Below are 57,671 nucleotides of genomic sequence, written 5' to 3'. Positions count from 1 at the left end.
GCCCGCGCCGATCGCTTTCTGCAATCCGACGCTCGTGCTTTCGTGGCACATGTTCGAACTGTCCGGCAAGTTGTTGGTGCCGTACATACGCGCAAAAAGCTGGAACATATACGACGTTTCCAGCGACGCGCGCCCGGACGCGTAGAACACGACGCTGTTCGGATCGAACCTACCGAGTTCGCGCCCGATATCTTCGAACGCTTCTTCCCAACTTACTTCGATATACTTATCAGTTGAGGCGTCGTAGCGCATCGGCGCGGTGAGGCGGCCGGCTTCTTCGAGATCGTGGTCGTGCCACTCGCAAAGCTCCGACACCGTATGCGTCGAAAAGAACTCGGGACTCACGCGCTTGCTGGTCGTGTCCCATGCGGTCGCTTTCGCGCCGTTTTCGCAGAACTCGAACTTATGCGGATGCGCCGGTTTCGCCCACGAGCAGCTCACGCACGCAAAGCCATCCGGCTTGTTTTGATGCAGCAAAATCGCCGCGCCCTTTAAAGGCACTTTCTCACGCGTGAGAATTTCAGCGACGGCTTTGACCGAGCCCCATCCGCCCGAAGCGTAGGGATATTCGTGCGCGTCGTCAGCGTCTGAGTTGGCCATCGCAAGCTCCGCTGGATTAAAGGTCGATGCGCTCGTGCGGTTCGTGCATCGGGCAACCGTTCCGCTCGCCGCGAAACCCGGCCGACATTTCGTACGATGCCCGTCGCGCCCGCATCACGCCGCCCAGTGGCCGATGCGCCGCAATGCCATGCCACGGACTGAACGCCATGCCATCGTCGATACCTCGCTCGCGTTCAGGACTCCACGATGTCTGCGGCAGCACGCGAATCCGCGCCACCGTAACGTACGGGCTTTCGTCCTCCGGCCATTGCACGGACGCATCTTCAATCGGCATCGTGTCGATATCGGTCGCAAGCTGAACGCGCACTTCCCACTCCGCCCCATGCGATGCGAAGAACTCGCTTACCGATTCACGCAGGCCATCGGGACGGTCTTCGAGATCGACTTTCGCATCGGTCAGCGCCGTCAATTCCGGCGATACCGGCGCGATGCTGAACTTGCCAAAGTACGCGCCATAAAGAAGCGGCACCGCCGTATAAAACGTCTCGCCCAGAATATGCGTTTCCGGATGTCCGCCCATACTGATCAGCGTCGGACTCTCGCCGCCGAGCTTTTCGATCAGCGCTTCCGTGCCGCGCAGTACCGCCGACAGCGCCTTTTTCGCGCCGGGCGCTTTGTCCGTCGTCTTGGCCAACAGCTTTAGATTGGACAAAAACTTTTTCGGCGTCGCGGCGGTAAAGGCCGGCGCGTTGATCATCACGAAATCCTGCGTGGTATCGCCTTCGCTGCCAGGCAGACGGTCGCCTGTTACGCCGATTACCTTGATCGCCAGACCACGCGGCGTCGAGACTTTGTCGTCGAGCACGTCGCCGGGATTGGTGGAGAGTCGCATGACCACTTGCATCGTTCCGGCGCGCGCGAAGAGGCCTTGCGCGAGTTCCGGCGGAAGATCGGGCGCCACTTCGAATTCACCGATCAGCAACCCGTGACTCTTCGCGTGCACGCTGCGGATCGCGTGGCCTGAATCGGCGTACGTTTTCTCGGTGATGCTGCGCATGGTTTCCGCGACTTCCCGCGTGGTGTCAGCCTCGTCGTCGGGGATTTGTTCGAAAGAGGGATCGAAGGGAAGCGCCGCCGTCATGATGGTGACTCCGGGAGATATTTGGGGATAGCCACCACAGCGCAACCTCCGTTCCACGATGCAACTCATCGCAGCGCGCGCGAACCGGCCCTGCGCGACCGGGACATCTTCTGTCCCAATCGTCCCTATAATCAATTCGACTTTCCTACTCTTCCTGCTCGCCATGACCTCCAGCCTCGACGAAGCGATCCTGCGCGTGCTGCCCACCGAACGCGATGCCGTCGCGTGGCTTCCCACGCCCGAAATCCGACGGCGTTTGGAGGAGCGCGGGCATCGCGTGGGCTATACGAAGAAGGTGCAGCGCCACCTCACGGCGCTCGAAGCCGACTCGCGCGTGGTCTCGATGATCAACGGCCGCGAGTTGCTGTGGCAGCGCAAGCCGTGGCTGCATGGATCGCAGGAAGGCGTGGGCTTGATGAGCGCGTCGGAGGCGGTGGCGTTTCATATCCTTCAGCGCTTCGCGGGCAACAAGCTGCCGAACGCCGTCACGCGCGATATCGATCCGCTGTTTCAGGCCGCAGAAGCGCGCCTCTCGCAAGAGAAAGCGGACAGCCGCATTTATCGCGCGTGGGCCGACAAAATCGATTCCGTCGATGGTTCGTTCACGCTGATCCGCCCGAAGCTGCGCCCGGAAATTTTCCAGACCGTCGCGACCGCGACGTTCTTCGAGCGCGAATTGCTGGTGCAGTACCGCGCCGCATATAAAGGCGAACAAGGCGACGCCCCCAAAACCCGCAAGCTCTGGCCGCTCGCGCTGGTCGAATCGGCGGGCGTGATGTACATGGTCGCGCAGGACCCGAGCCGCGCGCCGCGCCCCGAGAAAGGCGAGACCGAATGGATGCGAACGCTGTATCGGCTGGACCGGATTCGTTCGGTGTCCGAGTCGGGCGAGAGCTTTACGTATCCCGACGACTTCAAGCTGCGCAAGTACATTGAAACGCAGCAAGTGTTCGACTTTCTGCCCGAGCCGCCCGTGCGTCTGGAACTCGCGTTCGAAGGCAACGCGGGCAATCAGTTGCGCGAATCGCCTATGTCGAAAGATCAGGTGATCGATACCTTGCCCGATGGCCGCACCAAGATTTCCGGCACGGTGACGCCGAGTCTCAAGCTGCGCTGGTGGCTGCGCGCGCTCGGCGCGGGCGTCGAAATTCTTGCGCCGAAAACATTACGCGATGAATTCGCGCAGGACTATCTAAAGCTCGCCGAGCGTTACGGACACACCGCCGGAGAACCGGCATGAGCGACGCGGCCGAGATCAAACAAGCGGCCGAATGGATCGCCAAAGCGGACGGCATGTTGATTACCGCAGGCGCGGGCATGGGCGTCGATTCCGGTCTGCCCGATTTTCGCGGACCCGAAGGTTTCTGGCGCGCGTATCCGGCTCTGCGGCATCACGGCTATTCGTTCGAGGCGATGGCCAATCCCGAAGGCTTCGTGCGACATCCGCGGCTGGCGTGGGGCTTTTATGGGCATCGGCTGGCGCTGTATCGCGCGACGCAGCCGCACGACGGTTTCCGCCTGCTTTTGCAGTGGTCATCGCGCATGAAGCACGGCGCGTTCGTCTTCACGAGCAATGTCGATGGCCAGTTTCAGCGCGCGGGTTTCTCGCACGAGCGCATCGTCGAATGCCACGGCGCGATCGACTTCATGCAATGCGTCGACGCCTGCACGAGCGATATCTGGCCCGCATCCGGCTTCGTACCCATCGTCGATGCAAACCGCTGCGAACTGATCAACGCGATGCCGCTTTGTCCGCATTGCGGCCGCCTTGCGCGTCCCAACATCCTCATGTTCGGCGACTGGAACTGGATCGACGCGCAAACCGAGCGGCAAGAACGAAGGCTTGCAAACTGGCTGCCGAAAGTGGAACGACTCGTCGTGGTCGAACTCGGCGCGGGGCGCGCGCTGCCTACCGTGCGGCGCTTCAGCGAACGCCACGGGCCGCGCGTGGTGCGTATCAATCCGCGTGAGCATGGCATTGCGCCGAACGTCGGCGTGGGGATTGCGGGCGGCGCGGTGGCGTCGCTGACGCGCATTCACGAAATGCTGCATCGCTAGGACACGGAATGTCCCTCCTCGCTCGCAAAATCGATTGCTCGACAACCTGCGACCGAGGCACGAATGAACGCAAGCGTAAGCCCCTATTCCACCTATAACGTCGATGCCGCCATCGTGCATCTGGAGCGCGTGTTGTCGGCGGAAGTCGCGAACTCGCTGTTCGGACAGACTTATTGGCGCAGACGCGTGCAGCAGATCAGCGCGACGCATGGGTTGCATCGCGAGCAGCGCATGCGGCTGGATCGGCTCATGAAACTGCTTGCGGATAACGAGCTCATTGAAAACGCTTATGCTCGTTCGACAGCCTGCGCGAGTGCCACAAACTCGGCCACCGGCACTTCTTCGGCGCGGCGCGTGAGATCGAATCCGAGCGCGTCGAAATCGATCTTGTCGCGGTAAGCGGAGAGATTGTTGCGCAGCACTTTGCGACGCTGCGCGAACGCGGCCTTCACGACATCGCTCAGAATGGCATCGTTCACGGCCGGCAATTCGTGCGGCGCGTACGGAATCATGCGCACGATCGCCGAATTCACCTTGGGCGGCGGATTGAACGATTCGGGCGGCACGTCGATAAGCTTGTCCATCGAATAGCGGTATTGCAGCATCACGGACAAGCGCCCGTAATCCTTGCTCGCCGGTTCCGCGATCATGCGTTCGACCACTTCGTCCTGAAGCATGAAATGCTGATCGACGACTTTCGGCGCGAACGTCGTCAGATGAAACAGCAGCGGACTCGAAATGTTGTACGGCAAATTCCCGACGATACGCAGCGAAGGTTTATCGCCTTCCAGCGCGAGCGTGCCGAAGTCGAAATCGAGCGCATCGGCGGAATGCACGACGAGCTTGTCGCCGAAGCGCTTTTCCAGACGGCCGATCAGATCGCGATCCAGCTCGACTGCGTGAAGCGGCGATTCGGGTGTCGCGAGTCGTTCGAGCAAAGGCGCAGTAAGCGCCGCCAGACCCGGCCCGATTTCGACCATGCGCTCGCCCTGCTTCGGCGCGATGGTATCGACGATCGAATCGATAATGCCTTGATCGACGAGAAAGTTTTGCCCAAAGCGCTTGCGCGCAAAATGGCCTTGATGTTTGGTCGCCATACTTCTTTTTAAACTGGTTCAGAGGCCGCGCTTGTGCCACGCTTGTGACGCGCCATGGTCACGGCGGCGTCGATGGCGGCGATCATGCTGCCTGCGTCCGCGCGGCCCGTGCCGGCGAGATCGAGCGCCGTACCGTGATCCACCGACGTGCGAATGATCGGCAAACCCAGCGTCACGTTGATGCCTTCGCCAAAAGTCGCGTACTTCAGCACCGGCAAACCCTGATCGTGGAACATGGCCAGCACGCAATCGGCGTCTTTCAGATAGCGCGGCTGGAACAGCGTGTCGGCGGGATACGGACCGGGCGCATCGATGCCGAGCGCGCGGGCGCGTTCCAGCGCGGGCGTGATGACGTCGATTTCCTCGCGGCCCAGATAGCCATTTTCGCCCGCGTGCGGATTCAGCCCGGTCACGAGAATGCGCGGTTTGGCGAGGCCGAAATGCGCGCGCAAATCGTGATCAATGATGCTGAGCGTCTCGACCAATCCGTCGATACTCAGCGCCGCCGACACATCCTTCAGCGGCAGATGCGTGGTCGCGAGCGCCACGCGCAGCGGCTTCTCACCGGAACCGGCGAGCATCATCACGACGCGTGCCGTGTCCGTGCGTTCGGCGAGATATTCGGTGTGGCCGGTGAAGGGAACGCCGGCATCGTTGATGGTGCTCTTTTGCAGCGGCGCGGTGACGATGGCATCGAACCGGCCAAGCTTTGCGCCGTCAATGGCGGCATCGAGCAGATCGAGCACGTAGCGGCCGTTCGCGGCGTTCAGCTTGCCCGCTTCGACCGGCACCGCGAGCGGAACGTGCCCGATGTCGATTCCATCATCCGGTGAAAGACCGCGCTGAATCATCAAATCGCGGTCGCCGAGCACAGTGAACCGCGCCGATGGCCAGCGAGTACGCGCCTCTTTCAGCGCGACTGCCGTCAATTCCGGCCCGACGCCCGCCGGCTCGCCCGTGGTGATCGCGATCGAGATGGCGGCGTCGGTGTTCATGCGGGTTATTGCTGCGCCTGCTGCGCAGCGATGCCCTTGTACTGCACATACGCGGTGTCGCGCAGTTCGCGCAGCCAGTCGGAATACGCCTGCTCCGCCTTGCGTTGACCGATCGCCTGACGCGCGATATCGAGTTGCTGCGTGGCCGAACCTTCCGCCTCGCGACGGCCGAGCACCTGAATCAGGTGATAGCCGTACTCGCTTCGCACCGGATCGCTGACAGCGCCATCGGCGAGATTGTTCATTGCGCGCTCGAATTCCGGCACGGTTTCGCCTGGGCTAATCCAGCCGAGATCGCCGCCCTGCGACGCCGAACCGTCCTGCGAATACGTGCGCGCGAAGTTAGCGAAGTCGCCGCCGTTCGCCACTTGCTGCTTGATATCGAGCAGACGCTGACGCGCGGCCTGCTCCGACATGCCATCCGATACGCGCAGCAGAATGTGGCGCACATGCGTTTGCACGAGCTTCGGCGCATCCGCCGCGGTGCCCTGGCTTGCACGGCGATCCACCAGCTTGACGATTTCGAAGCCGCCATCGGTACGCAGAAGCTGCGGCGCGACCTGGCCCGGACGCAGCGTCGATACCGCCGTCACGATGCCCGCCGGCAGCGTGCCCGGCGCGCGGTAACCGAGGTCGCCGCCTTTGTTCGCGTCCGTATCCTGCGAGTTGTTCTTGGCGAGCTTTTCGAAGTCATCGCCCGATTGCGCCTGTTTCAGCACGGCGTCGGCCTTGGCCTGAACCTGCTGAACCTGATCTTGCGGCGCGTCGGACGGCAGTTTGAACATGATGTGTTGCAGACGCAGATCGCTGGTATTGCGTGCGCCCGGACCGCGCTGGCTGGCGATGTAGTTCGCCACTTCGCCGTCCGACACCGTGATCTTGCTGTCCACTTCCTTCTCGCGCAGCTTGGAAAGCGTCAGTTCCGTGCGCGCATCACGCATAAAGACGGCCCAGGGCACGCCCTGAGCCTCGATGCGCGAGCGGTACACATCCAGCGTCATCTGGTTTTGCTGCGCCAGACGCGTCAGCGTGCGGTTGACGGTGGCATCGTCGATATTGATGCCGTCTTCCTTCGCGCGCTGAAGCTGAATGCGCTCCAGCACCATCTGGTCGAGCACCTGCTGGCGCATCTGGTCCGCCGGGGGCACCGGCGCGTTCTGCTGTTGCAGACGCTGCGCGACGAGGCGCGTGCGCTCGTCGAGTTCCCGCTGCGTGATGACGCCATCGTTCACGACGGCGACGACCGAATCAGCGACCTGCGCTTTGCCGTTCGACAACGCCTGCGCACCGGCAGGCGTACTCAGGATCAGCGTCGCAGCAACGATGCTCGCTGCGATAACCGTCGATCGAAACATATTCACGTTTGCCACAGATACTCCATCAAATCCAGTCTTGAACCGTTCGTATGCTGCTGTGCGCCGCATGACCGGCGCGCTGCCTGACTTCTGTAAGCGTGTTGCTTTCGGACGCCTGGTAACGACGTCACTCGTAGTTGCTGAAGCGCGCGAGCGGCGGTTCCGGCGCCGGCGGCGGCTGGTAGCCCTGAACGCTGGCGCGGAATGCGCTGACAAGGCCGTTATCGACGTTCGACAAGCCCTTGAACGTCAACTGTGCAAGCACGCGCGTGCCCGAAGACGGCTGACCGCTGGTGTTCACGCCGTTCGCGTAACGCTGCGCGCCGAAGCCGAGCGCCCAGCAATCGGCATCGTACTGGAAGCCGACCAGACCATCGACGAGCCGATGGCTCGCGAGATCATAATTGACGCGGGCGACGGCGTAGAGACGGTTCGTGAGCGGCCATTCACCCGAAACGAGGATCTGATTGATCGGTTCGTTGACCAGCGTGGTCTGGTTCGAACGGGTGTAGCGGTAGCCGACGTTGATCACCTTGCGGTCGGCCGGACTGAATGCGAAGCCGACGCTCGAACGCACGAGCTGGTTGTTATCGACATTATATTGGAACGCGGTTTCCGAAGCGAAACCAGCGCCCAGCTTGATCGACGCCCCCGCGATCAGGTCCGAGTGCTTGGCCTGCTCGGGCAGCGTGCCCGGCGTGATCGTGACGCGCTGGCTCTGGAAATAATACTGCTGAGCGATAACGAAACGCGCACGTTCATCGCCCGTTGCCGGGTTGATGAAGCGCGTGGTCAGGCCGGCCGTGACGCGGTTCGCATCCGCGATCCGGTCGTTGCCGACGAACGTGTTCGGCGTGTAGATCTCCGCCAGACCGAAATCGGACTCGGCGGTATCGAAAATAGGCGCGAAGTCCTGATTGCGATACGGCGTGTAGACGTAGTACAGGCGCGGTTCGAGCGTCTGGATATAGTCCTGCCCGAACAGCCGCACCGAACGGTCGAACACGAGTCCCGAATCGAAACTGAGGGTCGGAATGGACTCGGTGAAGTTCTTCGGCTGGCCGGTCACGGGCGGCGAGGAACCCGCCACCTGCGACGTCGCAATGTGACTCAGGTCATACGACGCGAAGTGCCATTGCACCTTCGGCGTGACGAAATAGCCCGGCGCATTGATTCCGTAACTGAGATACGGATTGAAGTACGCGCGATTACCGTCCGTCGCGCCTTCTGTTGTGATCGTGAAGCGGGTGAAATCCGCTTCCATGCCGTAATCGAAACCGCCGACGTTGTACTTGTTGTACTGCACGTTCAACTGCGGTTCGCGCGCGTATGGCGGCGTGGACGGCGTCAACGTCTGCCAGCGCTGCTCACGGCCCAGTACGGACCACGGGCCGTTGGTGTACGTCAGCCCGGCTTCCTGCTGATACAGCAGTTGCGTGCCGTTGAGGAACTGGCTCGACGCGTTGCCGAGGTCTTCCGGATACTGCGAGTCCGAGACCTTGTTGTAATTGACGTAGCCCGCGAATCCGCCGCCGAAATTCTGCTGATGCTGCCAGAAGATCGCGTACCGATTCGTATGCGTCTGCATGTCGTTCGGCAGATAGTCGCCGGTAAACGACCCCGAATAAGTCGGCGACAAATAGCGATACGTCGCCTCGCCCAGCACGCCACGGCGCGTCATGATGCGCGGCGTGACCGTCAAATCGCGATTCGGCGCGATATTGAAATAGTACGGAATCGTGGCTTCGAAACCGGTCGTCGAGCTGAGCGAGAACGTGGGCGGCAGCAAGCCGCTGCGCCGGTCGCCCGTGAGCGGAAACGACAGCCACGGGCTCGCCATGATCGGCACGCCCTGGAAGAACACCACGCCGTTATGCGCGATGCCTTCGTTCGAGCCGGTATCGAAATCGAACGATGTGCCCTTGATGTACCACGCCGGATCGGTCTCGCACTGGCACGCCGTGTACGTGCCGTGATCCAAGCGCGCGCGCTCGTTGTCGATCAGATCGATACGTTCCGCGCTGCCCGAACCGCCCGTCATATTGAAGTGGTACTTCGGGTTCGTCATGAACCCTTCGTTCGCTTCCACCTTCAGATGCGCTTCCGGACCGACAAACGACACGCCGTTGTTGATCAGCCTGACATTGCCGAAAGCATCGGCCATGTCGGTGTCCTGGTCGTAATGCAGCGCGTCGCCCTTGATGACCGTGACCGTGCGGCGGATTTCCGCCGAACCTTTCGCCGCCATGTCTTCGTCGGACGTGCCGGTGGCTTTGTCGCCGAGCAGAAATGTGGTGGGCTGCTGACCGCTTTTCAGCGGCCGTTCTTCGAGCTGCGGCGCAAGACGCAGGCTGCCAGGACCGTCGAGCGGCTGCGGATAAGACGCGTCACCGCCGAGTTGGGCGTGCGCGAGTGCGGGCATCAGCCCCGGAACGGATAGGAGCGCGGCGACGAGCCGCCGCCGGCGTGGCCTGTCGTCGCCTTTAATCTTCGATGCTGGAAACTGTCGTGGCGGCATGTATGGGCGGTGGTTCGTTCCGTTCGCGTCCCACGCTTTTCACCGGCTGGAAAGCGGCTGGGCGGCGGGCGGCCACACTCTTTCCGCGGTCGTACTTGACGGTCCGTTGCTTCGCAGCGACGACACTCGATCGGACGATAACGCGGAAAGTCGTCGGGCCTGGCGCCAGGCTTCAAACGGATCGCTTGAAAAAGTCGTGGGGTATTATATGGCAAGATGTTTTGCCTCTCGAATTTATGACGCACATTGCTGACGACGCCCGCCTCGAACAACTCCGCTCGTGGCTACAGACTTTCGCGGACCGCTACCGTCTGAACCTCGCGAGCCTCGCGCCCGCTTCCGCCGACGCCAGCTTTCGCCGCTACTTCCGCCTTGACGCGGATTCCGAGCACGGCAAAACGCTGATCGCAGTCGACGCTCCGCCGCCCGAAAAATGCCGCGAATTTGTGCAGGTTGCGGGCTTGCTGGACGCGGCAAACGTGCATGTGCCGAAAGTATTGGAAACGGATTTCGACGCCGGTTTCATGCTCGTCACCGATCTCGGCACGACCACGTACATCTCCGTACTCGACGAGAAGAACGCGCGGCCTTTGATGCGCGCGGCCATCGACACGTTGATTCGTTTTCAGCAGACCGCGCGCGAAGGCGTGTTGCCCGCATTCGACGAAGCGTTTCTGCGCCGCGAAATGGAGCTGATGCCGGAGTGGTTCATCGGCCGACATCTCGGGCGCGAAGTCACCGCAGAAGAACGCAAGACACTCGACGATACCTTCGCGCTGCTCGTGCAAAGCGCGCTGAATCAGCCGCAGACGTTCATGCTGCGCGATTACATGCCGCGCAATCTGATGATCTGCGAGCCGAATCCCGGCGTGCTGGATTTTCAGGACGCGGTCTACGGACCGATCACGTACGACATCGCTTCGCTGTTGCGCGACGCCTTCATCAGCTGGGACGAAGAGTTTCAGCTCGATTGCTTCGCGTACTACTGGGAGCGCGCGCGCAAAGCCGGCTTGCCCGTCGATGCCGATTTCGGCGAGTTCTATCGTCAGATCGAGTGGATGGGCTTGCAGCGCCATATCAAGGTGCTCGGCCTGTTCGCGCGCATTCACTATCGCGATGGCAAGCCGCGTTATCTGTCGGATCTGCCGCGTTTTATCGGCTATGCGCGCAAGGTCGCGGAGCGTTACGCGCCGCTGTGGCCGTTCGCGCGCCTGCTCGATACGCTCGAAGGCCGCGCGATCGAAGTCGGCTATACCTTCTGAATCTCTTCATGACCCACGCACTCGATACGGCGATGATCTTCGCCGCCGGACGCGGCGAACGCATGCGCCCGCTCACCGATTCCTGTCCGAAGCCGCTGCTGCCGGTCGGCGGCAAACCGCTGATCTTGTGGCAGATCGAACGGCTCGCGGGGGCGGGTGTGCGTGTGGTCGTGATCAATCACGCGTGGTTGGGTGAGCAGATCGAAGCCACGCTCGGTAATGGCTCGCGTTGGGGCGTCGAACTGCGCTTCTCGCCTGAGACCGATGCGCTGGAGACGGCGGGCGGTATCGCGCAGGCGCGGCACTTGATTGGCGATGGCGTGTTTATCGCGGTCAGTGGCGACGTATTCTGCGACTTCGATTACGTGACGCTCCGCGATCGTGCGGCTGCGTTGTCGCAGCGCGACGAACCCGGCATGCATCTCGTGATGGTGCCGAATCCGCCCTTCCATCTCAAAGGCGACTTCGCGCTGAACGGCGACACGCTCGCGCTCGACGGCAAATCGCGCTTGACGTTCGGCAATATCGGTCTATACGACACGCGCATGTTCCGCGATCTCGCGCCCGGCACGCGCCGCGCGCTGACGCCGTACTATCGCGAGACCATCGCTTCGGGACGCGCGACCGGCGAGCTTTACGAAGGCCGCTGGGAAAACGTCGGCACGCCCGCGCAACTCCACGCGCTCGACGAAGCGCTGCGCACGCGCTGAGCGGCCGAGTTTGGGACGCATCCGATGGTAAAATGCGCGGTTCTTCCGTCATTTCCTTCGCGCCGTCCGCAACCATGTCCGATACCCGTCCCGATACCCTCTTTGCGCTCACCGCGCTCTCGCCGCTCGACGGCCGCTACGCCGCCAAGACCGAAGCTCTGCGTGAGTGGCTCTCCGAAGCCGCGTTCATGCGCCATCGCGTGACGGTTGAGATTCACTGGCTGATCGCGTTGTCGCGCGCCGGGCTCAAAGAAGTGCCGCGTTTCTCCGACGCCTCCGAGCAATTCCTGCTGAGTCTCGCCGAACGCTTCACCGCGCACGATGCCGCGCGCATCAAGGATATCGAGCGCGTCACGAATCATGATGTGAAGGCGGTCGAATACTGGCTGAAGGAATCGGTGAAGGGTCAGCCGGAACTGGAGCGCGCGAGCGAGTTCATCCACTTCGCGTGCACGTCGGAAGATATCAACAACACGTCGCATGGTCTGATGCTCGCCGGCGCACGCGAGCATGTGATTCTGCCCGCGCTGCGTTCGGTGCATGAGCGTTTGGTCAAGCTCGCGCACGCACAAGCCGAACAGCCGATGCTCTCGCGCACGCACGGCCAGCCCGCCAGCCCGACGACGCTCGGCAAGGAAATCGCCAACGTGGCGGCGCGTCTGTCGCGCGCGATCGAGCGGATCGCGCAGGTTACGTTGCTCGGCAAGATGAACGGCGCGGTCGGCAATTACAACGCGCATTTGTCGGCGTATCCGGAATTCGATTGGGAAGCGTTCTCAAAGGACGTGATCGAAAATCGCCTGAAACTGACGTTCAATCCATACACGATTCAGATCGAGCCGCACGACTACATGGCCGAATTGTTCGATGCCGTCGCGCGCGCGAACACCATTCTTCTCGACCTCGATCGCGACGTGTGGGGCTATATCTCGCTCGGCTACTTCAAGCAGCGCACCAAGGCCGGCGAAATCGGTTCGTCGACGATGCCGCACAAGGTCAATCCGATCGACTTCGAAAACTCGGAAGGCAATCTCGGCCTCGCGAACGCGACGCTGCGCCATCTCGCCGACAAGCTGCCGATTTCGCGTTGGCAGCGCGATCTGACGGACTCGACGGTGCTGCGCAATATCGGCGTGGCGTTCGGCTACTCGCTGCTCGCTTATGACGCGCTGATTCGCGGTCTCGATAAGCTCGAAGTAAACGCCGCGCGTCTGAACGAAGACCTGGACAACACGTGGGAAGTGCTCGCAGAGCCGGTGCAGACGGTGATGCGCCGTTACGGCATCGAAAATCCGTATGAGCAATTGAAGGAATTGACGCGCGGTAAAGGCATCACGCGCGAGGCGCTTCAGACGTTCATTACCGGTCTGGCGATTCCGGACGATGCAAAGAAGCTCTTGTTGGAAATGACGCCTGCGTCGTATATCGGCAAGGCGGTGGAACTGGCGAAGCGGATCGCGTAAGTTGAAAGTGAAAAAAGCCCTGGAATTCCAGGGCTTTTTGCTATTTACCGAGTCTTCAGCTTCTCGATCACGTTATCGACAATCTGCTCAGGCGTCAGTTCGATGCTCTCGGTGATCGCTTCATCGTCGCCGGGTTCTTCGAGCGTGTCGAGCTGACTCTGCAACAGCGACGGATCGAAGAAATGGCCGGTGCGCGATCCAAGACGATCGTGCAGCACTTCGAACGTGCCGTGCAAATAGACGAAGCACACGTCCTTGTCACCCGCGCGCAGCACATCGCGATACGAGCGCTTCAGCGATGAACACGTGAACACCGCCGTCTCGCCCGCGCGCTGCTTTTCTTCGATCGCCGCGCGGATGGTTTCCAGCCACGGCCAGCGGTCGTCGTCGGTGAGCGGAATGCCCTTGTGCATCTTCTCTTTGTTCGCGGCGCTGTGGAACGCGTCGCCGTCGGTGAACGAGCAGTGCAGGCGCTCTGCCAGCATTTCGCCGATCAGAGACTTGCCCGCCCCCGACACGCCCATTGCGATCAGAATCATCGAATTCTCCTTACACGACCGCCGCGAGCGCGAAGGTCAATCCCAGTCCCATGAGCGAGATGATGGTTTCCAGCAGCGACCATGTCTTGAAGGTCTGCCCCACCGTCATCCCGAAGTATTCCTTGATCAGCCAGAAACCGCCGTCGTTCACGTGCGAGAAAATCAGCGATCCGGAGCCGGTCGCCAGCACCAGCAATTCCGGGCTGACATGACCGCCCGCCGCCGCCGCGATCGGCGCGACGATACCGCACGCGGTCGTCATCGCGACAGTGGCCGAGCCCGTGGCCAGACGAATCAGCGCGGCCACGAACCAGCCGAGCAGCAGCGGCGACAAATTCGCCTGCGATGCCGTCGCAACGATTTGCTGCGAGATGCCGCTATCGCGCAATACCTGACCAAAACCACCGCCCGCGCCCACGATCAGCGTAATACCCGCGATCGGCGCAAGACACTCGCCGCAGAACTTCTGAATCTGCTCGCGATTGAAGCCCTGCTTCGCGCCAAACGTCCAGAAACTGACCAGCACCGCGATCAACAACGCAATATCCGATTGCCCGATAAATCGCAGCAGATCGTTCGGCAGCGTCTTCGGCGTGAACACGAGATCCGCCCAACTGCCAATGAGCATCAGAATGACCGGCAGCAAAATCGTGAACAGCGTGATGCCGAAGCTCGGGAGCGCGCGCTTGGTTTGCGTGTCGCCGTGCTTTTGCACGAATTGATCGGCGAGCGCGTTGGCGTCGGGCAACTTGATGTATCGGCTGATCAGCAAGGCGAAGAGCGGACCCGCGACGATTGCCGTCGGAATGCCGACGATCAGACCATACGCAATCGTCTTGCCGATATCCGCGTGATACGCCTGCACGGCAAGCAGCGCGGCCGGGTGCGGCGGAATCAGACCGTGAACGACGGACAGGCCCGCGACCATCGGCAAGCCGATCAGCAACAAGGATTTGCCCGTGCGCTTGGCGACGTTGAACGCAATCGGAATCAGCAGCACGAAGCCGACCTCGAAGAACACCGGCAAGCCGACGATGATCGCGACGACCATCATCGCCCAGTGAATATTCTTCTCGCCGAACAAATCGATCAGCGTATTGGCGATACGTTCGGCACCGCCCGATTCGGCCATCATCTTGCCGAGCATGGTACCCAACCCGACAACGATAGCGATGTGTCCAAGGGTATTCCCGTTGCCGGTTTCGAACGCCTTGACGATTTTGTCCATCGGCATGCCGACCGCGAGGCCGAGCAGCACGGACACGATCATCAGAACGAGGAACGGGTAAACCTTATAGCGCGCGATCATGAGAATCAGTACTGCGATCGCGATCACGGCGTAGAGCAGCAACATGCTCCCGTGGACGGCTGGCATGGCGCCTCCTTTTGTTTTGTTGAAGTTTTTACGCTATGAGCGCGTTTGCCGTCGCTGCTTGGATGCGCTTCGGCAATGTCCGGCAAGCGCTCTCACGGCGCGAGTGACGGAATTTTACTTGTAAGCTGGAAAATCGGGAGCCAAGCGGTTCCCTGTAAGGGCGATTCCGGAAAGAACAGGCGAATACAGACCTCATAACGCGAGAAGCGCGCGGTGGCTCTCGCCACTCGCGTTCTTCCGGAGACTGCGACGTCGATCAGCTATGCGGCGCCAATTCGCTCGCCGCGCGCGCCAGGCGCGTCACCTCTTCCCAGTTCTGAGCGGCAAGCGCGGCCTTTGGCGTCAGCCACGAACCGCCGACACACACCACGTTCGGCTGTGCGAGGAAGTTCGTCGCCGTCTCCGCCGTGATTCCGCCCGTCGGACAGAACTTCAGGTTCGGGAACGGGCCATAGAACGCCTGCAACATCGGAATACCGCCCGCTTGCTGCGCGGGAAAGAACTTGACGATTTCATAGCCCAGTTCCATTGCCGCGATGATGTCGCTCGGCGTCATCACGCCCGGCAGCAACGGCAAGCCCGCGTCCTGCGCGGCCTTGTGCATGTCCTTCGTCAGTCCCGGCGATACACCGAACTGCGCGCCCGCCTTCTTGGCCTGCTCGCAATGCTCGGGCTTGGTGATGGTGCCGACGCCCACGACGATGTCATCGGCCATCTGGCTCGCGCGCTCGATCGCACCGATACCCGCCGGTGTGCGCAACGTGATCTCCAGCACCTTGACGCCGCCCGCGTGCAGCGCACGCGACACGTGTTCGCCCTGTTCGACCGTTTCGAAAGCCAGCACCGGAATCACCGGTCCCAAACGCACGATTTCGCTTACCGTTTTCATGTGAATCGACTCCTGTTCTTTTTGAGTTCAGTGATGCGTGGCATGTGCCTTGTTCAGCGCCGATGCCGCCGCACGCGCGTTATCGCGCAATGCATGCCGTTCCTCGTGCGGTGCCGCGCCGTTCGCCTGTCCATCGTGCGACGCCGCCGCGCCGATCAACGCGCCGAACACCGACGCGCCCTCTTCCGCGGGCAACGCGGCGCTTCTGAACACGCCGAACAGCTCGCGCCCGAATCCGGCTTCGTTATCGGCCTGATTGCGCGGTGCTTCGACTTCGCGCGCCGCCCATTCGTTCTCGTCGATTTCGATATCGAGCACGCCAGCGGGCGCGTCGATCACGAGCGTGTCGCCGGTGCGCACCTTGCCGAGCGGCCCTTGCAACAGCGCTTCGGGCGACACGTGAATCACCGCAGGCACTTTGCCCGATGCACCCGACATGCGGCCATCCGTGACGAGCGCGACATGGAATCCCTGATCCTGCAGCACGCCCAGAAGCGGCGTCAACCGATGCAGCTCCGGCATCCCGTTCGCGCGCGCACCCTGAAAACGCACCACCGCGACGAAATCGCGCTTCAGTTCGCCGTTATCGAACGCTTCCTGCACTTCTTCCTGCGAGTTGAAAACAATCGCCGGCGCTTTGACCACACGATGCTCCGGCGCAACCGCCGAAATCTTGATCACGCCGCGCCCGAGCTTGCCCTGCATCAGCCGCAAACCGCCGTCCGGCTGGAACGGCTCGCTGATACCGCGCAGCACCTTTGTGTCATGACTTTCGGCCGCGCCATCGACCCATTGCAGTTTGCCGCCGATAAGTTTCGGCTCCTTCGTGTAATGCGACAGACCGCGTCCTGCGACCGTCTGCACATCTTCATGCAGCAAGCCGCCTTGCAGCAGATTGCGCACGAGGTAAGCCACGCCGCCTGCCGCGTGGAAATGATTCACGTCGGCCTTGCCGTTCGGGTAGATCTTCGCGAGCAGCGGCACGACTTGCGACAACTCATCGAAATCATTCCAGTCGATGATGATGCCCGCCGCGCGCGCAATCGCCACGAGATGCAGCGTGTGATTGGTCGAACCGCCCGTCGCCAGCAGCGCAACGATGCCGTTGATCACCGCCTTCTCATCGACCACATGGCCGATCGGCGTGTAATTGCCGCGTTCGAGCGTGATATCGAGCACACGGCGCGCGGCCTCGGCGGTGAGCGCATCGCGCAATTCAGTGTGGGGATGCACGAACGCGGCGCTCGGCAGATGCAGGCCCATGACTTCCATCAGCATCTGATTGCTGTTGGCCGTGCCGTAGAACGTGCAGGTGCCGTGTCCGTGATACGCCGCCGCTTCGGCTTCGAGCAAGGCGTCGCGGTTGCACTTGCCGGTGGCAAATTCCTGGCGGACCTTGGCTTTTTCGTCGTTGGTCAGGCCGCTCGTCATCGGACCAGCCGGGACGAAGATGGTCGGCAAATGACCGAACTGCAACGCGCCGATCGCCAACCCCGGCACGATCTTGTCGCAGACGCCCAGGCACAGCGCTGCATCGAACATATTGTGTGTGAGCGCGACGGCCGTGCTCATGGCGATCACTTCGCGCGAAAACAGCGACAGCTCCATGCCCGCATTGCCTTGCGTGATGCCATCGCACATGGCCGGCACGCCGCCCGCAAATTGCGCGATACCGCCATGCTCGCGCGCCGCCTGCTTGATGATGTCCGGGAAGCTCTTGTACGGCGCATGCGCGGACAGCATTTCGTTATAAGACGACACGATGCCGATATTCGGCTCGCGCACCGCCTTGATCGAAATTTTTTCCTGTCCTTCCAGCCCGGCGAAACCGTGCGCGAGGTTGGCGCAGGACAGCGCGCCACGCGCCGGAAACTTGCCGTGCGCGGCGTCGATACGCGACAGATAGCTCTCGCGCGTCGGCTTGCTGCGTGCGATCACGCGGTCGGTCACTTTTTTGAGTTGCGTATGCGGGGAAACCATCGAAGCTCCTTCGTCTCACTCCCGGCGCGCCTGCCGTCGAGGTATTGGGTTTGGACAATGCGAGGACGGCGGTGAATTGTTGACTTGTTCTAGATCGCCGTGGCCATGATGTTAGTAGAAAAACTACATACGGACAACGTCTTTCGAACTGTATTTTTTAAGCAGCCGCTTGCCAATTTGGCTTGTCATATATGGACTTGAGGGTAATCCCTAAGAGAACAGCCGAATTTCATGTAGTATTTGTACAAGCATATTCATCGGCTATAGTCCCAACATTTTCCAGCATAGGCGAGATTTCCGATGTTGCTGTCTCAAGTCGAGGCAATGCGCGAGCAGTTGCGGCCCTCCGAACGCAAGCTGGCCGATTACGTGCTCGAAGCGCCCCGCGAAGTCCTTGATATTTCGATGACCGACTTCGCCACCCGCGCCGGCGTCAGCCAGCCGACCATCGCGCGATTCTGTCAGGCGCTCGGATTCTCGGGTTTCCGCGAATTCAAGATCCGCCTCGCACAAAGCGTAGCAGCGGACGTTCCCACGGTTTATCGCGATGTGCGCAGCGACGAACCCGCAGCGGGCGTCGCGGCAAAAGTGCTGGACCGGACCATCGGCGCGCTGATCGCGGTGCGCAACAGTCTCTCGTCGGACAGCGTGGCGACGGCGATCGGCTTGCTGTCGGAGGCGCGGCGCATCGAGTTTTACGGCGCGGGCGGGTCGGGCATCGTGGCGCTCGATATGCAGCACAAGTTTTTCAAGCTCGGCGTGCCGTCCGTCGCTTATTCCGATCCCCACACGTACACGACTTCCGCCGCGCTGCTCGGCGCGGGCGATGTGGTCATCGCAATTTCGAACACGGGCCGCACGCGCGATATTCTCGATGCGTGCCGATCCGCCCTGTCCGGCGGCGCGAAAGTCATCGCGATTACGCACGGCAACTCGCCGCTCGCGCGACTGGCGAGCGTCGGCCTGTTCGCGAACGTGGATGAAGACACGGATATTTTTTCGCCGATGACTTCACGCGTCTCGCATTTGGCAATCGGCGATATTCTCGCGGTCGGTCTTGCGCTGGCGCGCGGCCCGGCGCTGGCGGAAAAGCTCGCCGAGGCGAAGGATGTATTGGAGAGCCGGCGCGTGGACGTGTGATCGGCCGTTATCCGCGTATGCGTTTGCGCCGACTTCAGAAAGGCTTGACCACCACGAGCAGCGTCGCGCCCAGCAAACCGAGCACCGGCAACTCATTGAACATGCGATACCACTTATCCGAGCGCTTGTTTTCGCCACGCTGAAACGTGTGCAACAAGCGCCCGCAATACGCGTGATAGACGATGATCAGCGCGACGATCGTGAGCTTGGCATGCAGCCATCCCTGTCCCGCGCCGCTGCCCACGACGAGCCACAGCCACAGTCCGCACGCCAGCGCCGGCACCGCGATAAACGTCATGAAGCGAAACAGCTTGCGCGCCATCAGCAAAAGGCGCGCGGTGGCCGCGGGATCGGTTTCCATCGCCAGATTGACGAAAATGCGCGGCAGGTAGAAAAGCCCCGCGAACCAAGAGGCGACCAACACGATATGCAGCGATTTGATCCAGAGCATCGTTCTTATTAATTGCGTACTTCGCCGCGTCCGAGCACGACGTATTTAAGCGACGTCAATCCGTCAAGCCCAACCGGTCCGCGCGCGTGCAGCTTGTCGTTCGAAATGCCGATTTCCGCGCCCAGCCCGAACTCGAAGCCGTCGGCAAATCGCGTCGATGCGTTGACCATAACGCTCGCCGAATCCACTTCGCGCAGGAAACGCATGGCGCGGTCGTGATCTTCGGTGACGATGGCGTCGGTGTGATGCGAACCGTAGTCGTTGATATGTTCGATCGCGTCATCCAGCCCTTCGACGATCTTGATTGCCAGCACCGGCGCGAGATATTCGGTGCTCCAGTCTTCTTCGGTGGCATCGACCAGTGCGCCGATTTTCGCCGCTTCGAGCACGGCGCGCGATTCGGCGTCCACGCGCAATTCCACGTCCTTGGCCTGGAACGCGCGCGCCAACTGCGGCAGCGCCTTTTCAGCGATGCTACGCGCAACCAGCAGCGTTTCCATCGTGTTGCACGTGCCGTAGCGATGCGTTTTCGCGTTGTCGCAAACCGCCGCTGCTTTGTCCAGATCGGCGCGATCATCGACATAAACGTGGCAGATGCCGTCGAGATGCTTGATCATCGGCACGCGCGCTTCTTCCATCAGCCGCGCGATCAGGCTCTTGCCGCCGCGCGGCACGATCACGTCCACGAACTCGGTCATGGTAATGAGCTTGCCGACCGCCGCGCGATCCGCCGTCTCGACCACTTGCACCGCGTCCTGCGGCAGTCCCGCCGCTTGCAGCCCGACGCCGATCAGCCTGGCCAGCGCGGTATTGCATTCGAGCGCTTCGGAACCGCCGCGGAGAATGGTCGCGTTGCCGGATTTCAGACAAAGCGCGGCTGCGTCGATTGTCACATTCGGCCGCGATTCGTAGATGATGCCGATCACGCCGAGCGGCACGCGCATCTGACCAACCTGAATCCCGCTCGGCCGATACTTCAGCCCGCTGATTTCGCCGATCGGATCAGCCAGCGCCGCCACTTGCCGCAAACCTTCGACCATCGTGTCGAGCGCTTTGTCCGAAAGCGTCAGACGGTCGATGAAAGCGGCGTCATGGCCTTTGTCGCGGGCGCGGGCGAGATCACGCGCATTCGCGGCCTTCAGCGTGTCGCGTTCGCGTTCGATGGCTTCGGCCACCGCGACGAGCGCCGCGTTCTTCGCCGCCGTCGAGGCACGCGCCATTGCGCGCGACGCCGCGCGTGCGCGGCGGCCGAGGTCGGTCATGTATTGATCGATATTCATCGTTTATCTCGTTGCGTCGGCGCTGCGAGCGTCGAAAGGATCATTCTAAGCCGTTGCGTGGATTGCAACAGCGTGTGACAGAAGCGTGTCAGCGACGCGGTCGCGGCGCGCCGGACGCCTGCGCCGGCTTGCCGCCGTGGGCGACCGCCATCGCGAGTTCGAACATGCCGGCCCACGGATCGGGCGGCGGCTCGCTGCCGCGCTTTCCCGTGCCGCCGGACAAACCCTTCACTTGCCGATCCAGCCGCGCCGCCAGCGTCAGCGCCTTTTCCAGCGCCTCGTCCGTCACGCGCGACAGCGCCGGTCCGATCAACCGTTCACGCGGACCCCATACGCGGTTCTCGCGCATCAACGTGGCGAGCGGCTTCCCCGATGCCACGCCGCGTTTGATACGCAACAGCGTGCGCACTTCCTCGACCAGCGCCCACAGCACGAGCACGGCGGCTTCGCCTTCACCCTTCAGGCCGTCAAGCATGCGCGCAAGCCGGCCGACGTCGCCGGTCAGCATCGCTTCGTTGAGCTTGAAGACGTCGTAGCGCGCGACATTGAGCACGGCGTCGTGAATCTGTTCGAACGACAAGACGCCTTGCGGATACAGCAGCCCGAGCTTTTGAATCTCCTGATGCGCCGCCAGCAAATTCCCTTCAACGCGCTCCGCGATGAACTGCAACGCGCGCCTTCCATCCTCGCCCGCCGCGACATGCTGACCTTGCTGTGCGAGCCGCTGACCGACCCACATGGGCAACTGCGCGCGCTCGACCGGATCGATCTTCAGCGCGACGGCCGCGCCGAGCAGCGCCGTGAACCACGCGGATTTCTGCGTCGCCGAATCCAGACGCGGCAGCGTGACGAGCAGGAGAATGTCGGGATTATCGGAAGCGGCGAGGGTCTTCAGCGCTTCGCCGCCTTCCTTGCCGGGCTTGCCGGTCGGAATCCGCAATTCGATTAACTGACGATCACCGAACAGCGACATCGACTGGCTCGCACCGATCAGCGCGCTCCAGTCGAATCCACGCTCGACCGTGAACACCGCGCGATCCGTGAAGCCGGCCGCACGCCCCGCCGCGCGAATACGATCGCACGCTTCCTGCGCGAGCAAAGGCTCGTCGCCATAAACGACGTACAGCCCTTTCAGGCCTTTCGCGAGGTGCGCTTCGAGCGCGTCGAGCTTCAGTTGCATGGCAAGCGGCGCGTTCGATCAGAGCGGCGGTGTCGGCAGCGGCGCGCGCGGCACGACGCTCGGCGTCTGCTCGCCCGGCGCCGGATGCAGCGAGCGCACGGCGGCGAGACGGCGCGTGAGCTGATCGACGGCGTCGTTGCGCATGTCGTTGTACAGCAGCGTTGCTTCCGACTGCTTGGCGAGCGTGTATTGATCGCTATACGTCATGGAACGATTCAGCGCGATCACGCTCGGCGGAATCAGCAACGTGCCGTCCGCGCCGATGAGCGAATACGTCACGTTGTAGACCAGTTCGTATTCCTGCACCACGCCCTGCGCATTCAGGCTCAACGTGCGCTGGCCTTGCCCTTCCGACAGACTGAGCGTTGCATCCGGCTTTTCCCACGGCTTAACGATCACCGTGTCGCTGCCGCCTTCGACCATGCGTTCGAGGCGCGCGACCATCTGCGGCACGCCACCCGTTACCGCGAGACGCTTGAACGCGTAGTCCTGTTGTCCGCGCAACTGGAAGCCGCACGCGGACAACAACGAAGCACCGCCCAACAGCGTCAGAAACGAACGCCTGCTCATGCCGGCTTGACGGGTCACATCCGCTCCCTTGGTTTTGGCCATCAGACGACCACGTTGACGAGGCGGCCCGGCACCACGACGATTTTCTTCGGCGCGCGGCCTTCAGCGAACTTCTCGAACATTTCGTGCGCAACCGCCGCCTTTTCGATGACGTCCTTCGATGCGTCCTTCGCCACGGTCAGCGCGCCGCGCACTTTGCCGTTCACCTGCAACACGAGTTCGATTTCAGACTGTTCGAGCGCGGCTTCATCGACCTTCGGCCAGGGCGCGTCGAGCAGCGGACCGAATTCCTTCTCGTAGCCCAGTTCCGACCACAACTGGAACGTCAGGTGCGGCACCACCGGATACAGCACGCGCAGCAGCACGCCGAAGGTTTCGTTGAGCACGCCTTCACTCGGCGTCTTCAGGCTTTCGACCGCGTTCAGCATCTTCATCGCGGCGGAAACGACCGTGTTGTATTGCAAACGGCCGTAGTCGAAATCAGCTTGTTTGAGCACGGTGTAGATTTCGCGGCGCAGCGCTTTGTCGCCGTCGTTCAGCTTCGATGCATCGAGCTTGCCGTGTTGTTTCAGCACTTCCGCATTGCCGTTCGCGAAGTGATACACGCGGCGCAGGAAGCGGCTTGCGCCTTCCACGCCCGCACCCGACCACTCGAGCGATTGCTCCGGCGGCGCTGCGAACATCACGAACAGACGCGCGGTATCCGCACCGTACTGATCGATCAAAGTCTGCGGATCGACGCCATTGTTCTTCGACTTCGACATCTTTTCGACGCCGCCGAGCACGACCGGCTGACCGTCCGCGATCAGCACCGCGCCGGTCGGACGGCCCTTGTCGTCGTGCGACACGGTCACGTCGAGCGGGTTGTACCAGGTCTTCTTGCCGCTCGCGTCTTCGCGATAGAACGTTTCGTTGAGCACCATGCCCTGCGTGAGCAGATTCTTCGCCGGCTCACCGAACTTCACCAGGCCCATGTCGCGCATGACCTTGGTCCAGAAGCGCGAGTACAGCAAGTGCAGAATCGCATGCTCGATCCCGCCGATGTACTGGTCCATCGGCATCCAGTAATCGGTGCGCTCGTCCACCATAGTCTTGGCGTCCGGCGCGCTGTAGCGCGAGAAGTACCAGGACGAATCGACGAAAGTGTCCATGGTGTCGGTTTCGCGCTTTGCATCCGCGCCGCACTTCGGGCACTTGCAGTTCAGGAACGCTTCCGACTTCGCCAGCGGATTGCCCGAACCGTCCGGCACGAGATCTTCCGGCAGCACAACGGGCAGGTCTTTTTCCGGCACCGGCACGTCGCCGCACGACGGGCAATGGATGATCGGAATCGGCGTGCCCCAATAACGCTGACGCGAAATGCCCCAGTCGCGCAGACGCCACGTGATTTGCTTGTCGCCGAGGTCCTTCGCCTTCAGGTCGGCGGCGATCGCGTTGATCGCTTCCTCGGTGGTCAGGCCATCGTACTTGCCGCTGTGGATAAGCTTGCCGGCAGTCTTGTCGCCGTACCACTCTTCCCACGCGTCGGTCGAATACGTCTTGCCTTCGATATCGATTACTTGCTTGATCGGCAGGCCGTACTTCTTCGCGAACGCAAAGTCGCGTTCATCGTGCGACGGCACGCCCATCACCGCGCCTTCGCCGTACGACATCAGCACGTAATTGCCGATCCACACTTCGACCTTGTCACCCGTCAGCGGATGCGTGACGAAGAAGCCGGTCGGCACGCCCTTCTTTTCCATTGTGGCAACGTCCGCTTCCGCGACGCCGCCGCGCTTGCATTCGTCGATAAACGCTTGCAAATCCGCGTTATCGCGCGCGAGACGCGTGGCCAGCGGGTGTTCCGCCGCGACCGCCGCGAAGGTCACGCCCATGATGGTGTCGGCGCGCGTGGTGAACACGCGCAGCAACTTCGCTTCGCCGTCGATTTCATACGGAAAACCGAAGTTCACGCCGAAGCTCTTGCCAATCCAATTTTGCTGCATGATCTTGACGCGCTCGGGCCAGCCGAGGCCTTCGAGATCGTCGAGCAGTTGATCCGCGTAATCCGTGATGCGCAGGTAGTACATCGGGATTTCGCGCTTTTCCACCAGCGCGCCCGAGCGCCAGCCGCGCCCGTCGATGACTTGTTCGTTCGCCAGCACGGTCTGATCGATCGGATCCCAGTTCACCGTGCCCGTCTTCTTGTACGCGATGCCCTTTTCCAGCATCTTCAGGAACAGCCACTGGTTCCACTTGTAGTAGTCCGGCGAGCACGTGGCGACTTCACGCGACCAGTCGATGGCGAGGCCCATCGACTGCATCTGCTTCTTCATGTACGCGATGTTGTCGTACGTCCACTTCGCGGGCGGCACGTTGTTGGCCATCGCCGCGTTTTCGGCGGGCATTCCGAACGCGTCCCAGCCCATCGGCATCAGCGTGTTGTGACCGTTCATGCGCAGATAACGGTACATCACGTCGTTGATGGTGTAGTTGCGCACGTGACCCATGTGCAGCTTGCCGGACGGATACGGCAGCATCGAGACGCAATAGAACTTGGGCTTGGCCGACGTCTCGGTCGTCCGGTAGACGTCGTTCGCGCGCCAGTTGCTCTGCGCGGCGGATTCGACGTCGGCGGGTACGTATTTATCGTGCATGGTGTGGTTTGGCTTGGAGCAAATGCTGGAACGGAATTCGCTGCGGCGTCGGCGTTCAGGCTAACGAGCTTGACTTGACAGGCCCGCCGAACGGGCAAAGGACGATTATACCGTCCTGTTTTCATGCATCGGCGCGCAATCCGGGCTATCTGGCCTCAGTGTGCGGGCTTCTCACGCCGACGGCCAGTCGTCCGCTCGGCATAGGCAAAATACTCAATGCGCGGGTTTTGCGACCGGCTGCGTCACGAAACCAATGCTCGACAGTCCCGCCTGCTGCGCCGCGCCCATCACTTTGGCAATTACGTCGTACCGCGTCGCACTCGACGCCCGCAAGTGCAATTCAGGCTTCTGCGCGGCCTTGCCGGCATCGGTGAAACGCGCGCGCATCTCGTCGAAACTGACGGGCGCGTCGTTCCAGAACAGCTTGCCGGAATCGTCGATGGACAGCGTGACGGTCTGCGGCGTCTCGCGCGCGGGCTGCGATGCGACCTTCGGCAGATCAAGCCGAATGGCGTGCGTGAACAGCGGCGCGGTGATGATGAAAATGACCAGCAGCACAAGCATGACGTCGATGAGCGGCGTCATGTTGATCTCGGCCATCGGCTGGCCATTGGGCTTCTTGTCGAGTCCGCCGAAGGCCATGATCCGCGCTCCTTACTCGCGCTCGCCGCAGACGAACACGTGCAGATCGTGCGCGAAGCCGTCGAGTTCTTCGGAAATCTGCCGCACGTAGCGGCCGAGCACGTTGTAGGCGAGCACCGCGGGAATCGCGACGACAAGGCCGAACGCGGTCATGATGAGCGCTTCGCCCACCGGTCCGGCGACGTTTTCGATCATCGCCTGCCCGCTTGCCGCGATACTCGACAGCGCGTGATAAATGCCCCACACGGTCCCGAGCAATCCGACGAACGGCGCCGTACTCCCGACCGATGCGAGCAGCACCTGACCGAATTCGAGCCGCCGTTGCGAATTGAGCATGGCCTGACGCAGCGCGCGCAGCACGCGTTCATCGCGATCCACGCGGGCGAGCAGCGCGCCCGGCACTTCGGCCTCCGATGCGCGCCACGCCGCTTCGGCCAGCGGCAAATACACGCGCTCGCGATCCGCGCGCTTCAACGCGCCGATGCCATCTTTCAGACTCGCCGCCTGCCAGAACCGCTGCAACGCGCGCGGCCCTTGCCACTTGGCGCGCACCAGCACCCACGTTTTCACCAGCAGAAAACACCAGCTCGCCAGCGACATCGCGAGCAAGACGCCCGCAACGGTATGCGTCACGGCATCGCCGGATTCGAGGTAGTGGAGAACGCTCGTTGTCGCCATCGTACGAATGGATCAGCGCAGGCCGAGCACGTCTTGCATGTCGAAAAAGCCGTGATCGCGGCCCGCGAGGAAGCGCGCCGCACGCAGCGCGCCCTGCGCGTACGACAAACGGCTTGCCGACTTGTGCGTAATCTCGATCCGCTCGCCAATGCCCGCGAACAGCACCGTGTGATCGCCGACGATATCGCCGCCGCGAATGGCAGAAAAGCCGATGGTCGATGGATCGCGTTCGCCGGTCACGCCTTCGCGCGCGTAGACGGCGCAGTCTTTGAGATCGCGGCCGAGCGCATCGGCGATCACTTCGCCCATGGCGAGCGCGGTGCCGGAAGGCGCATCGACCTTATGACGATGGTGCGCCTCGATAATCTCGATGTCGTAGCCCTGCGCGAACTGCTTCGCCGCGAATTCGAGCAGCTTGAGCGTGACGTTCACGCCCACGCTCATATTCGGCGCGAACATGATGCCGATCTTCTCGCCCGCCTGACGCAGCTGCGCCTTCTGCTCGTCGCTGAAACCGGTCGTGCCGATAATCATCTTCACGTTATGACGCAGCGCCGCTTCGAGATGCACGAGCGTGCCTTCGGGCCGCGTAAAGTCGATCAGATAATCGGCTTCGGCGAACACGCGTTCGATATCGTCGGTGAGCAGCACGCCCGTGGTTTTGCCGAGAAACGCGCCCGCGTCCTGCCCGAGCTGCGGCACGCCCGGCCGGTCGAGTGCGCCGACGAGTTGCACGTCGGGTTCGTTGAGAACGGTTTCGATCAGCATCCGGCCCATGCGGCCCGATGCACCGGCAATGGCGATCTTCATGGCTGTCTCGTGTCGATGAACCGCGCGTCGTACGAAAGCCGAGCCGCGCGGCGAATGATGCGAAAGCGGCGCCGCCAAGCTAAGCGGCACCGCTTCAAAGAAGCCGCTGTTACTGCGGCATCGTGAACTGCCCCTGACCGCTGGCGTTGGCCGGAGCCGGCGATGTGCTCGCCGGACCGACCGCGCTGCTGTCGGGAATGTTGATCGTCTGCGGTTTGCGCTGAAGCTGGATCTGCGAATTCGAGCCGGAATTGTTGGCCGAGCCCGGCGCACCGCCCGCGCTGGTCGGCGCGCTGCTATACGTCGAGGAACGCTGACGCCCGGTCGGCGCTTCGACCTGCGCCGTCGCGCGATTCGCGGCCTGCGCGGCTTGCTCGTTGGCGTCGCCGGCAAAGGCCGTGGCGGCGTTCGGCTGCGTGGACGGCTCGCCGACCGGCGCGGTCACGCCCGTTGCCGACGCACCCGATGCCGAAGCCGCGACCGCTGCAGGAGCGGGCGCTGCCTTCGCAACCTTGACGCCCTTGTCGCCGTCGATTTCAGCCAGCAGTTCGAGGTTCGACGGCAGATTCTCGCCGCCCGACCAACTGACCACGCGATCGCTCGCGAAATTCACGATGAAATCACGCTGCTGAACGACGGACGTGCTGCCGCGCTTGAAATAAAACACGTAGTCCCAGCGATCCGCGTGGAACATGTCGGTGAGCAGCGGCGTACCGAGAAGCTGCTTGACCTGATCCCGCGACATGCCGACCTGCATTTGATTCGCGGCTTCCTGCGAAACAAAATTGCCTTGCACGACCGTGATGCGATACGGCGTGATGCTTTGCGCGATCTTCTGCGTGACGCTGTCATACGTCGAGCAACCGGCGAGCAATGCGGCCAAGGTTGCTGCGATCATGGTTCCCCGCATGCGACTGCTCTCCCTGCGATTCGATATAGAAATTGAAGACATTTCACCTTTCGCGCGAAGCGCTCCAAGGCCGCGCTTATCGACCGCGCAGAGGTCCGCACGGCGATCCGATTTCCTGCGAGATGTCCGGAATCGGAAAAACGCATTACTATGAGAACCTTGAATTGTACTCTAGGGACGCATGGCCATGAGCAACACCGCTGATCTCAAGAACATTGGGCTTAAGGCGACCCTGCCGCGCCTCAAGATTCTCGAGATTTTCCAGCACAGTACGGTGCGCCACCTGACCGCTGAAGACGTGTATCGAAGCCTGCTTACGGAAGAGCTGGATATCGGTCTCGCCACGGTCTATCGCGTGCTCACGCAGTTCGAGCAAGCCGGTTTGCTGTCGCGGAGCAATTTCGAATCGGGCAAGGCCGTTTTCGAACTCAACGAAGGATCGCATCACGATCACCTCGTGTGTATCGACTGCGGCCGTGTCGAAGAATTTTTCGACTCCGAGATCGAACGCCGCCAACAAGCGATTGCGAAGGAACGCGGCTTCAAACTCCACGAGCATGCGCTCGCGCTGTACGGCGCATGCACGAAGGAAAACTGCCCGCACCGCAAGCACTGAGCTGGACGCGCCGGTAATGACCGGCCCGAACGCAAAAAACCGCCGTCCATCGGCTTCGATGGACGGCGGTTTCGTTTCGCCTATACCTTTTGTGAGATGCGTATGCGGTTGATTCGCAATAGCGTTATCGGCGTTTATACAGCCGCGTGCGCCTCGGCTTTCCTAAGCGTATAGCGCTCAGGCAAATCGATCTCATCGCAATTCGGCAGATCGCCGCCGCGATCCACGACGATAAAATCGCCCGCCGTGTCGAGCACGATCAGCGGGTGATGCCATACGCCGCGCGCGTAATTCACGCCCTGCCAGCCATCGACGTAAAACGCTTTCAGGCGCGACGCATCGAACTCGCCCGCTGGCGCGACGACCACCAGATAGCGCACCGCGCCCAGCGGCACGAACGCCTGACTGCCGAGCGGATGGCGCTCCATCATCGAAATTTCCACCGGCTGCGGGCGCGGCTGGCCGCGAAACACGTTGATGAGCGGCCGCCCGCCGGTATCGATACCGACGTCCACTTGGGCAAGATCGTGGAAGCGTTCGGTCGTGCCCGCGTTGATCGGAAAATGGCGCGCGCCTTCGAGTTCGATTACATCGCCAAACGGGGCGAACGCTTCGCGCGTGAGCGGTTCGAGCGTCAGCGTCTTCATTGGATTTCACCGAAGATTCGCAGACGCGACACGCCGCCGTCCGGATAAATATTGAAGCGCACGTGCGTGACCGGACCCAGCGCCGCGATCTCCTTCTCGAAGCGATGCACGTTGTCCATCGACAGCTTTTGCTCGTCGAGCAGCACGGGCCAGAACATCGCTTGGGTCACCAGCGATTCATCCGTGCCGCCCTCCACGCGCGCCGCTTGCAGCGAGCATCGGTCGGGGAAATTGCCTTTGAAGTGCGCGGTATCCACTTCGATCGCGCGGATCACGCCGGGATTGGCCAGCGCGACGATCGCCCAGTCGTTGCCCGGTTCGCGACGACGACGCGTTTCCCAGCCATCGCCCATATTTACGCCGCGACCCGGCATCAGCATTTGCGATGCAGGCCCGAAGTGCTGATTGTTCGCCGCGACCAGATACGCGCCGTTTTCGATCGCCGCGAGATCGAGCAGCGTGCCGGCCTTCACGCGCGAAAAATCCGTTTTCGGCTGACCGTACACTCGCAAACGCGCGATCCCGCCATCGGGATAAATATTCACGCGCAAGTGCGTGTAGGCGCGTGCATCGCCGATATCGAGATAGTGATGATGATTGCCCTGCAAGGTGGTCGAAGGCACGATCTCGCGCCAGTCGCCATCGCGCTGCGGATCGTCGCTTTCGCTGTAGCACGCTTCGATCGACGCCGCCGGCGGAAAGTTGCCCGTGAAATGACTCGTATCGATATCGATACCGTGAATCACGCCCGCCCGCGCCAGCTTGACGATGCAGTAGTCGTAGCCCGTGGTGCGCTTGCGGCGCGTTTCCCAGCCGTCCATCCACTTGCCGTGTTCATCGTATTTTCCGGGGATGAACACCGCGGGCTGCGGTTCGAGCATGCGGTTCATCGGCGCGAAGAATTCGTCGGTGGCGAACAGCGCCTGCGCGCCGAGTCGCGGGTCCGCGAGATTCATGTAGCGGCGCGTGAAGGCGGGAGCGTTGGGATCGAGAATCGGAGTGGCCATTTCAAGTCTCTCAGTGAAGTTTTAGATTGCGTGCGCGTTTTCATGACCGCCGTGCGCGGCTTCCGGCGCGGCAGGCACGAAGCGATAGTCCGCGTCCTGGTCGAGCACACGCTTGGCGCGCGCCCGGTCGATATCGTTTTCCCACACGGCGACGACCACCGTCGCCACGCAGTTGCCGATCAGATTCGTCACCGCCCGCGCGATACCCACGAACCAGTCCACCGGCAGAATCAGCACGAGGCCGAGCACGGGAATCGCGGGAATGGCGGAGAGCGTCGCGGCGAGAATCACGATGGCCGAGCCGGGAATACCATGCGCGCCCTTCGACGTCACCAGCGACACCAGCACCACCACGATCAGGTCATGCAGCGACAGCGGCGTATTCGTGGCCTGCGCGATAAAGATCACCGCGAGCGTCAGATAGATCGAAAAACCATCGAGATTGAACGAGTAGCCGGTCGGAATCACGAGGCCGACGGTCGAGTCCTTCACGCCCATCCATTCGAGCTTGCGCATGATCTGCGGCAGCACAGCGTCCGACGAAGCGGTGCCGAGCACGATCGACAATTCTTCGCGCAGATAGCGCACCAGCTTGAAGATGGAGAAGCCCGCGAGGCGCATGACCACGGCCAGCACGACGAACACGAACAGGAAGCAGCTCACGTAGAACACGGCCACCAGCAGGCCCAGTTGCTTGAGCGATGCCACGCCGTACTGCCCCGTCGTGAAAGCAATCGCGCCGAGCACGCCCAGCGGCGCGAGCTTGATGATGAAGCCCATGATGCGGAAGAAAATCGCCGACAGCTCGTCGATGAACACCGTCACGCGCTGCGCCTTGTCGCCGAGCATCGAGAGGGCGGAGCCGAACAGCACGGCAAACACCAGCACTTGCAGGATGTCGCCTTTGGCGAAGGCATCGATGGCGGTGTCGGGAATGATCTTCAGCAGAAAGCCGGCGGTGTCCTTGAGGCTCTTGGCGTGCTCGGTGTAGGTGGTGAGCGCGGAAGCATCGAGCGAATGCAGGTCGATGTTCATGCCCACGCCCGGCTTGGTGATCCACGCCAGAATCGCGCCGATGATCAACGCCAGCGTCGTCATGATTTCGAAGTAGACGACCGCCTTCAGCCCGACGCGCCCGACTTTCTTCAGATCGCCCGCGCTCGCCATGCCGCTGACGACCACGCAGAACACGATCGGCGCGATCACCATCTTGATGAGCTTCAGAAAGCCGTCGCCGAGCGGCCTGAGCGATTGCCCGAAATGCGGAAATAGCGCGCCAACCACAATACCGATGACCAGCGCGATCATCACTCTGCCAAACAGCGAATTCAGGAATCTCGCCACGACCGTTCTCCTCAATCGTCTAATCAATTTAGGGGTTTGGAGCACTGTTCCGACTGGTCCGACCAGTGCTTTGATGATGGATATTAGGAAGCCAATATATGCACGTCAAGGAACGCGAGCTACCGGTTTACCCTGCCGCATTCGTGGTGCACACGCGCACCGGACACGCGCATACAATGGCGGTCAGACCGGCCAAATCTGCTTTCATCGCATGAAGAACGTTCCGCATACCGTCACCGATGCCGCCATCGCGACCATTCGCGAGCGCATCGAATCGAGCCTGTATCCGGTGGGAAGCCTGCTGCCCGCGCAGCGTCAGCTTTCCGAAGAACTGGCGATCAGCCGTGCATCGTTACGTGAGGCGCTTTCGACGCTCGAAGCGCTCGGCATGCTGCATATCCGTCCGGGCAAAGGCGTGTATGTGAGCAACGCGCAGGCGAGCAACGCGCATCCGTGGCGATTCGCGGATCAGGCGTCGCTGCCGGACACGTATCAGATGCGTTTCGCGCTGGAAGGCTTCGTCGCGCGGCTCGCGGCGAATTCCATCGGCGATGCGGATATCGACTGGCTCGATGACAACCTCACGTCGCTGCGAGGCGCGCTCGAAGAAGCCGAACTGGAAGAGGCGGCGCAACTCGATTTCGCATTTCATATGCGCATCGTGAGTCTTGCGGGCAATGCGGCGATCGAATCGATTCTGCGCGGCAGTGCGGACATCATGAAAGAGAGCCAGCGCTTGCCGTTTTATCGGCGTGAGCTGGTGCTATCGACGTATCACGAACACGCGCTCATCATCGATGCGCTCAAAGCGCGCGACGGCGAGCAGGCTGGCACCGCGATCGAGCGGCATATCGTGAACGCTGCGCAACGCGCCGGCGTGCACTTCCCCGTCCCGCGCGACGCATAAAACTTCTGGCGATGTTCCCTGTCTCAACGAGGGCAATGCACGAAAGAAATTTCGATCAGCTTGCGCTGCCCTGCGTTCAACAAACATCAAGAGGAGTAGCGTCGATGGACATGCAACAACTGGTATCGGAATTTCTCTCTTCGGAGCATGGCGCTCAGGCTCAGCAAGCACTGACGGATCAGGGCATCAGTCCCGAAGATAGTCAGCAAATGCTTAGTACCGCTGCAGAAACTGCGCATTCGCATGTCGAGGAACAAGGCGGCGGTCTGCTCGGCAACAATCCCGGCAAGAGTTTCTTCGCTGCGTTCGCCGCCGGTCTCGTGCGTGGCGACGGCGTTTTCAAATCGATGGAAGAAGGCGGCGAAGGCGTGCTGACCGGGCGCGTTGCCGAAGCGATCGGCGCGCGTATGGGTATCGATCCTTCCACGGCGTCGATGGTCGCGGCAGCGGCGACGCCTTACGTCGTATCGTTTCTCAAAGAGAAGTTCGCGTAGCACGATCGCACCAAAACAAAAGCCGCTCCGAGGAGCGGCTTTTTTTACTTCAGCGCCAGCGAAAAAACTTACTTCGCGTTGGCCAAGGCAACCGCCGTATCCAGCATGCGGTTCGAGAAGCCCCACTCGTTGTCGTACCAGCTCGACACCTTCACCAGACGGCCCGACACCTTGGTCAGCGTCGAATCGAACGTCGACGAAGCCGGGTTGTGGTTGTAGTCGATCGAGACGAGCGGCGCGTCGTTGTAGCCGAGCACGCCCTTCATCGCGCCTTCCGACGCTTCCTTCATGATCTTGTTGACTTCCTCGACCGTCGTGTCGCGCGCGGCGATGAACGACAGATCGACGACCGACACGTTGATCGTCGGAACGCGGATCGCGTAGCCGTCGAGCTTGCCGTTCAGTTCCGGCAACACTAAACCGACCGCCGATGCAGCGCCCGTCTTGGTCGGAATCTGGCTGTGCGTCGCCGAGCGCGCGCGGCGCAGATCTTCGTGATACACGTCGGTCAGAACCTGATCGTTCGTGTAAGCGTGGATGGTGGTCATCAGACCATTCACCAGACCGATCTTGTCGTTCAGCGGCTTGACCATCGGCGCGAGACAGTTCGTCGTGCACGATGCGTTCGAGATCACCGTATCCGATGCCTTCAGCACGTTGTGGTTCACGCCATACACGATGGTCGCGTCCACGTCCTTGCCGCCCGGCGCCGAGATGATGACCTTCTTCGCGCCGCCCTTGATGTGCGCGCTGGCCTTTTCCTTCGTCGTGAAGAAGCCCGTGCACTCGAACACCACGTCAACCTTCAGCTCGCCCCACGGCAGTTCGGCCGGGTTGCGGTTCGCCAGCACGCGGATCTTGTCGCCATTGACGACGAGGTAGTCGCCGTCCACCGACACTTCGCCCGGGAACTTGCCGTGCGCCGTGTCGTATTGCGTCAGGTGAGCGTTGGTCTTGGCATCGCCCAGATCGTTGATGGCGACGATCTCGATGTCGTGTTTCTTGCCGTTCTCATAGAAAGCGCGCAGCGTGTTGCGGCCGATGCGGCCGTAGCCGTTGATTGCAACGCGAATCGTCATGGTCTATCTCCTTGGCTTAAAAAAACCTTCTCCACTGATGCAAGTGCTCAGGCGGCGTTCAGCACGCTCTTCGCCGTCGCTACGACGTTCTCGACGGTGAAGCCGAAGTGCTTGAACAGCGCGCCTGCCGGAGCCGACTCACCGAACGTGTCGATACCGACCACGCCGCCTTCGAGGCCCACGTACTTGCGCCAGAAATCCGTGACACCCGCTTCGATCGCCACGCGCGCCACGCCCTTGGGCAGCACACGCTCGCGATACTCCGCGTCTTGCTTGTCGAACACGTTCGTGCAGGGCATCGACACCACGCGCGCGCCGATGCCTTCCTTCGCCAGCGCTTCGACCGCCTGCATGGCGAGCTGCACTTCCGAGCCGGTCGCCAGCAGAATGATCTTGCGCGCCGGGATATCGTCGTTCCAGTCGTGCAGCACGTAACCGCCCTTGGCGATATTCGCGATCTGCACGTCGTCACGCTTCGAATATTGCAGGTTCTGACGGCTGAAGATCAGCGTCGACGGACCGTGATGGGCAATTGCGTGCGTCCAGGCCACTGCGGTTTCGACGGTATCCGCCGGACGCCACGTTTGCAGATTCGGGATCAGGCGCAGGCTGGAAACATGTTCGATCGACTGGTGCGTCGGGCCGTCTTCACCCAAGCCGATGGAATCGTGCGTGAACACGAAGATCGAGCGCGACTTCATCAGCGCGGCGACGCGCAGCGCGTTGCGGCTGTAGTCCGAGAACGTCAGGAACGTGCCGCCGAACGGACGATACCCGCCGTGCACCGCCAGACCGTTGATGGCCGCGCTCATGCCGAATTCGCGCACGCCGTAATTGATGTGATTGCCCCACTGAATGCCCGCGTGATCGGGATTGGCGTTTTCCTGATCGCCCGCCGCGCGCACCGCCTTCGATGCCTTCCAGTTGGTCAGATTCGAGCCCGTCAAATCCGCCGATCCGCCGAGCAGTTCCGGCAGCGCCGCCGCCAGCCCTTCGATGGTGTTCTGCGATGCCTTGCGCGTCGCAATGGTTTCGGCCTTCTGATTCGCGTCTTCGATGATCTTCGCCGCGGCTTCGGCCCAGTTCGCGGGCAGCTCGCCGCTCATGCGGCGCGTGAATTCGCTGGCTTCGTGACCGTACTTCGCCTTGTAGGCATCGAACGATTTGTTCCATTGGCTTTCAGCGTGCGAGCCTTGTTCCTTCGCGTCCCACGCCGAATACACCTCCTGCGGAATCTCGAACGGACCGTAGTTCCAGCCGATCGCCGCGCGCGTCGCCGCGATTTCCTTGTCGCCGAGCGGCGCGCCGTGCGCGTCGTGACCGCCCGCCTTGGTCGGCGCGCCCTTGCCGATCACCGTGCGGCAGCAAATCAGCGTCGGCTTGTCCGACTTCTTGGCTTGTGCGATGGCGGCATCGACTGCATCGACGTTATGGCCGTCCACGGCGCGGATCACGTTCCAGCCGTACGCTTCGAAGCGCTTGGGTGTGTCGTCGTGGAACCAGTGCTCCACGTGACCGTCGATGGAAATGCCGTTGTCGTCGTACAGCGCGATCAGCTTGTTCAGCTTGAGCGTGCCCGCGAGCGAGCAGGCTTCGTGCGAGATGCCTTCCATCAGGCAGCCGTCGCCCAGGAAAACGTACGTGTAGTGATCGACGATCTTCGCGTCGGCCTTGTTGAATTCGGCGGCGAGCAGCGTTTCTGCCAGCGCCATGCCGACCGCGTTGCCCACGCCCTGACCGAGCGGGCCGGTGGTCGTTTCGACGCCGACCGTCATGCCGTATTCCGGATGGCCCGGCGTCTTCGAGTGCAGTTGACGGAAATTCTTGAGTTCGCTCATCGGCAAGTCGTAGCCGGTGAGGTGCAGCAGCGAATACAGCAGCATGGAACCGTGACCGTTCGACAGAACGAAACGGTCGCGGTCGAACCAGTGCGGATTCGCCGGATTGTGCTTCAGATGGCGCGACCACAGCGCGACGCCGATCTCGGCCATGCCCATCGGCATGCCGGGGTGACCGGAATTGGCTTGTTGAACGGCGTCCATGGCGAGCGCGCGGATTGCGTTGGCCATGAGGGCGGACTGAGCGGGGGTCGGGGTCGTCATGTCGGGTGTCGAGTGCTTCGAGAGCTTCCGGGCTGATGCTGAAATGATCCGTGGTGAATCTTTACGACGCGCCGGACCCGTGGCACACAACGTATTTTCAGGACCGGACGACGAGAAACGACGAGGATCGGGAGGCCGTCATTCTAACAGAGCGCTCCGATTGACAGGCGCACCGCTGGCCGCCAAAGCATCGCCCGGATGCGCTACATAGCATGAGCACGGTGCGGGCACGTTACGTGCAGCGCAGGCCTCGCCATGCGGTCAGGACGCTTGCAAACCTCCGATGGTTCGCGAATCTTCATGGCAAAATACTTTTCACCGTACGATCGCAGCAAGGCTTCAAGGAGTGCTTTCGATGACCGACCCACGCCCCGCCGATGTGCCCTGGCTCACGCCCTACCTCACCGTGAAAGACGCGCGCGTGAGCATCGGCTTCTACGAGAAGGCGCTGGGCTTCGTGGTGCGCGACAGCGTGAACGACGACGGCACCGTCATCCACGTGGAAATGACGTATCGCGGGCAGTTGATCGTGATGTTCGCGCCCGAGGGCGCGTACGGTTCGCAGGCGCGCACGCCGAAAAGCGCCGGGCAAATGGCGCCGCAGTCGTTTTATCTGTACGTCGATGACGTCGATGCAACCTTTACGCAGGCGCTGGCCGTCGGCGCAAAACCGCTGATCGAGCCGCAGGACCAGTTCTGGGGCGACCGCTTCGCGCAGATCGAAGATCCGGACGGTTATCGCTGGGCGATTGCACGGCATCTGCGCTGAGTTTTTCAGGCATCTCACCTATCCGCGGGCCGTAAAGTCCGCGATCGACACTTCATGCCACGTTTTCATGTTGACGGCCCGCTCTCCGTGGGTCACACCCTTCCCCTTCCCGACGACGTCGTGCGCCACGTTCACGTGCTGCGCCTGCAAACCGGCGACCTCATCACCCTGTTCGATGGCGCGGGCGGCGAGTATCGCGCGGAGCTGGTGGAAATCGCCAAACGCGCGGCGAGCGCGCGTATCGATTCTCACGATCCGCGTGAGGCTGAGCCGCCGTATCGCGTGATGCTGGCGCAAGGTGTCGCGGGCGGCGACAAGATGGATTGGCTGATCGAAAAAACCGTGGAACTCGGTGTCAGCGCCATCGCGCCGATCACGGCGGAACGCGGCGTCGTGCGGCTGGCGGGCGAGCGGGCGCTCAAGCGTCAGGCTCATTGGCAGGCGCTGGTGCGCGCGGCGTGCGAGCAATGCGGGCGCAATCGCGTACCGGACGTCGCGCCGCCGCGCGATCTCGACGATTGGCTCGATGACTTGCCGGAGGCATCGACAGGAGACTTGCGCTTGTTGCTGTCGCCACGCGCTGAATTAAGTTTCGCTACGCTCCCCGCCGATCCGCCGTCAGGCACCGTGACCTTGCTGATCGGCCCGGAAGCGGGGTTCTCGCCATCAGAAGAAGAGGCGATCGTCGCGGCGGGATTCTCGACGCTCGGACTCGGCCCGCGCGTGTTGCGCACGGAAACGGCGGGGATTGCGGTGCTGGCGGCGCTGGCCGCGCGGTGGGGCGGCTGGTAAGCGAATCGAAGCCGGGATCGAGCGCGCAGAAACGAAAACAGCCTGACGGGCAAAGCCTGTCAGGCTGAATCTCTTCGGAAAGCGCGGGAAATCAGACGAACGAGTAAAACACCCGAAACGCGACCTTGCGCTCCGCCCAGAATTCGGCGGCGTCGCGGAACACATCGAGCAGCACTTCGCGCCCTTCTTTATCGAATTTCTGCGCGATCGGCATTTGCTCCAGCACGATCACGAAACCCGGTTGCGATCCGGCTTTATGCACGAGATCGGTCAACGAGTCGTACAGCGCGTCGTAATTCTTGCCGAAGTGCTTGGGAAACAAAAACGACAGCGCGATGGTTTCGAGCACTTCCTGCTTGCTCTGCGCCTGACCGAGATACGCGTAGAGGAAATGCTGGCCCAGCTTGTTCGCCTCGTCCGCCAGATCCTGCACACGAAACGCGCGAATGGACTGAACGATGTTCGGCCTCACGGTCGCGAACAGCGCTTCCGGCTCCTCGTCGGGGTGCGCCGGATGCGCCGCATGGGCTTCGGCTTCCGCTTGCGCCGGGCTGGTCTCGTCCTCGGGTCTAATGTCGTGTTCTGTCATGCGTAGCCGAAGTACTCGCTGGAACAGGTTGCCATCGCCGGTGGCGAGAAAATCACTCGCGACGCCGTGGTCGTGCGCGTAGATGTTGTCGCTCATGCCGTTAATCCCGTAGTTATCCCGCAATGCGTTTGAAACTGGCGTAGTGGTCGTCCGAGTAGTAACAATCGCCGATCTGCTGCCTCGGTCCGCCGCATACGATCCGACGCGCGCCGCGATCCCTCGAACGAGGCGTCGGAACCGTGTATTCGTGGTAGTAGCCGCGCGGATGCCGCGGAAGCAGGCGTTCCCGATTGCCGAACACGACGCCATCCTTTTCGTAAGGGAAAGGGCCACCCGCTTCGATCAGCCGCAAAGTCGCGACCGCCTGTCTTGGCATATCCGCGACCCGGACGACGACCATGCCGTCCGGCTGCCGCGCGTCGATTTCGACCGGCGCCTGTTGCCTCGTTTGCTGCGCCTGTTTCTGCTCGACCGCCTGCGCCGGCTGATCCGGCATTTGACTCGCGGATGCGACCGGTTCCTGATTGCCGCGCGGCTCGTCCTTGCCGCATGCCCCCAGAACGATGCTCGCGCCCAGGATGCAGCACAGAAGCCGTACGCGTATCACGAAATACTGTCCTCGCGCTGAATCAGAAATCGACGACCATTAAAGGTGTAAGGGTATCGCTAATAACAGGGCGAAGCAATGCTAGGGGCAGAATCGGCAAATTTTACTCAATGTTTTGCGGGTACGCATTGTCGTCTGAAAGAAGATCATAAATTAGCCCAATTCTGAGTGATATTTAAACCAAACAAGATAACAATACAAAGCACCAGGACTCGAGACCTCTGGGCAAGTCGCCTCACTTGCCGTCAGTCTCACGGTAGGGCGCTCCGCCGACAGTCCTGTTTCCTTTGAGCGTGCCGTCGCGCGATGGCACGCTTCTTTTTTGCCCGGCGATTTTGTGAAGCACGCGTCGCGCAACGGAATTCGACCCTGTCTGATTGGCGTCGCTTAAATGCCCGTCTATGATCAGGCGTATCCCGCCTGCGCCAACAGCGCGTCGCATTGCGAGTACACATCGCAATTCGCGAGCCGCCGCCGTCGGCGAAAGCCTCAAAATCACACGAGCACATCGAATCCATGGCGATATCGATCGCGCGATCCAAACCACGCCATCCACCACCGCGATGAGCATCGCCATGCCCGCCGTATCGATCATCACGCCGACAGCCGGCCGTCACGTTTTCTTGCCCGCTATCGCGCGTTGCGTTATGAGCCAATCTGTCGAATGGGAATGGCTCGTTCACGACAACAGCCCCGAACCGAGCGCGTTCATGCAAGCACTTTGCGCCACGGACCCGCGCGTGCGTTATTTTCACAGCGCCGGCGAGCGGCAGTCGATCGGCTGGAAGCGCAATTTGCTGATCGGCGAAGCGCGCGCGCCGCTCATCGCGCATTTCGATGACGACGATTATTACGCGCCGCATTACCTTGCCGACATGATCCGCATCATGCGCGAAAACGACGCCGATCTGATCAAGCTGTCGGAGTTCTATCTTTACGCGCCCGGCTCGGCATTTTTCGGCTACATGGATCTGAACGCGAAAACCGGCTTGCATTTCGCGCTGGCCGGCAGCACCGTCGAATCAATCGAGTTTCACGACAAGATGAAAATCGGCGCGGACTTCGTGTTGTTCTACGGCTTTTCCTACATTTACAAGAAACCCGCCAACGCCTCATTCCTGTTCGACGACATCAGCTTGTGCGAAGACGAATCGTTCATCAGGAAGCTCGTTTCGAGCGGCGCGAAAGTGATCGCCATCGACGATCGCACGGCTTCGTGTCTGCACCTGGTCCATCCGCGCTCGACATCGCGCTGCTTCGCTCGCTACACCATGCCGCCGTTTCTCCTGCCGCGACTCTTTCCCGGCTACGGTGGCTTTCCGGGCCTGTGATCACCTTACTGTCGATCAAGCCGCGCGCATCGAAACAAAAGATCGATCGATGCACACACTGCTAAAACACAGCGTTTCAATAAAGCAGAAGGTCTGCATTTGCTGCGCGGCGACAGCCACCAGGTGACAGTCGCGGCGCTCACTGACTGCTACGCCGCCGTGCCTTGGATCAGAACACTTCGCTATCCTAGCCAAGCCGTTTGCACGCTCTTACAATCCGATTTTGAGTTGGCCACGCCGGCACGCGATGACGGACGTCCGTGCAGATGCGCTCAAACGTGAAAGATCGGGCCATCACACTATCGGGTGCCGCACGTCGTTTGCTTATCTACGCGCCGGCTTCGCATGCGCCAAACGCCGACGAACCACATAACGCTTTCCCGCGATGTCACCCACCACGCCTACTCCGTCCAGCTTACTAGCCGATGCGCTGGAATTCTTTCTCGATGAAGCGATGGCCGCACATGCGCGCGGCCATCAGGTCGAGCACGATCTTTGGTTGAAAGCAGCCTCACGCGTCGTTCCGGCGGAAGCCGCCCTCGACACATTCGTCACCGATATACGCCAGCATGGCTCCGCCATCGATGCCAAACGAATCGCTGTGGGCGTCGCGCGACTTTATCCAGATTCGGCTGTAGCGCACTTTCACGCCGGCCTTGCATCCCAGTTGCGCAACGACTTGGAACCGGCGATCGCCGCGTATCGAAGGGCGCTGACCATCGATCCCGACATATACAGCCTGCGCAACAATCTCGCGGCGGCGTTGCTCGAGATCGATTCGCGATCGGATGAGGCGCTCGAACTATTGAACGCAGCTTGCGCCACCCATCCCGGCGACGCCAATGCGTGGGTGAATCTCGGTCGCGCTCGAATGGCGCGCTTCGATCTGCGAGGCGCACTCGCAGCAAGGGACCATGCCCTCAAGATAAGTCCGCACGATCCGGTCGTTCTCACAAATCACGCGCAGTTTCTGCTTGAACAACAAGACTGGGACAACGCTCAGGCGTATCGCGCGGAAGCGTTTCGCCTCTCGCCTGGCACGCCTTCCTACGCATTCAATCTCTCCACGATTCATCTGTTGCGGGGGAACTTCGCTGAGGGCTGGCCTCTGCACGAAACGCGCTGGGCTGGGTCTGGCGAGCTTGCCGGCAAGCGTCCCGTGCTGCCCGGTCCTCTATGGCAAGGTGAGCCGCTCGCCGGCAAAACGCTGCTGCTTTGGGGCGAGCAAGGCATGGGCGACTTGTTGCAGTTCTGCCGCTATGTGCCGATGCTGGCGGACTACGTGCATAAAGAAGGCGGGCGGCTCGCGTGGAACTCGTTCCCGCAAATGGGCGACTTGCTCGGCCGGACGCTGGCGCGCTACGTCGATGATTTTTCGCTTGGAGGCGGCGTCGAACATTTACCCGCGTTCGACTACGAGATTCCCTTGCTATCGCTGCCCTTGGTCTTCGGTACACGCGAAGAAACGATTCCGCGCAACGTACCGTATCTCGAACCAGACACCACCGCGTGCGCGGCGTGGCGCGCGCGCCTGAGCGGAGAGCGCCGTCTCAAGGTCGGGCTTACGTGGACCGGAAGCCGCACACACAAGCGCAATCCGTTTCGACGCGTGGGACTCGAGCGCTACGTCGAATCTTTTCGCGACATACAGAATGTCGCGTTTTACTCGCTGCAACCGGACGCGGGAAATGAAGTCGCGGCGGCCAGAAGCGCGGGCTTCGACATTGCCGATTACACCGCCGAGTGGCGTACCTTCGACGACACCGCGGCATTCGTCGGCGCGCTCGATCTGGTGATTACCGTGTGCACGTCCGTCGCTCACTTGTGCGGTGCCATCGGGCAGCGCACATGGGTGCTGCTCGACGCGAACCCGCATTGGGTATGGATGCTCGATCGCACCGATAGCCCCTGGTATCCGACTGCTACGCTGTACCGGCAGCGCCAATTCATGCAGTGGGAACCGGTGCTCGACAAGGTCAAGAATGATTTGATCGCGCTGGCCGCGTCGCGCGCCTAGCGCTGCGACTTCCCCCAAGCCTTCCCATGCCATTCATGGCGAACCAAAAAAAATGACCCGACCGGCAAAAACCAGTCGGGTCATTCTTTGACTGAGGCGATTGAGCCGGAGAAGGCGTCAGTAAAGACGCCACCGCCAACATCCACGATCAGTCAGAGGACGCTCAACGTCCCGTCGCGCGAATCTCCACACCATCCGTCGTGATTTCGACTCGGCGGTTCTGGAACCGTCCGTCTGCCGTCGCATTGGATGCAACCGGCATCGACGACGCAAAACCACGCACGTCATACGTCTTGGCGGTCAGGCCATGCGACATCAGATAGTTCTGCGTTGCGCGCGCACGATCCGTAGACAGGCGTTGGTTCAGCGAGGCCGAACCGGTCGAGTCGGTATGTCCGGAGATCGTCAGGCGCTCGAGCTTGTAGCCACGATTCGCTTCGATGAACTCGTCGAGCTTCGTTTGCGCAGCCGGGCTCAGGTTGGCACTGCCGGTTGCGAAATTCGCGTCGCCCTGAAGGGTCAGTGCGCGCAACGGTTGAGGCGCTGCCTGGACAGGAGCAACTACCGGAGCGGGCGCGACCTGCGCAACAGGCGGATTGCCGCACTGGAAGGTGATCTCATGCGGATCGTTCTTGCCTGCGGTATCCGATTTCGCGTGGTCCACAGAACCGATCAAGCGAACGTTTTTGTCCTTGCAAATCTCCTTTGCGCGGTTCATACAGGTGTTGCTATTTTCGAGAAGGCCCAGGCACTGAACGCGCCACGCCTGTTCGCCGTTGGTCAGCGTGACGACGTCGGTGTTGTGCGTAGGGCCCGAGTAGCTCGTGCACGCCGACATTACCAATGTCACGACGCTGGCCAGAAGGATACGAATATACATAATGCTCTCTGCTAGAGAAAAGTTGTGAACTGCTTGCGAGCGGACGACTTCCGCCGTCCGCTCGCAGCGGATTACCACTGATAGGACGCGCCCGCACCAACCGTAGTGCCCGACGAGCTATAGCCCGCGCCGATCTTCATCTTCAAGTTCTGCGTGATGCGTGCCGAAGCACCCAGCGCCGCAGCTTGATAGCCCTTGTAGTTGGCGGTACCTACGCCGACAGCGATCGTCTTGCCTTGATCGACGTCCGGGATCATCGTCAATGCCGTTGCCGCTGCCACGCCCGAGTAGGCACTGCGTGCGACGCCGGAGATTTGATCGCCCAACGCGTTGATCCTGTTGTCGGTGTACGTATTGGCCTGGCTGATACCTGCGTTCAACTGATTCAGGTTGACAGCGTCCGTTCCCTGCGTACCTTCAGCGACATTGGTGATCTGACGTTCGTTACCCGCCGAACCCACCGACACGGTGTTCGTCCGATCCGCAACCGAGTTGGCACCCAAGGCCACGGAGTTGTCCGCCGTTGCCGAGGAGCCGGCGCCGATCGCCGTCGATTGTGCGCCGGTCGCCATCGAGTTCGCACCTGCTGCTGTTGCGTGCGTGCCCGTTGCCACAGCGCCTTCCGTGCTGCGATTGCCGTCGGCTGCCAGGAACGGATTGCTTGCATCGATTGCAATGTTCGTGACCGCGCCGATCGCATCCTGCAGCTGAGCGTAGTTCACCGCGTCGCCGGCGGACGTGCCGTCTGCAAGGTTGGTGATCTTCGTGCCGCCCGTGTGCGTCGTCGAGTTGTACGTGTCACCCTTCATCGTGATGCTGTTGTAGTTCGTCGAACCGTCAGCATTCTTGTCGTACTGAACGGTGTTCTCCGCCAGCGTGTTGATGTTGTTGGTGATCTCCGTAACCTTGCCCGAAACGGTTTCCACTGCCTGGTTGGTCGCGTACAGCTGCGAACCGTTGACCGCGTCGGTCGAATCCGCGCTGATACGGCCGGCGGCGACATTGGTGATCGTACGCTCATGGCCTACGGAACCAATGCTCAACGTACCGATCGGCGAGGAGCCTGCAAACGCGTAGTTCTGGCCTGCAATGTTGACGCTGGCCGTGCCCACTGCCTGCGTGCTGATCGAGTTCGAACCCAGCGCGATGTCATTCGCGTTGGCCGCAACAGCACCCATACCGATCGCAACCGAATCAGCACCCAGCGCTTGCGAGTCGCCACAGCGCCTTGACCGATCGCAACCGAGTTTGCACCCGTTGCCAACGAATCCGTACCCGTGCTGTTCGCGTGGAAGTACTTGGTGCCCGTGTTGTAGATGTTGTTGACCGAGTTCGACACGTTGTTGATGCTGCCCGCAACGTTCGACAACTGCGAGTAGTTCACTGCGTCGCTGGCGTTCGTGCCGTTGGCGAGGTTCGTGATCGTCGTGCCGTTCGCGCCTGCCAGCGTGACGGTGTTGTAGTTGGTCGTGTTGTCGTACTTGACTGCGCCCGCGCTCGACGAATTGATTGCAATATTGATTGCGGTGTTCGATGCATACAACTGCGAACCGTTGATCGCGTCCGTGCTGGCTGCGCTGATGCGGCCTGCTGCAACGTTGGTGATGGTGCGCTCGGAACCCACTGTACCAACCGACACCGTACTTGTCGGATTGGTGCCTGCGAACGTGTACGTCTTGCCGCCGATCGTCACGCCCGTGGTTTTCACCGTCGCCGCCGTTGTCGAGAGACTGCCCAGCGCCACATCAGAAGCGTTGAAAGCCTTCGCGGCGTTACCCAACGCGGTCGATTGAACGCCGTTGGCAGCTGACCAAGTACCCAAGGACACAGCCCCTTGGGCCGATCCCTGAGCCTGGCCGCCGAGCGCGATGGCTCCAACGGCGGATGCGGTGGCTCCCGTGCCAAGCGCCACCGTTGAATCGGCTGACGCTAGCGACTCTTCCCCGATAGCGGTAGCGTTTGTGCCTCGTGCAACGGCGGCGGATCCAATGGCCATGGTTCCATAGCCGTTATTGGCTACAGCTGAAGTGCCAATTGCAATATTGGCGTACGCGGCGCTGCCATTTGCTGCTGACGATGACCCGTCTCTGGTCGAGGATGCGGAGCTGCCGTTACCGATTGCAGTGTCATTCGTGTTGACCGCGGTCCCGCCAACCGTATATGCGTGCGCCTGACTGGCCAATCCCATGGCGGCCATTGCAACCATGACGGCCTTGGCCGACTTGCTCGTGCTCTTGCCCTTGCCTCGTGCAGTTTCCGAAACAGCCGCCCAGGTATTCGTGGACTCATTCCATACAACGCGATAACTCTTGTTCATTCAACAACCTCTGTGACAATTAATCAAAATTCTCTGCGTTTGCTAAAGAGTGAAACGCATAAGACTGACGCTTGCGAGACAAGAACTGCTCCCGCGCTGACTGTTTCTTGGTCTGCGCGCTGGCCACAACAGGCTGCACCGATCGCACAAGACACATTCAAACCACAACGTAATAATGGGCAACAACTTAAGACGCTGATATAGACTTTGTCCTAAATTGTGCTAACGCAAATAATCCGGAAACCAAACAGTCCGTTTCGTTTTTTAGAGTCCGGACAATGAAAGAAGAGCGTTGTATCGAAAATAAGCACAATCCTATAAACGGATTATTTTTATTTACGAGATATTCCCGAAAATGCGCGAACGATCGCAAACGCAGCGTCTACGCAGGCGTGGCGCTCCGGTAAAAAATTAAAGAGAAAATTCCGCACGGCGAAACCGGAATGAATGGTGTGTCACCGCGTGACAAAACGTTGCCCCTCAGACAGGTTCTGTTTGAGCGCCGCACCACTCAACCCAAACACGGCGCAATGCGGCTTCCATGCCACGCGCGAAACGCGCGCCATCCATGAGTGGCGAGCGCACCATGCGCTCACGCAGCCCCTGGCGAATCTCCGTCAAGCGCGGCAAGTCGCGGGCGAGCTCCACCGCCGTGCGCACGAATTCGCTTTCCGATTCGGCGGCCAGTTCCTGCATGCCGAGATTCGACAGCAGCGAGTAACCAGCCCGGCTCGCCGGCGTCTTGCCGATGACCGTGACGACCGGTACGCCCATCCACAGCGCGTCCAGGCTCGTGGTGTGGCCGTTGTACGGGAAGGTGTCGAGCAGCATGTCGATCTCGTTATAAGTACGCAGGTACGCGTCGCGTGACTGGTAGTCGAGAAACGTAATGCGTTCCGGATCAACGCCGAGCGCCGCGAATTTGCGACTCACGTCGTTGCGCGCGTCGCCGTGTGCGACCAGCAGCTTGAGGCGCGAACCTTCGACCTGGCGGAGCACTTGCGCCCAGAGCGAGAAAGTGTGGTCGGTCAGCTTGCACGGATTGTTCAGACAGCCGAACGTGATATGACCGAGCGTGGCCGCCGGCAGCTCGTTGACCTGCACGTCGGTCGTCCGCGAGTCGTAGCACCAGAAGGTGTCGGGCAGCCGAATGGAGGTTTCGGTATAGCGATCGTCCAGATGCCCGGTTTCTTCCGGGTCCAGCCACGGATCAGTCAGCCGGTAGTCAATGGCGGTGCTGCCGGTGGTGCCGGGATAGGCGAGCCACGAAATCTGAACCGGTGCAGGACGGCGTGCGAAAACCGGCAGGCGATTGGCAGACATGTGCATAGTCAAATCGACCAGCACGTCGATGCGGTCTTCCGTGATCTGCAGCGCGAGTTGATCGTCGTCAAGCTTATGGACGTTGCGCAATACGTCCACCATTTGCTCGATCTGCCCAGTCACCTGATCGGGTGATCCAACGGTGGAATAGCAATAGATCTCGAAGGCTTCGCGATCGTGATTGCGGAGCAAGGGCATCATGAACAGCGCCTGGCAATGCTCACGGAAATCCGGCGACACGTAGCCAATGCGCAAACGCCGTCCGGCCGTGCGCTCGTTCGCGTGATGGACGGTCTGCGCAGCAATAGGCGCTTCGAAATGCGCCGCGTAACGCCGGCACTCCTCCACCACGTCATAACCATCCTCGCTGACGAACGTCAGCGTGTAGCAAAGATTGGTATGACCAATCCGGCAATCAGGGTCCAGTTCGATTCCCCGTCGGTAACAATCCAGTGCCTCGCTGATGTCCCCCGAGCATTTCGCCAGCAAGGCGTTGCCGAGCGCGATGTGGCACGCCGCGAGATGCGGCCTCAGTTCCAGCGCCCGGCGCGACATGGCCTCGGCTTCGTCGATCCTGCGGATGTTTTTGTAGTGGAGCGAGAGGTTATAGACTGCGCCCCAGTAATTGGGGTCGATCTCGAGCGCGCGGCGCAGCGGTGCTTCCGCCTGCCCGAGACGGCCCGATTCCATGTAGACGTTGCCAAGATTCGTCAATGACGGCAGGAAATCCGGCTTGAGTTCGAGCACGTAATGCAAAATCCGCTCGGCCTCGTCGAAGCGCTTCATTTCCGCCAGCGCCGCGCCGAATGAATTGAGTGTTTCAACGTCGTTCGACTTCAGTTCGAGCGACTTCTCAAACACGCTGATGGACTCTTCCGTACGGTTTGTCTTGGTCAACAGCTTCGCCAGGCCTTCCACCGCACCGAGAAAATTTCCGTTGAGCGAAAGCGCCGAGCGTAGCGCCGCCTCTGCTTCCGGGTGGCGCTTCAGCTCCATCAGCAACAAACCCAGATTGCAGAACGCCTCCGCACTGTGCGGATTCAATTCCAGCGCGCGGCGGAAAGCCAGTTCCGCCTTGTCGCGCAGGCTTATGCCTCCAAGCGCGGCGCCAAGGCTGTTGTGTGCATCCGCCCATTGCGGGCGGAGTTCCACTGCGCGGCAGAGTTGTTCCACCGCTTCAGGAAATCTTTCAAGCTCCGACAACAGCTTGCCGAGCGCGAAGCGGAAATCGGCGTTGTTCGGATTCAATTCAATTGCCCGGCGATATTCCGCCTCCGCGCCCGCAACGTCGTGCTGCTCTTTCAAGACGGCGGCAAGGCCACTTTGGGCAATCGCGAAATGAGGCGCGGCCGATAGCGCGCGACGGTAAAAAACCTCGGCTTCGGCAAAACGCTGTTGCGCTTTCAGTGCGAGACCCAGATCCGTGTCGGCCTCGAAACTCGGTGCAGTGGAGAGTGAAACCCGAATCAGCGCTTCGGCGGCGATCGGGTGGCCTTCGAGCATGCGAATGACGCCCAACAGATGATTCGCTCCTGCATGCGCGGCATCTCTATTAATGATGTCCTGGCACAATTCGCCCGCGCGCGCCCGTTCGCCGCGCCGGAAGACATTCATTGCGGAATCGAAGTCTTTTTGAAGCGGCCTTTCGATCTCGTCAGCAATAAGCATGTTTCTGTATCTCTCCGTTGCAATTCCTGGGGACAGCGCATGCATTACTTGCTGCTCGCTGCCCGATGCAGTCAAAAGCAGCCAAAAACACCAGCCGCGCATCCAATCTCGAAATATTAAAAAAGACGGCTGTAAGGGAACATCAGACTAGGGCGAATTCTTGAGAATCCGAAAGATCGGACGCAATAAAAAAACGGCATGACTCTTGATGAGAAGCCACGCCGCGAAATAGCAAGCCGATGCCGTGGCGAAGGCGGTTCGAACCAGCCTTCGGACACCTTAAATAATAGAAAGGTTATTTAGTCACGAATGACGACACAATGCGCCACTGACCGTTTTTCCGCGCGAAATTATCGACAAAAGACAGTTTGATGCGCGAGCCGTTTGGAAACGTCACCGTGTTGGTGCCGGATACCGAAGCCCGATCACCGTCCACCTTGACGGACATTCCTTCGAGTTGCTGCGTCGGACTGGCTGCCGGGAAGTTAAGCATGTCTTTTTTGAATTGCTTGCCGTCAGGCGTGTCCGCTACATAGGAATCATCGATCAAGGCATCGACCGCAGCGAAGTCACGCGTCTTGCTTGCGTCGATCCACACTTGTTCGAGATGAAGCAGGGTGGCTTCGTCTGTCGGTTGGGCCATGACGGGCTGGTGAAGCGTGGCGAGCGCCACCACTAAACCGAGCAGATAAGCGCGAAGTTTCATTTCCATTCTCCAAAGGTACAGGTTTGCTTTGGCGCGATTCCGGCAACGGTTCAATCGATTCGAATGCTCTGAAAGCCGAACAGGCGATACGCCGGCCGGAAGCGCCGCACTCACGAATAGTGAGCGCTTAGGGCGGCGAGGAATATAAGAGAACGGTGAATACGCGAGAACGCGGCGCAAACAAAATGTTTCGAATTTTGAAACGGCGGCTGCGCCCGGAAAGCGCACGCGCGGAGATTGCCGATGCGCGTTGCATCGGCAAATGGTCGGGATCAAAAACAAAAGGCCCGATCGGATGGATCGGGCCTTGTATCGACGTTACGACTCGCGCGCCTGGCGCGTGCCTTTATCGCGCTGCGGATGCATCCGCCACCAGCAACGCCGTCATATTGACGATACGCCGCACCGTAGCCGATGCCGTCAGCACATGCACCGGCTTCGCTGCGCCCAGCAGAATCGGCCCGATCGCGATGTTGTTGCCCGCTGCGGTTTTGAGCAGGTTGTAAGAGATATTCGCCGCATCGATGTTCGGCAGGATCAGCAGGTTGGCATCGCCTTCGAGCGTGGATTCGGGCAGCACTTCCTTACGCAGACGCGCATCCAGCGCCACGTCGCCGTGCATTTCGCCATCGACGTGAAGCTCAGGCGCGCGTTCCTTCAGGATCGCCAGCACGTCGCGCATCTTCTGCGCGGTCGGCGCGTTGCTCGTGCCGAAGTTCGAATGCGACAGCAGCGCGATCTTCGGCTCGATACCGAAGCGGCGCACTTCTTCCGCCGCCATGATGGTAATTTCCGCGAGCTGCTCGGGCGTCGGATCGACGTTGACGTGCGTATCGACCAGGAAAATCTGGCGGCCCGGCAGTACCAGCGCGTTCATCGCTGCATACACCTTCGCGCCTTCCTTCTTGCCGATCACCTGATCGATAAAGTGCAAATGCCGATGCGTCGTGCTCACCGTGCCGCAGATCATGCCGTCGGCTTCGCCCTTTTCCACCAGCATCGCGCCGATCAGCGTGGTGCGGCGGCGCATTTCCAGCTTGGCCATCTGCTCGCTGAGGCCCTTGCGCGCCATCATCTTCGCGTACGTCTTCCAGAAATCGCGATAACGCTCGTCGTGGTCGGTATCGACGACGGTGAAATCCGTGCCGGGGTTCAGACGCAGGCCGAATTTCTGAATACGTTGCGCGATGACCGCCGGACGGCCGATCAGAATCGGCTTGGCGATTTTTTCATCGACGGCAATCTGCACCGCGCGCAGCACGCGCTCTTCTTCGCCTTCCGCAAACACGATGCGCTTCTTGTCCGCCTCCACGCCGCGCGCGAGTTGGAAGATCGGCTTCATCGTCGTGCCGCTGTGATAGACGAACTGCTGCAAGTGCTGCGTGTACGCATCCATATCTTCGATCGGACGCGTCGCCACGCCGCAATCCATCGCGGCCTTGGCCACGGCGGGCGCGATCTTGACGATCAGACGCGGATCGAACGGCTTCGGAATCAGATATTCCGGACCGAACGACAAATCCTGAATGCCGTACGCCGTCGCGACGATATCGCTTTGTTCCTGACGCGCGAGTTCGGCAATCGCGTTCACCGCCGCGATTTCCATTTCCTTCGTGATGACCGTCGCGCCGACATCCAGCGCGCCGCGGAAGATGAACGGGAAGCAGAGAACGTTGTTGACCTGATTCGGATAATCCGTGCGGCCCGTGGACAGCACCGCGTCCGGACGCACTTCGAGCGCGAGTTCCGGCAGAATCTCCGGCGTCGGATTGGCGAGCGCGAGAATCAGCGGCTTCGCGGCCATCTGCTTGACCATGTCCTGCTTGAGCACGCCGCCAGCCGACAAACCGAGGAACACGTCCGCGCCTTCCATCACTTCGGCGAGCGTGCGCGCGCTGGTTTCGCGGGCGAACAGTTCCTTGTCCGGGTCCATCAGTTCGGTACGGCCCTTGTAGACCACGCCGGCCAGATCGGTCACGAAAATGTTCTCGCGCTTCATGCCGAGATCGACGAGCAAGTTCAGGCAGGCCAGCGCCGCCGCGCCCGCGCCGGACGCCACCAGCTTCACTTCGCCGATGCTCTTGCCGACCACCTTCAGACCATTGGTGACGGCCGCCGCCACGACGATGGCCGTGCCGTGCTGGTCATCATGGAAAACGGGAATCTTCATGCGCTTGCGCGCTTCCCGTTCGACGATGAAACAATCCGGCGCTTTAATGTCTTCCAGATTGATGCCGCCGAAAGTCGGCTCCAGCGCTGCGATCACGTCGACGAGCTTGTGCGGGTCGGTTTCGTTCAGCTCGATATCGAACACGTCGATGCCCGCGAACTTCTTGAACAGCACGGCCTTGCCTTCCATCACCGGCTTCGACGCGAGCGGCCCGATATTGCCCAGGCCCAACACCGCCGTGCCGTTCGACACGACGCCCACCAGATTGCTGCGCGCGGTGAAACGCGCCGCGTTCAGCGGATCTTCGACGATCGCTTCACACGCGAAGGCCACGCCCGGCGAGTAAGCGAGGGCAAGGTCGCGCTGGTTGATCATCTGCTTGGTCGGAGCAATCGCGATTTTTCCCGGCGTGGGAAATTCGTGATAGTCGAGCGCTGCTTCGCGCAGCTTGGTGTTCGCGTCGGCGGGAGTGGTCATAAGGCGGGCAGAGAGAGCGGGATTTAGAATGGAACTTCGGACGCATTGTAGCGCCATTCAGTTGCGGTTTCGGACACTGCTCCACGCATTTAGGCTACAAGTGCCGTGACTGAAAAACGCCTGATCGCCCGATGGAACAAGGCTGACAGCGTGTCAGACTTCTTTTTTGGGATACAGGGCGGGCTTTTCCGGGCCGCAGCTTTCCATCTTGCAGCGCAACAATCCTTATCAACACCCACGATGCTTTCCGAGTTTTCACTTATCGACCGATTCTTCGCCCGCCGCGCCGCCGCGCCCTCGCCTCGCCACACGGACGAAGCCGCGATGCCGCTCGGTATCGGCGATGATTGCGCGCTGATTGCGCCGCCTGCCGGGCATCAGCTCGCCATATCGACGGACATGCTGGTGGAAGGCCGCCACTTTTTCCCCGATGTCGATCCGTACGCGCTCGGTCACAAATCGCTCGCGGTGAATTTGTCGGATTTGGCCGCGATGGGCGCGAAGCCGCACGCGTTCACGCTGGCGATCGCCCTGCCGCGCGCTGACGAAGCGTGGCTCGAAGCGTTCAGCAACGGTCTCTTCGATCTCGCGCAGCGCCACGATTGCGCGCTCGTCGGTGGCGATACGACGGGCGGACCGCTGAACATTTGCATCACCGTGTTCGGCGATGTGCCTCAGGGCGAAGCCCTGCGACGCGATGCCGCACGCGATGGCGACGACATCTACGTATCCGGCACACTCGGCGATGCCCGCGCGGGGCTCGGCGCGATTCGCGGCGAGTGGCAAGCGCCCGACGAAGCGAGCGCATCGAACTGGAAACGCGCGTTGGAACGCCCGGAACCGCGCGTCGCGCTTGGTCAGGCGCTGCGCGGCGTCGCGCACGCGGCGCTCGATATCTCCGATGGATTAGCAGGCGATCTCATGCACATCCTGCGCCGCTCGAACGTCACCGCCATCGTCGATGCAGACGCCGTGCCGTGTTCCGCATCGCTGTGCACGCTGCCGGAAGCTGCGCGCCGCCAATGCACGCTCGCCGGTGGCGACGATTACGAACTCTGCTTCACCGCGCCCGTTTCCGCACGCGACACGCTCGCGGAGATTGCCGCGCGCGTGGGCGTGCCGGTTACGCGCATCGGTACAATCAAAGGGACAGACGCGCCGTCCATCGCCTGGCGCGATAAAAACGGCGCGCCGCTTTCCCTGACGTTGCAAGGCTTCGATCACTTTCATGCAGACTGACCCCGCTCTCACGGGCAATTCCCCTCCACCGGGCCGCAAGCCGCGCCGCGCGACCGCGCGCTTCATGCTCGACCATCCGCTGCATATCGTTTCGCTGGGATTCGGCAGTGGGCTGTCGCCTGTCGTGCCGGGAACCATCGGTACGTTATTCGGCTGGCTGTCGTTCGTCGTGCTGAATCCGCATTTGACGGTGGCGGAATGGGGCGCGCTGATCGCGGTCGGTTTCATCGCCGGAATCTGGATCACGGATTACACCGCGAAGAAAATGGGCGTGGACGATCCATCGGCGATCGTGTGGGATGAAATCGTGGCGTTCTGGCTGGTGCTGCTATTGGTCACGCCCGCCACGTTCACCGGGCAACTGTGGGCGTTCATCGTGTTCCGTTTCTTCGATATGGTGAAACCGCCGCCCATCCGCTATTTCGACCGCCGTTTGAAAGGCGGCTTCGGCATCATGTTCGATGATCTCGTCGCGGCATTTTTCTCGCTGCTCGTGATCGCGCTGTGGCGCATGACCATCTGACCATCGACTATCCATCGAGAAAAACCATGCCGACCGATACCGTCGTCCATCAACTTGCGATCAAAGTGGGCAACAAGCTGCACGCCGACCGGCTGATGCTCGCCACCGCCGAATCGTGCACGGGCGGCATGGTCGCGGCCGCGATCACCGATATTTCCGGCAGCAGCGCGTGGTTCGAACGCGGCTTCGTCACGTATTCGAATCTGGCGAAGACCGAGATGATCGGCGTGCCCGCCGCGATGATCGAGCAGCACGGCGCGGTCAGCGAACCCGTCGCAAAAGCGATGGCCGAAGGCGCGCTGCGCAACAGCCGCGCGCAAGTGTCGGTGTCGATTACGGGTGTCGCGGGACCGGCGGGCGGCAGTGAAGCGAAGCCGGTCGGAACCGTGTGCTTCGCGTGGAGCAATCGGTTGAGCACGTCCGTCGAAACGACGCACTTCAAAGGCGACCGTGAGCAGGTCCGCACGCAGGCGGCGGCGCACGCGTTGAGGAAGTTGCTGGAGTTTCTCGAACAGCGCGAGCGTTGGTCGAGAAGCGCCGACAAAGAATGAGTTCTGCATTGAAACCCATCAGCTTCACCCGTGAGCACATCGCTCAATGGGTCGGCGGCAAAACCTTCGAACGCGCGCTCGGCTATGTCGGCGCGGTATCGAATTTCAGGCTGTACGACTCCCTTCTGTACGCCGATGTGAACGGCACACAGCCCGAGCCGTATCGCGTTGAAATCTCTCTGGGCAGAACACCGGTATACGGTTCATGCAGCTGTCCGGTCGGCTATCAATGCAAGCATGTCGCCGCTGTGCTGCTGGCGTATCTGGATTATGAAGCGCGCGCGGCGCACAGCGGCGTGCGGCTGGAAATCGAGCAATGGCTGAGGCGGTTTCGCGCGAACGTGCAGCAGACGCATGCGCGAGACGCGAAGACTGCGAGCAGTGTGATCCATCGTCTGCTTTATGCGCTCACGGTCGTGCCTTCCGAGATGTCGCTTTTCGAATTGCATATCTTCAAGGTGCGACTCAACAAGGACGGCGCGATCGCTGCAATCGACCGCTACCAGCCGAATTTCAACGTGATGAACAACCCGGCGAAGTTCATCACGCGTGACGATGACGCGATCCTTCGCGGCCTGCGAAACATGCGCAGTCCGGTGGGCGGCGGTTTTCTTCTGGAGGGCAAAAAAGGCGCGTCGCTCTGGGCGATGTTGCTCGCCACCGGCCGCCTCTACTACGCGCCCGAACCACGTTCGCCGCATTTCGATCATCCCTTGCACGAAGCCGCGAACCGTCCTGGCGCGATCGAATGGGCGATCGTCGGCGACGACATGGTCTTTCCGGTACTGGAAACGGAGCCGCCATCGCACGCCATTCTGCCGACCGAACCCCTGTGGTATGTCGATATGTTCACCAACGAAACCGGGCGCATCGACGCGCCCGTTCCCGACGAACTCATCTCAAGCTATCTGGAAATGCCGCCGCTCTCACCCAATGAAGCCGCCGTTGTGCGCGCCTCGCTCGCTGAATTCGCACCTTCACTGCCCGCGCCGCCAATCGATAACGCCGACGTGCAGATTATCGACGCGACGCCCAAGCCGGTGCTCGTACTCGATACCCTCGAACTCGGTGCGCCGCGCCGCCTGAATGCGCGCGCCGTCGAACTGGATGTCGCCCGCCTCGTCTTCGATTACGACGGCGTGCTGGTCGTGGCGACGAGCGCCGACGCGCCGGTACAAACGCCTGAAGGCATGCTGCACGTCAAACGCCGCGCGGACTTTGAACTAACGTGCATCGAAGAACTGGAGCGGGCGGGACTGGACACGTTCGCAAGATCGGCCGCCGAACGCACGAATCCCGAATTCCGGGGCGCGTTCTTCAGTTCCGACCCGGAAATATGGCCGGACTTCCTCGAACACATGCTTCCCGAATTGGCGGCGCGCGGCTGGCGAATCGATATTGCCGGCAACTCGCGTTTCGATACCGTCGCCGTCGAAGCAATCGATGGCGTCGCGCGCGCGAACGATAAAGGCTGGTTCGATCTCGAACTCGGCTTCACCGTCGAGGCGCAATCGTTCCGGCTGGAGCCGCTGCTGACCCTGCTGTTCCAACGCGATCCGCGCTGGCTGAACGGCGGCATCGACACGATCGACGATGACGAATCGCTCGAATTTCGCGGCGAGAACGGCAAGCGCCTTGTGTTTCTCGCCAAACGCCTCAAGCCCGTGGTGCGCACGCTGATCGATCTGTTCGATGCGCGCAAAGCCGAGCCCTTGCAGCTTTCCGCGCTGGACGCCGCGCGGCTTACCGAACGCAGCGAACACAACGAAAGCCTGCGCTGGGAATTCCACGGCGATCAGCCGCTGATCGATCTGGCGCGGCGGCTGCGCGGCATCAGCGCGCCGACGCCGGTCGATGCGCCGAAGACGCTGCAAGCCACATTGCGCGACTATCAGCGCGACGGCCTGAACTGGATGCAGTTCCTGCGCGAACACGACCTCGCCGGCGTGCTCGCCGACGATATGGGTCTCGGCAAAACCGTGCAGACGCTCGCGCATATTCTGGTCGAAAAGGAAGCGGGACGGCTGGATCGTCCGGCGCTGATCGTCGTGCCCACGTCGCTCGTGCATAACTGGCAGGAAGAAGCGCAGCGTTTCGCGCCGGAACTTAAACTGCTCGATCTTCATGGTCCGTCGCGTCACGAACGCTTTGCGCTGATTGCGGAGCACGATCTCATCGTCACGACGTATCCGCTGCTGTGGCGCGATCACGAAACGCTCGCGCAGCACGACTATCACCTGCTGATTCTCGATGAAGCGCAATACGTGAAGAACGCGTCGTCGAAGGCGGCGGCGAGCATTCGGACGTTGCGCGCGCGGCATCGGCTATGTCTGACGGGCACGCCGCTGGAGAATCATCTCGGCGAACTCTGGTCGCAGTTCGACTTTCTGCTGCCGGGCTTTCTCGGCTCGCAAAAGGACTTCGCGAGCCGCTGGCGCAAGCCGATCGAAAAACTCGGCGATACCACGCGCCGCGATCTGCTCGCGCGCCGTATCCGCCCGTTCGTGCTGCGCCGCCGGAAGGACGATGTCGCGCGCGAATTGCCGCCGAAGACCACGGTGATCCGAAGCGTCGAACTCGAAGGCGCGCAGCGCGATCTGTACGAAAGCGTGCGCGCGTCGATGCAGCAGAAGGTGCGCGACGCCATCGCGGAACAAGGCTTCGCGCGCAGCCATATTGTGATGCTCGATGCGCTGTTGAAGCTGCGTCAGGTCTGCTGCGATCCATCGCTCGTGAAGCTGGCGGATAACCCGAGCGCTAAGCCGAACGCGCCTTCAGCCAAGCTGGAATTGCTGCTGAATATGCTGCCGGAACTGATCGACGAAGGCCGGCGCGTGCTGGTGTTTTCACAGTTCGCGGGCATGCTGGCGATCATCGCCGACGCGCTGGATACAGCCGGTCTGCCTTACGTGACCTTGACCGGCGACACGACGGATCGCAAAACGCCCGTCACGCAGTTTCAGGCCGGTGAAGTGCCGGTGTTTCTCATCAGCCTGAAGGCGGGCGGCGTCGGCCTGAATCTCACCGCCGCCGATACCGTCATTCACTACGATCCGTGGTGGAATCCCGCTGCGGAAAATCAGGCGACGGATCGGGCGCATCGGATCGGGCAGGACAAGCCGGTGTTCGTCTACAAGCTGATCGCGGCGGGAAGTATCGAAGAGAAGATTCTGGAGATGCAGGCGCGCAAGGCGGCGCTGGCAGCCGGGATCTTGTCGGAAGATGCCGGCGAGATCGCGAAGTTCTCGGAGGAAGACATCGACGCGTTGTTCGCGC

The 57,671-nt window shown here is 61.3% G+C and carries 48 protein-coding genes and 3 pseudogenes (1 of these 51 only partly in view); 17 read left to right on the top strand and 34 right to left on the bottom strand.

Features of this window, described 5'->3' with window-relative positions; genetic code table 11:
- Together P7F28_RS23005 and P7F28_RS23000 are read right to left on the bottom strand one after the other, a co-directional pair.
- On the bottom strand, nt 1-600 hold the beginning of the coding sequence (locus P7F28_RS23005) for an FdhF/YdeP family oxidoreductase (RefSeq protein ID WP_277187069.1). Its footprint begins 1,689 nt before the window's first position; the window shows 600 of its 2,289 coding nt (coding positions 1-600); its start codon is at nt 598-600; the stop codon falls past the left edge of the window.
- A gap of 16 nt (nt 601-616) precedes the next feature.
- Entirely contained in the window at nt 617-1,702 is a 1,086-nt protein-coding gene (locus tag P7F28_RS23000) for a catalase family protein (RefSeq protein WP_277187068.1), read from the bottom strand.
- 163 nt (nt 1,703-1,865) lie between these two features.
- Between P7F28_RS23000 and P7F28_RS22995 the strand changes: the two genes are divergently transcribed.
- Both P7F28_RS22995 and P7F28_RS22990 read left to right on the top strand, forming a co-directional pair.
- Complete coding sequence (locus P7F28_RS22995) at nt 1,866-2,942, top strand: YafY family protein (protein WP_277187067.1); 1,077 nt, start codon at nt 1,866-1,868, stop codon at nt 2,940-2,942.
- Nucleotides 2,939-3,760: a Sir2 family NAD-dependent protein deacetylase gene (locus tag P7F28_RS22990; protein WP_277187066.1), complete on the top strand. Its 822-nt coding sequence runs from the start codon at nt 2,939-2,941 to the stop codon at nt 3,758-3,760. The genes P7F28_RS22995 and P7F28_RS22990 overlap by 4 nt, the downstream gene beginning before the upstream one ends.
- A 287-nt stretch (nt 3,761-4,047) precedes the next feature.
- On the opposite strand, the gene rsmA is transcribed toward P7F28_RS22990, so the two are convergent.
- From rsmA to P7F28_RS22970, 4 genes are all read right to left on the bottom strand, one after another.
- The gene (gene rsmA, locus P7F28_RS22985; protein WP_277187065.1) at nt 4,048-4,857 is read right to left on the bottom strand and encodes a 16S rRNA (adenine(1518)-N(6)/adenine(1519)-N(6))-dimethyltransferase RsmA; all 810 of its coding nucleotides are present in this window, start codon (nt 4,855-4,857) and stop codon (nt 4,048-4,050) included.
- Nucleotides 4,858-4,865: 8 nt separating this feature from the next.
- Complete coding sequence (gene pdxA, locus P7F28_RS22980; RefSeq protein ID WP_277187064.1) at nt 4,866-5,852, bottom strand: 4-hydroxythreonine-4-phosphate dehydrogenase PdxA; 987 nt, start codon at nt 5,850-5,852, stop codon at nt 4,866-4,868.
- A 5-nt stretch (nt 5,853-5,857) separates the two neighbouring features.
- On the bottom strand, nt 5,858-7,207 hold the full coding sequence (locus tag P7F28_RS22975) for a peptidylprolyl isomerase (RefSeq protein WP_277187187.1): 1,350 nt from the start codon (nt 7,205-7,207) through the stop codon (nt 5,858-5,860).
- A 127-nt stretch (nt 7,208-7,334) separates the two neighbouring features.
- Nucleotides 7,335-9,725: an LPS-assembly protein LptD gene (locus P7F28_RS22970; protein ID WP_277187063.1), complete on the bottom strand. Its 2,391-nt coding sequence runs from the start codon at nt 9,723-9,725 to the stop codon at nt 7,335-7,337.
- 236 nt (nt 9,726-9,961) lie between these two features.
- Here P7F28_RS22970 and P7F28_RS22965 point away from each other — a divergent pair, with 236 nt between their 5' ends.
- The 3 genes from P7F28_RS22965 (at nt 9,962) to purB (ending at nt 13,160) form a co-directional block, all read left to right on the top strand.
- Nucleotides 9,962-10,987, top strand: a complete 1,026-nt coding sequence (locus P7F28_RS22965; RefSeq protein ID WP_277187062.1) for an aminoglycoside phosphotransferase family protein — start codon at nt 9,962-9,964, stop codon at nt 10,985-10,987.
- Nucleotides 10,988-10,995: 8 nt separating this feature from the next.
- Nucleotides 10,996-11,697 carry an N-acetylmuramate alpha-1-phosphate uridylyltransferase MurU gene (murU, locus tag P7F28_RS22960; RefSeq protein WP_277187061.1) on the top strand — a complete coding sequence of 234 codons (702 nt, stop codon included), beginning with the start codon at nt 10,996-10,998 and terminating at the stop codon, nt 11,695-11,697.
- A 74-nt stretch (nt 11,698-11,771) separates the two neighbouring features.
- Nucleotides 11,772-13,160 carry an adenylosuccinate lyase gene (gene purB, locus P7F28_RS22955; RefSeq protein WP_277187186.1) on the top strand — a complete coding sequence of 463 codons (1,389 nt, stop codon included), beginning with the start codon at nt 11,772-11,774 and terminating at the stop codon, nt 13,158-13,160.
- Between the two features lie 44 nt (nt 13,161-13,204).
- On the opposite strand, the gene P7F28_RS22950 is transcribed toward purB, so the two are convergent.
- The 4 genes from P7F28_RS22950 to edd form a co-directional block, all read right to left on the bottom strand.
- Entirely contained in the window at nt 13,205-13,699 is a 495-nt protein-coding gene (locus P7F28_RS22950; protein WP_277187060.1) for a gluconokinase, read from the bottom strand.
- A 10-nt stretch (nt 13,700-13,709) separates the two neighbouring features.
- Complete coding sequence (locus tag P7F28_RS22945; protein ID WP_277187059.1) at nt 13,710-15,074, bottom strand: GntP family permease; 1,365 nt, start codon at nt 15,072-15,074, stop codon at nt 13,710-13,712.
- 256 nt (nt 15,075-15,330) lie between these two features.
- Nucleotides 15,331-15,963, bottom strand: coding sequence for a bifunctional 4-hydroxy-2-oxoglutarate aldolase/2-dehydro-3-deoxy-phosphogluconate aldolase (gene eda / locus P7F28_RS22940; RefSeq protein WP_277187058.1), 633 nt, complete (start codon nt 15,961-15,963; stop codon nt 15,331-15,333).
- A 27-nt stretch (nt 15,964-15,990) separates the two neighbouring features.
- On the bottom strand, nt 15,991-17,943 hold the full coding sequence (gene edd, locus P7F28_RS22935; protein ID WP_277187057.1) for a phosphogluconate dehydratase: 1,953 nt from the start codon (nt 17,941-17,943) through the stop codon (nt 15,991-15,993).
- 300 nt (nt 17,944-18,243) lie between these two features.
- Between edd and P7F28_RS22930 the strand changes: the two genes are divergently transcribed.
- The gene (locus tag P7F28_RS22930; RefSeq protein ID WP_277187056.1) at nt 18,244-19,083 is read left to right on the top strand and encodes a MurR/RpiR family transcriptional regulator; all 840 of its coding nucleotides are present in this window, start codon (nt 18,244-18,246) and stop codon (nt 19,081-19,083) included.
- 34 nt (nt 19,084-19,117) lie between these two features.
- Here P7F28_RS22930 and P7F28_RS22925 read toward each other — a convergent pair whose 3' ends face one another.
- The 9 genes from P7F28_RS22925 to P7F28_RS22885 all read right to left on the bottom strand — a co-directional run bounded on the left by P7F28_RS22925 (nt 19,118) and on the right by P7F28_RS22885 (nt 28,228).
- On the bottom strand, nt 19,118-19,534 hold the full coding sequence (locus tag P7F28_RS22925) for a CopD family protein (protein ID WP_277187055.1): 417 nt from the start codon (nt 19,532-19,534) through the stop codon (nt 19,118-19,120).
- Nucleotides 19,535-19,542: 8 nt separating this feature from the next.
- A complete protein-coding gene (locus tag P7F28_RS22920) occupies nt 19,543-20,814 on the bottom strand; it encodes a glutamate-5-semialdehyde dehydrogenase (protein ID WP_277187054.1) in 1,272 nt (423 codons plus the stop codon).
- 88 nt (nt 20,815-20,902) lie between these two features.
- Complete coding sequence (gene holA, locus P7F28_RS22915; RefSeq protein WP_277187053.1) at nt 20,903-21,994, bottom strand: DNA polymerase III subunit delta; 1,092 nt, start codon at nt 21,992-21,994, stop codon at nt 20,903-20,905.
- Between the two features lie 18 nt (nt 21,995-22,012).
- Nucleotides 22,013-22,564: an LPS assembly lipoprotein LptE gene (gene lptE / locus P7F28_RS22910; RefSeq protein WP_277187185.1), complete on the bottom strand. Its 552-nt coding sequence runs from the start codon at nt 22,562-22,564 to the stop codon at nt 22,013-22,015.
- A 41-nt stretch (nt 22,565-22,605) separates the two neighbouring features.
- The gene (leuS, locus tag P7F28_RS22905) at nt 22,606-25,200 is read right to left on the bottom strand and encodes a leucine--tRNA ligase (protein WP_277187052.1); all 2,595 of its coding nucleotides are present in this window, start codon (nt 25,198-25,200) and stop codon (nt 22,606-22,608) included.
- Between the two features lie 213 nt (nt 25,201-25,413).
- Nucleotides 25,414-25,842 carry a biopolymer transporter ExbD gene (locus P7F28_RS22900; RefSeq protein ID WP_277187051.1) on the bottom strand — a complete coding sequence of 143 codons (429 nt, stop codon included), beginning with the start codon at nt 25,840-25,842 and terminating at the stop codon, nt 25,414-25,416.
- Nucleotides 25,843-25,854: 12 nt separating this feature from the next.
- Nucleotides 25,855-26,520 (bottom strand): MotA/TolQ/ExbB proton channel family protein, encoded by a 666-nt coding sequence (locus P7F28_RS22895; protein ID WP_277187050.1) that lies wholly within the window; start codon nt 26,518-26,520, stop codon nt 25,855-25,857.
- A 12-nt stretch (nt 26,521-26,532) separates the two neighbouring features.
- Nucleotides 26,533-27,330 carry a 4-hydroxy-tetrahydrodipicolinate reductase gene (gene dapB / locus P7F28_RS22890; protein WP_277187049.1) on the bottom strand — a complete coding sequence of 266 codons (798 nt, stop codon included), beginning with the start codon at nt 27,328-27,330 and terminating at the stop codon, nt 26,533-26,535.
- Between the two features lie 109 nt (nt 27,331-27,439).
- Nucleotides 27,440-28,228 carry an outer membrane protein assembly factor BamE gene (locus P7F28_RS22885; RefSeq protein WP_370467382.1) on the bottom strand — a complete coding sequence of 263 codons (789 nt, stop codon included), beginning with the start codon at nt 28,226-28,228 and terminating at the stop codon, nt 27,440-27,442.
- 199 nt (nt 28,229-28,427) lie between these two features.
- Between P7F28_RS22885 and fur the strand changes: the two genes are divergently transcribed.
- Nucleotides 28,428-28,856 (top strand): ferric iron uptake transcriptional regulator, encoded by a 429-nt coding sequence (gene fur / locus P7F28_RS22880; protein ID WP_277187047.1) that lies wholly within the window; start codon nt 28,428-28,430, stop codon nt 28,854-28,856.
- 134 nt (nt 28,857-28,990) lie between these two features.
- Here the strand turns inward: fur and P7F28_RS22875 are convergent, their stop codons facing one another.
- Genes P7F28_RS22875 through P7F28_RS22865 form a run of 3 tightly spaced genes read right to left on the bottom strand, consistent with a single transcriptional unit; the run spans nt 28,991 to nt 31,854 of the window.
- Entirely contained in the window at nt 28,991-29,503 is a 513-nt protein-coding gene (locus P7F28_RS22875) for an ureidoglycolate lyase (protein ID WP_277187046.1), read from the bottom strand.
- A complete protein-coding gene (alc, locus tag P7F28_RS22870; protein WP_277187045.1) occupies nt 29,500-30,510 on the bottom strand; it encodes an allantoicase in 1,011 nt (336 codons plus the stop codon). The genes P7F28_RS22875 and alc overlap by 4 nt, the downstream gene beginning before the upstream one ends.
- Nucleotides 30,511-30,531: 21 nt before the next feature.
- Nucleotides 30,532-31,854 (bottom strand): C4-dicarboxylate transporter DctA, encoded by a 1,323-nt coding sequence (locus tag P7F28_RS22865; RefSeq protein ID WP_277187044.1) that lies wholly within the window; start codon nt 31,852-31,854, stop codon nt 30,532-30,534.
- A 211-nt stretch (nt 31,855-32,065) separates the two neighbouring features.
- On the opposite strand from P7F28_RS22865, the gene P7F28_RS22860 reads away from it, so the two are divergent.
- Entirely contained in the window at nt 32,066-32,761 is a 696-nt protein-coding gene (locus P7F28_RS22860) for a FadR/GntR family transcriptional regulator (RefSeq protein ID WP_277187043.1), read from the top strand.
- Between the two features lie 104 nt (nt 32,762-32,865).
- On the top strand, nt 32,866-33,255 hold the full coding sequence (locus tag P7F28_RS22855; RefSeq protein ID WP_277187042.1) for a hypothetical protein: 390 nt from the start codon (nt 32,866-32,868) through the stop codon (nt 33,253-33,255).
- A gap of 68 nt (nt 33,256-33,323) precedes the next feature.
- Here P7F28_RS22855 and gap read toward each other — a convergent pair whose 3' ends face one another.
- Both gap and tkt read right to left on the bottom strand, forming a co-directional pair.
- Nucleotides 33,324-34,334: a type I glyceraldehyde-3-phosphate dehydrogenase gene (gene gap, locus P7F28_RS22850; protein ID WP_277187041.1), complete on the bottom strand. Its 1,011-nt coding sequence runs from the start codon at nt 34,332-34,334 to the stop codon at nt 33,324-33,326.
- Between the two features lie 47 nt (nt 34,335-34,381).
- The gene (gene tkt / locus P7F28_RS22845) at nt 34,382-36,436 is read right to left on the bottom strand and encodes a transketolase (RefSeq protein ID WP_277187040.1); all 2,055 of its coding nucleotides are present in this window, start codon (nt 36,434-36,436) and stop codon (nt 34,382-34,384) included.
- Nucleotides 36,437-36,791: 355 nt separating this feature from the next.
- Between tkt and P7F28_RS22840 the strand changes: the two genes are divergently transcribed.
- Together P7F28_RS22840 and P7F28_RS22835 are read left to right on the top strand one after the other, a co-directional pair.
- The gene (locus tag P7F28_RS22840) at nt 36,792-37,205 is read left to right on the top strand and encodes a glyoxalase/bleomycin resistance/extradiol dioxygenase family protein (protein ID WP_277187039.1); all 414 of its coding nucleotides are present in this window, start codon (nt 36,792-36,794) and stop codon (nt 37,203-37,205) included.
- Between the two features lie 54 nt (nt 37,206-37,259).
- Nucleotides 37,260-37,997 carry a 16S rRNA (uracil(1498)-N(3))-methyltransferase gene (locus P7F28_RS22835; RefSeq protein WP_277187038.1) on the top strand — a complete coding sequence of 246 codons (738 nt, stop codon included), beginning with the start codon at nt 37,260-37,262 and terminating at the stop codon, nt 37,995-37,997.
- A 91-nt stretch (nt 37,998-38,088) separates the two neighbouring features.
- On the opposite strand, the pseudogene P7F28_RS22830 reads toward P7F28_RS22835, so the two are convergent.
- The 4 genes and pseudogenes from P7F28_RS22830 to P7F28_RS22820 all read right to left on the bottom strand — a co-directional run.
- Nucleotides 38,089-38,496: pseudogene (locus tag P7F28_RS22830) on the bottom strand (barstar family protein); the annotation flags it as partial.
- 78 nt (nt 38,497-38,574) lie between these two features.
- Nucleotides 38,575-38,682: pseudogene (locus P7F28_RS33980) on the bottom strand (barnase inhibitor); the annotation flags it as partial.
- A gap of 16 nt (nt 38,683-38,698) precedes the next feature.
- Nucleotides 38,699-39,193 carry a ribonuclease gene (locus P7F28_RS22825; protein ID WP_277187036.1) on the bottom strand — a complete coding sequence of 165 codons (495 nt, stop codon included), beginning with the start codon at nt 39,191-39,193 and terminating at the stop codon, nt 38,699-38,701.
- A 235-nt stretch (nt 39,194-39,428) separates the two neighbouring features.
- The gene (locus P7F28_RS22820; RefSeq protein ID WP_277187035.1) at nt 39,429-39,791 is read right to left on the bottom strand and encodes a hypothetical protein; all 363 of its coding nucleotides are present in this window, start codon (nt 39,789-39,791) and stop codon (nt 39,429-39,431) included.
- Nucleotides 39,792-39,840: 49 nt separating this feature from the next.
- Between P7F28_RS22820 and P7F28_RS22815 the strand changes: the two genes are divergently transcribed.
- Together P7F28_RS22815 and P7F28_RS22810 are read left to right on the top strand one after the other, a co-directional pair.
- Nucleotides 39,841-40,524, top strand: a complete 684-nt coding sequence (locus P7F28_RS22815) for a glycosyltransferase (protein WP_277187034.1) — start codon at nt 39,841-39,843, stop codon at nt 40,522-40,524.
- A 385-nt stretch (nt 40,525-40,909) separates the two neighbouring features.
- The gene (locus P7F28_RS22810) at nt 40,910-42,541 is read left to right on the top strand and encodes a tetratricopeptide repeat protein (protein ID WP_277187033.1); all 1,632 of its coding nucleotides are present in this window, start codon (nt 40,910-40,912) and stop codon (nt 42,539-42,541) included.
- A 163-nt stretch (nt 42,542-42,704) separates the two neighbouring features.
- Here P7F28_RS22810 and P7F28_RS22805 read toward each other — a convergent pair whose 3' ends face one another.
- The 6 genes and pseudogenes from P7F28_RS22805 to P7F28_RS22780 form a co-directional block, all read right to left on the bottom strand.
- Nucleotides 42,705-43,499, bottom strand: a complete 795-nt coding sequence (locus P7F28_RS22805) for an OmpA family protein (protein ID WP_277187032.1) — start codon at nt 43,497-43,499, stop codon at nt 42,705-42,707.
- Complete coding sequence (locus P7F28_RS22800; RefSeq protein ID WP_277187031.1) at nt 43,493-44,533, bottom strand: YadA-like family protein; 1,041 nt, start codon at nt 44,531-44,533, stop codon at nt 43,493-43,495. Before P7F28_RS22800 ends, P7F28_RS22805 begins: the two co-directional genes overlap by 7 nt.
- 134 nt (nt 44,534-44,667) lie before the next feature.
- Nucleotides 44,668-45,738: pseudogene (locus tag P7F28_RS22795) on the bottom strand (ESPR-type extended signal peptide-containing protein); the annotation flags it as partial.
- 480 nt (nt 45,739-46,218) lie between these two features.
- Nucleotides 46,219-48,729: a tetratricopeptide repeat protein gene (locus P7F28_RS22790; protein ID WP_277187029.1), complete on the bottom strand. Its 2,511-nt coding sequence runs from the start codon at nt 48,727-48,729 to the stop codon at nt 46,219-46,221.
- 295 nt (nt 48,730-49,024) lie between these two features.
- Nucleotides 49,025-49,663 (bottom strand): nuclear transport factor 2 family protein, encoded by a 639-nt coding sequence (locus P7F28_RS33895; protein WP_277187028.1) that lies wholly within the window; start codon nt 49,661-49,663, stop codon nt 49,025-49,027.
- Nucleotides 49,664-49,781: 118 nt separating this feature from the next.
- Nucleotides 49,782-52,082, bottom strand: coding sequence for an NADP-dependent malic enzyme (locus P7F28_RS22780; protein ID WP_277187027.1), 2,301 nt, complete (start codon nt 52,080-52,082; stop codon nt 49,782-49,784).
- Between the two features lie 240 nt (nt 52,083-52,322).
- Here P7F28_RS22780 and thiL point away from each other — a divergent pair, with 240 nt between their 5' ends.
- The 4 genes from thiL to P7F28_RS22760 form a co-directional block, all read left to right on the top strand.
- Nucleotides 52,323-53,321, top strand: a complete 999-nt coding sequence (thiL, locus tag P7F28_RS22775; protein ID WP_277187026.1) for a thiamine-phosphate kinase — start codon at nt 52,323-52,325, stop codon at nt 53,319-53,321.
- Nucleotides 53,311-53,844 (top strand): phosphatidylglycerophosphatase A, encoded by a 534-nt coding sequence (locus tag P7F28_RS22770; protein WP_277187025.1) that lies wholly within the window; start codon nt 53,311-53,313, stop codon nt 53,842-53,844. The genes thiL and P7F28_RS22770 overlap by 11 nt, the downstream gene beginning before the upstream one ends.
- A gap of 26 nt (nt 53,845-53,870) precedes the next feature.
- A complete protein-coding gene (locus tag P7F28_RS22765; protein ID WP_277187024.1) occupies nt 53,871-54,395 on the top strand; it encodes a CinA family protein in 525 nt (174 codons plus the stop codon).
- 8 nt (nt 54,396-54,403) lie between these two features.
- Nucleotides 54,404-57,671 (top strand): DEAD/DEAH box helicase (locus P7F28_RS22760; RefSeq protein WP_277187023.1); only part of this gene is annotated, 3,268 nt, incomplete at its 3' end.

Origin of the sequence: Caballeronia sp. BR00000012568055, assembly GCF_029439455.1 — a bacterium.
GTDB lineage: Bacteria > Pseudomonadota > Gammaproteobacteria > Burkholderiales > Burkholderiaceae > Caballeronia.
The sequence above is the reverse complement of the archived record's forward strand: the minus strand, read 5'-3'. Positions and strand labels throughout refer to the sequence as shown.

What these genes read in the sequence shown, in the direction of transcription:
- P7F28_RS23000 (WP_277187068.1), bottom strand. Translation starts at nt 1,702, where the DNA reads ATGACGGCGGCGCTTCCCTTCGATCCCTCTTTCGAACAAATCCCCGAC.
- P7F28_RS22995 (WP_277187067.1), top strand. Translation starts at nt 1,866, where the DNA reads ATGACCTCCAGCCTCGACGAAGCGATCCTGCGCGTGCTGCCCACCGAA.
- P7F28_RS22990 (WP_277187066.1), top strand. Translation starts at nt 2,939, where the DNA reads ATGAGCGACGCGGCCGAGATCAAACAAGCGGCCGAATGGATCGCCAAA.
- rsmA (WP_277187065.1), bottom strand. Translation starts at nt 4,857, where the DNA reads ATGGCGACCAAACATCAAGGCCATTTTGCGCGCAAGCGCTTTGGGCAA.
- pdxA (WP_277187064.1), bottom strand. Translation starts at nt 5,852, where the DNA reads ATGAACACCGACGCCGCCATCTCGATCGCGATCACCACGGGCGAGCCG.
- P7F28_RS22975 (WP_277187187.1), bottom strand. Translation starts at nt 7,207, where the DNA reads ATGTTTCGATCGACGGTTATCGCAGCGAGCATCGTTGCTGCGACGCTG.
- P7F28_RS22970 (WP_277187063.1), bottom strand. Translation starts at nt 9,725, where the DNA reads ATGCCGCCACGACAGTTTCCAGCATCGAAGATTAAAGGCGACGACAGG.
- P7F28_RS22965 (WP_277187062.1), top strand. Translation starts at nt 9,962, where the DNA reads ATGACGCACATTGCTGACGACGCCCGCCTCGAACAACTCCGCTCGTGG.
- murU (WP_277187061.1), top strand. Translation starts at nt 10,996, where the DNA reads ATGACCCACGCACTCGATACGGCGATGATCTTCGCCGCCGGACGCGGC.
- purB (WP_277187186.1), top strand. Translation starts at nt 11,772, where the DNA reads ATGTCCGATACCCGTCCCGATACCCTCTTTGCGCTCACCGCGCTCTCG.
- P7F28_RS22950 (WP_277187060.1), bottom strand. Translation starts at nt 13,699, where the DNA reads ATGATTCTGATCGCAATGGGCGTGTCGGGGGCGGGCAAGTCTCTGATC.
- P7F28_RS22945 (WP_277187059.1), bottom strand. Translation starts at nt 15,074, where the DNA reads ATGCCAGCCGTCCACGGGAGCATGTTGCTGCTCTACGCCGTGATCGCG.
- eda (WP_277187058.1), bottom strand. Translation starts at nt 15,963, where the DNA reads ATGAAAACGGTAAGCGAAATCGTGCGTTTGGGACCGGTGATTCCGGTG.
- edd (WP_277187057.1), bottom strand. Translation starts at nt 17,943, where the DNA reads ATGGTTTCCCCGCATACGCAACTCAAAAAAGTGACCGACCGCGTGATC.
- P7F28_RS22930 (WP_277187056.1), top strand. Translation starts at nt 18,244, where the DNA reads ATGTTGCTGTCTCAAGTCGAGGCAATGCGCGAGCAGTTGCGGCCCTCC.
- P7F28_RS22925 (WP_277187055.1), bottom strand. Translation starts at nt 19,534, where the DNA reads ATGCTCTGGATCAAATCGCTGCATATCGTGTTGGTCGCCTCTTGGTTC.
- P7F28_RS22920 (WP_277187054.1), bottom strand. Translation starts at nt 20,814, where the DNA reads ATGAATATCGATCAATACATGACCGACCTCGGCCGCCGCGCACGCGCG.
- holA (WP_277187053.1), bottom strand. Translation starts at nt 21,994, where the DNA reads ATGCAACTGAAGCTCGACGCGCTCGAAGCGCACCTCGCGAAAGGCCTG.
- lptE (WP_277187185.1), bottom strand. Translation starts at nt 22,564, where the DNA reads ATGAGCAGGCGTTCGTTTCTGACGCTGTTGGGCGGTGCTTCGTTGTTG.
- leuS (WP_277187052.1), bottom strand. Translation starts at nt 25,200, where the DNA reads ATGCACGATAAATACGTACCCGCCGACGTCGAATCCGCCGCGCAGAGC.
- P7F28_RS22900 (WP_277187051.1), bottom strand. Translation starts at nt 25,842, where the DNA reads ATGGCCTTCGGCGGACTCGACAAGAAGCCCAATGGCCAGCCGATGGCC.
- P7F28_RS22895 (WP_277187050.1), bottom strand. Translation starts at nt 26,520, where the DNA reads ATGGCGACAACGAGCGTTCTCCACTACCTCGAATCCGGCGATGCCGTG.
- dapB (WP_277187049.1), bottom strand. Translation starts at nt 27,330, where the DNA reads ATGAAGATCGCCATTGCCGGTGCATCGGGCCGCATGGGCCGGATGCTG.
- P7F28_RS22885 (WP_370467382.1), bottom strand. Translation starts at nt 28,228, where the DNA reads ATGATCGCAGCAACCTTGGCCGCATTGCTCGCCGGTTGCTCGACGTAT.
- fur (WP_277187047.1), top strand. Translation starts at nt 28,428, where the DNA reads ATGAGCAACACCGCTGATCTCAAGAACATTGGGCTTAAGGCGACCCTG.
- P7F28_RS22875 (WP_277187046.1), bottom strand. Translation starts at nt 29,503, where the DNA reads ATGAAGACGCTGACGCTCGAACCGCTCACGCGCGAAGCGTTCGCCCCG.
- alc (WP_277187045.1), bottom strand. Translation starts at nt 30,510, where the DNA reads ATGGCCACTCCGATTCTCGATCCCAACGCTCCCGCCTTCACGCGCCGC.
- P7F28_RS22860 (WP_277187043.1), top strand. Translation starts at nt 32,066, where the DNA reads ATGAAGAACGTTCCGCATACCGTCACCGATGCCGCCATCGCGACCATT.
- P7F28_RS22855 (WP_277187042.1), top strand. Translation starts at nt 32,866, where the DNA reads ATGGACATGCAACAACTGGTATCGGAATTTCTCTCTTCGGAGCATGGC.
- gap (WP_277187041.1), bottom strand. Translation starts at nt 34,334, where the DNA reads ATGACGATTCGCGTTGCAATCAACGGCTACGGCCGCATCGGCCGCAAC.
- tkt (WP_277187040.1), bottom strand. Translation starts at nt 36,436, where the DNA reads ATGACGACCCCGACCCCCGCTCAGTCCGCCCTCATGGCCAACGCAATC.
- P7F28_RS22840 (WP_277187039.1), top strand. Translation starts at nt 36,792, where the DNA reads ATGACCGACCCACGCCCCGCCGATGTGCCCTGGCTCACGCCCTACCTC.
- P7F28_RS22835 (WP_277187038.1), top strand. Translation starts at nt 37,260, where the DNA reads ATGCCACGTTTTCATGTTGACGGCCCGCTCTCCGTGGGTCACACCCTT.
- P7F28_RS22815 (WP_277187034.1), top strand. Translation starts at nt 39,841, where the DNA reads ATGAGCCAATCTGTCGAATGGGAATGGCTCGTTCACGACAACAGCCCC.
- P7F28_RS22810 (WP_277187033.1), top strand. Translation starts at nt 40,910, where the DNA reads ATGTCACCCACCACGCCTACTCCGTCCAGCTTACTAGCCGATGCGCTG.
- P7F28_RS22790 (WP_277187029.1), bottom strand. Translation starts at nt 48,729, where the DNA reads ATGCTTATTGCTGACGAGATCGAAAGGCCGCTTCAAAAAGACTTCGAT.
- P7F28_RS22780 (WP_277187027.1), bottom strand. Translation starts at nt 52,082, where the DNA reads ATGACCACTCCCGCCGACGCGAACACCAAGCTGCGCGAAGCAGCGCTC.
- thiL (WP_277187026.1), top strand. Translation starts at nt 52,323, where the DNA reads ATGCTTTCCGAGTTTTCACTTATCGACCGATTCTTCGCCCGCCGCGCC.
- P7F28_RS22770 (WP_277187025.1), top strand. Translation starts at nt 53,311, where the DNA reads ATGCAGACTGACCCCGCTCTCACGGGCAATTCCCCTCCACCGGGCCGC.
- P7F28_RS22765 (WP_277187024.1), top strand. Translation starts at nt 53,871, where the DNA reads ATGCCGACCGATACCGTCGTCCATCAACTTGCGATCAAAGTGGGCAAC.